The organism is Burkholderia sp. BCC1998, from assembly GCF_905339875.1.
In the GTDB taxonomy this organism is placed as follows: Bacteria; Pseudomonadota; Gammaproteobacteria; order Burkholderiales; family Burkholderiaceae; genus Burkholderia.
Map to the genome: position 1 here is coordinate 1 of NZ_CAJPHE010000037.1, position 42,433 is coordinate 42,433.

The window sequence follows — 42,433 nt, forward strand, 5'->3', positions numbered from 1 at the left end:
TATCAAAGTCCCGTCGTCGCCCGGCTGGCGAGAGTACAACGCCTGCTCAAGTGCATCCAGAGCGAAGTCCGTGGTCATCGATGAACTGGCGCGCCAGCCACCGATGCGACGGGCGAACACGTCAATCACGAATGCCGCGTGCAGCCAGCCCTGCCACGCCAATACATGGCGAGATCCGACACCCACTGTCGATTTGGCCGCTCAGCCTTGAACCGCCGATCGACCCATCGAGCCTGACGCGTTGGCGTAAGCGCCCGGGCGAAGCGGGCGTTGAAGAATTGCTGGCCGAGACGATCGAAGCCGCAGCGCGGGATTCTGATATCGGCACTGGAATTGAATGGTGAAATTGCCCGGTGTCAACCTTCCGGAACACGGCCGGATGAACATCCACAAGTATGCCCTGCTCGCATTTGCGCGGTGCCTCTCGCGCGGTCGATCGCGGATGGCAGGGCGGAACTGCAGCCATCGTCGCGTACCGACATAACCGCCGTCAGAGGACGCTCATCAGTCAATGGCTGCGGTCACGTTCATCGGCAGACGCCCGGCTCAACCATAACCGCTTAGTGAGTCATTCTGCGCTGATAGTCGTCACAGGTTTCCACTTGGCGCCTTTCACCTGATAGAGCGTCGACGTCGGGTGTTTCAGGTCACCGTACGAATCGAATTCAATCTTCCCCGTGATGCCGTCGTACTGAATAGTTCGCAACGCAGGCATGAATACCTCCGTTTTTGCGGAATTCACCTGTTTCATCGCGTTGATAGCCACCCACGCACAGTCATAGGCGAATGGCGCGTAAGTCAATGTATCCGCACCAAATCTCTTTTTGAATTTTTCCGCAAACGCTTTGCCTTGGGGAAGGGACTCGACAGGCCGTCCATACTCCCACGCCATTGCGCCCTCTGCGGCACTGCCCGCAACTCCGAGGAAGATGCTGTCGGCAATGCCACCACTTCCTACGAACTGCGTCCGCATGCCGAGTTGTCTCATCCGCTTGGTCAGGAGCGCCGCCTGGTTATCAAGGCCGGCAAAGTACAGAAGATCTGCGTTCGCCGCCTTGATGTTAGTGAGCTGCGCGTTGAATTCGACGGCCTTGTCGTTGGTGTATTCCGATGCAACGATATGGCCGCCGGCCGCGATGACTGCTTTCTTGAATTCTTCCACGGCTCCCTGGCCAAATGCCGTGCGGTCGTCCATCACTGCAATGCGCTGCGCCTTGGTGACCGTTACTGCGTACTTTCCTGCATTGCCGGAGTTCTGTGCGTCGGTGGCGATAATACGAAAGACGTTCTTCAGCCCTTGCTTGGTTATGGCTGGGTTCGTGGCAGCCGGGTCTATCAACGGAATGCCCGCCTTGGCAAATATCGGCGAGGAGGGCAACGCAACTCCGGAGTTGTAGTAGCCCACCACGGCGACCACTCCGTCGTCGACGAGTTTCTGGGCTACTTGCACACCAATGCGCGGGTCGCCCTGATCATCGACGGAGTCCAGCTCGAAGCGCACCTCCTGCCCGCCCAGCTTTGTGTGCTGGGCGTTGGCTTCTTGGATGGCGAGGCGAACACCATTCTCGATGTCCTTTCCGTTGGCAGCTCCGGCGCCGGTCAGCGGGGCTGAAACGCCGATCTTCACGACCTGCTGCGCAATCGATTGGCTGCTTGCAAACAACATGGCGACGGCAGTCAGGCCAGTGGCAAAGCATTTTCTAGAGGGGTTAAGCATCACTACACTCCAGGATGTGACAAGAATCGGCGCGAGAGATCAAACACGCCCTGACAAAGCGATTCGACTGGTTACGTTTGGAGCATCCTGCAGCCTGGCAGCCTGCCCGAAAGTGCGATGTTCTCGCTCAAAGCAGTAACAGGAGACCTGGCATTGCAGCGTAGCAAGCCAAATTGACCGCTCAAGCTACATTTTCTGCGCACATTCCCATACCTTTGGTAATGCGAGGCGTTGTGTAGTGTAGTGTTCGCAGATTGGAATCCGAAAGGATGGGACCCGCGACACCATTATTGGCGCGGGTTTGCGGCCATAATGACCTCAATAGCTGGGCGTCAAAACCCTCCGACCCCTGATCGTCGAGGCTGGCTTCCTAGGGAATGTCCTATGGATGCCTTTACGTGCACTGCTCCGCCTGTGCCGACGCGGCGGCACGCGGCGCCCGCTTGCGCGTCGCCAGCCAGCACAGTATCGAGCCGCCGCACACGCAGAACGCACCGGTCCAGAAGCCGGACGAGAGCGATGCATTCAGCAGCAGGGCGGCGAGGCCGGCGGAAATGACCGGAATGAAGTACGACACACCGGCCAGGATCGCGACGTTGCCGCGCATGATGCCGATGTTCCAGGCCGAATAGCCGAAGCCCATTGCCGCAGACGCGAGCACGAAGCAGGCGAGCGCATTGAAGCTGAACACGATCGTGTGCTCGCCGTCGAGCAGGTATTTGATCCACAGCGACAGCGCGACGAGGATGAAGAACGGCGTGATGCCGTTCTTGCCCTTCGCGATCTTGATCGTGACCGTGCAATACGCGGCCCAGATCAGCGAGCCGGCGGAAGCAAGCCCGTAGCTGAGCGGGTTGTCGACGACATTGGCCACCATGCCGGCCGTATCGAAACCGTGCTCGCCGCCGAGCACCCAGCCGACGCCGGCCATCGCGAGGATCACGCCCGGCACGATCAGCAGGTTCGCGCGCTGCCGGAGAAAGAGGATCGCGAACACCATCGTGAAGGTCGGCCACAGGTAATTGACCATGCCGACCTCGATCGCCTGGCGCGCGGTGTGCGCGTTGCCGATCGACAGCGACAGGCACCATTCGTATGCGACGAACAGCACGCTGCCCCACAGCAGGTAGCGGCGCGGGAAATCGTCGAGCCGCGGCAGCCCGGTCGTCACGAGCAGCAGCGCCGCCGCCCCCGTGTAGATCATCGCGGCGCCGCCGGTTGCGCCGAAGCTGTCGCTGACACCGCGAATCAACCCTACCACCGAACTCCATAAAACGATTGCGACGAATCCGATCAGCGTCGCCCTGTTCCTGCTGTTCATGCCTGTTTCCTGCCAATACCGGGTGAATACGTTGCGCCGGGCCGATTGCCCGGCAGATGCGACAAACCGGCCGCGATCGCGCGTGGCGATCGCGGCCGGCATGCGGGTGCTGCGTGTCGATGAGATTATGCGGCGCGGGTCGGGACGTCGATCCAGATGGTCTTGATCTCGGTGTACTGGTCGTGTGCCCAGATCGACTTGTCGCGGCCGCCGAAGCCGGAAGCCTTGTAGCCGCCGAACGGGGTCGTGATGTCGCCTTCGCCGAAACAGTTTACCGTCACCACGCCGGCCTGTATCGACCGCGACAGGTGAATCGCGTTGTTCAGGTTGCTGGTGTAGACCGATGCCGCGAGGCCGTAGACCGAATCGTTCGCGAGCGCGATCGCCTCGTCGGTGTCCGTGAAGGTCGTGACGGCCAGCACCGGCCCGAACACTTCCTCCTGGAACAACGTGTGGTCACGGCTCACGCCGTCCACCACGGTCGGCTCGACGAAGATGCCGTTTTCGGTCGAGCCGCCGAACACCACGTCGAGCTTGTCCGAGCCGGCCTGGTCGAGGAACGAGCGGACCTTGTCGAAGTGCGCCTTGCTGATCAGCGAGCCGACGCGGTGCGCCGGATCGAGCGGGTCGCCCATCTTCCATTCGCGCATCTGCACGCCGATGCGCTCGAGCAGCGCCGATTTGATGTCGGCGTGCACGATCAGGCGCGACGACGCCGAGCAGTTCTCGCCCATGTTCCAGAACGCGCCGTTCACCACATGCTGCGCGACCGCGTCGAGGTCCGCGACGTCGCGCATCACGACGGCCGGGTTTTTGCCGCCGCATTCGAGCACGATGCGCTTCAGGTTCGATTCCGCCGCGTAGTGCAGGAAGCGCCGGCCGGTCGCGGTCGAGCCGGTGAAGCTGACCATCGCGACGTCCGGGTGGCGGCCCAGCGGCTCGCCGACGTCCTTGCCGCCGCCCGGCACCACGTTGAACACGCCGGCCGGCACGCCGGCTTCATGGGCGAGTTCGGCCACGCGCAGCGCGGTCAGCGTGGTTTCCGTCGCCGGCTTCACGACGATCGAGCAGCCCGCCGCGAGCGACGGGCCGATCTTCCACGCCAGCATCAGCAGTGGGAAGTTCCACGGCAGCACGAGGCCGACCACGCCGATCGGCTCGCGCACCACCAGCGCGAGCGCGTTCGAGCCGACCGGCGCGGTGTTGTCGTAGATCTTGTCGATCAGCTCCGCGTGCCAGCGGATCGTGTGGATCGTTTCCGGCACGTCGATGTTCTGGCATTCGCGGATCGGCTTGCCGCTGTCGAGGCTTTCCATCGTCGCCAGTTCGTGCGCGTGCTGTTCGAGCAGGTCCGCGAACTTCAGCAGGATGGACTTGCGCTGCGACGGCGGCAGCTGCCGCCAGCGGCCGTCGGCGAAGGCGGCCTTCGCGCGTGCCACCGCATCGTCCACGTCGCTGGCGTCGCACGCGGCGACATGCGCGAGCACCTGATCGGTGGCCGGGTTGACCGTCGCGAAGGTCTTGCCGGAGTTGGCGGGGCGGAACGCCCCGTCGACGAAGGCCTGAGTCGGCAGCTTCAGTCCGGCCGCGAGGGCCGCGTATTGCGACGCGCTGAGCAGTTCCGCCATCAGGCCTGGCCTCCGACGACCGCCGCGATCTCGCGCTTCACGTCGGCGACGATCTGTTTGAGGGTCGCCTTGTTCGCTTCGTCGAGCGGCTGCAGCGGTGCGCGCACGCCGCCGCTGCGCAGGCCGGCGAGTTCGCTGCCGTACTTGATCGACTGCACGAACTTGCCCGCGTCCTCGAGGAAATCCATCAGCGGCATCATCGCCGACATGATGCGGCGGCCCTTGCGGAAGTCGTTCTCGACCACGCACGCCTGGTGCAGCGCGACGTGTTCCGCCGGCAGGAAGTTCGAGCCCGCGCAAACCCAGCTGCTCGCACCCCACGCGAAGAATTCGAGCGCCTGGTCGTCCCAGCCGCACGACACGCTGATGTTCGGGAATTCGCGCGCGAGCATGTGCAGCTGGCTGGTGCTGCCCGAGCTTTCCTTGATCGCGACGAAGTTCTTCGACGCGGCGGTGACGGTGCGGAAGAACTCGCGGCCCATCGACACACCCATGCGCGCCGGGTAGTTGTAGAGCATCACCGGCAGGTCGGCGGCGCGGTCCACCGCGATTGCATGCGCGGCGTTTTCCTGCTCGGTCGGCAGCGCGTACGGCGGCGAGCCGACCAGGATCGCATCAGCCTTGATGTCCTTCGCCGATTTCGCGTATTCGATCGAATCCTCGGTGCGGATCGCGCCGGGGCCGATCACGAGCGGCACGCGCGTGCCGATCACCTGCTTCGCGTACGTGCCGAGCTCGATGCGCTCCTGCATCGTGTGCGCATAGTACTCGCCGGTCGAGCCGCCGATGATGATGCCGTGCACGCCGGCGCCGATCAGGTATTCGAGGACCTCGGCGAACGCCGCCTTGTCGATGCCGCCTTCGGCGGTCAGGGGCGTGATGGCCGGCGTGTAGATGCCGTTGAATTGCATGGTGTGCTCCCGCTGGAATGAAAGTAAGCGTTGCGTGGGTAATGCCGACGCCGCGACGGGCGCGGCGTGCGTGAAATGCGTGTCAATGACTGAGCGAGGCGGCTTCCTGCAGCGACAGCGATGCCGTTTCGGGTGCGAGCGCGACCGAGGCCAGCAGGCCGACGAACGACACGGCCGCCGCCGCGTACATCGTGTTGCCGATGCCGATGTTCTGCAGCGCGATCGGGACGAGCCACGTGCCGACCGCCGCGCCGATGCGCGACAGCGACGCGCCCATGCCGACCGCGAACGCGCGGATGTCGGTCGGGAAGATTTCGTTCGGATAGACGAGCTGCAGCACCTGCGCGCCGCCGATCAGCAACGCGTATGCACCGAACAGTACGAGGATCAGCAGGGCCGAGCCATTCGAGCACGCGCCGAGCGCCAGCAGCGCGAGCGCGGACCACAGGAAGCTGTGGATCACCAGCGCGCGGCGGCCGAGCGTATTGATGACGCGCGTGGCGAGCGCGCAGCCGACCACGAACAGCAGTGTGATGGCGACCGAACCGTACGCTTCCCAGTCGCCTTCGAGGTGCAGCGCCTGCAGCACACGCGGCGCGAACGAGTAGACCGCGAACACCGGGATCACCGAGCAGGTCCAGAACAGCACCACGAACAGCATCCGCTTGCCGTAGCCCGAGTGCAGCAGCGCGCCGAGCGAGATCTTCTGGTCGACCGGCTCTTCCGGCAGGTTGCGGATCGAGAACGACGGGCCGTACACCTTGCGGATCACCGCGTCGGCTTCCGCCTTGCGGCCCTTGTTGAGCAGCCAGCGCGGCGATTCCGGCGTGCCGATGCGCACCAGGAACAGCGCGACGCCGATCACGGCCGGGCTCGCCAGCACCCAGCGCCACGCGTCGGGGCCGCCTTGCGCGAGCAGGACGTTGCCGACGATGTACGCGAGCGCCGCGCCGAAGAACCAGATGATCGTCAGCAGCGCGAGGCGCGGGCCGCGGTACTTGCGCGGCATGAATTCGGTCAGCAGCGAGCCGGCCACCGGGTACTCGATGCCGACGCCAATGCCGGTGATGAAGCGCAGCACGAACAGCGCCTCGCCCGATTGCACCCAGAACTGCGCGATCGAACAGACGATGAATATCACGGGGCCGAAGAAGTAGGGCCGGCGGCGGCCCATCAGGTCGGTCAGCCAGCCGCCGAGGAAGCCGCCGACGAAGATGCCGAGCAACGCCGACGCGGCGATCATGCCTTCCCAGAAGCTGGTCAGGTGCAGCGCGGCCGAGAACTGCACCATGGCTACGCCGATGATGCTGAGCACGTAGCCGTCCATGAGCCAGCCGCCGCCCGAGCGCACGGTGAGCAGCTGGTGAAATCGGTTGAGGGGTACGTCTTCGATGGATACCGTCGTTTTTGCCATTGGCAGTCGTCTCCTTCCTTCCTGATGAAATGGGCGCGATCTCCGTGGGGCGCGCGGTGTTGGCGCGGTGCCCGATCGCTGAATCGTGGATTTGGGTGGGGGGCGTTCGGTGTGGCCGGTTCAGCTCTCCAGGCCCGCCTTGCGCTGGCCCCACCAGAGCGTCGCGTTGACGCCGGCCGACAGGAACGGCTCGGGCGGCGTGCGGTTCGGGCCCGACGTCGCCAGCAGGAAATCGGTCAGCGCATCGCGCTTGCCGGCCAGCCAGTCGGCGAGCAGCGTGCCCGTCACCGTGCCGCGCGTGATGCCGAGGCCGTTGCAGCAGAGCGCGCCATAGACGTTCGGCGCGAGCTGGCCGAAGAAGCCCTTGTGGTTCTGCGACAGCGCAAGCGAGCCGCTCCACGTGTAGTCGAACTCGACGTCCGGCAGCATCGGGAAGCGGCGCTCGAACGAGAGCCGGTGGCGCGCGAGCGCGCGTTCCCGATGACGGTCGTTCGGGCGGCCGTTCGGATTGAAGCTGAAGCTGTTGCGGATCAGGATGCGGTTGTCGTGGGTGCGGCGCACCGTGCTGCCGAAAGGGTCGGCCGGAATCACGCCCCAGAACGGCTGGCCGCCCAGTCGCGCCTGCTCGGCGCCGGTCAGCGGCCGCGTGAGGCTCGCGTACAGGAACACCGGCAGCATCGTGCGCTGGAGGAAGCCGAAGCGCATGCCGAACGCGTTGTTCGAGAGCACCAGCTTGTCGACGACGATGCGGCCGCCGGCATGCCCGAGCACGATCTTGTCGCCGTATTCGACGTCGGTGATCGGCGTGTGCTCGTGCAGCGTGACGTTCGGCGGCAGGCTGTCGGCCAGACCCTTCACCAGCGCCGACGGCTGCAGCAGCATCGTGCCGGGCGTGAACAGCCCCTTGCGGTAGAAGCCGGTGCCGATATGCGCGGGCAGATCCTTGCCTTCGATCACTTCGTACGGCTGGCCGAGCTTGTCGAGACCGCGCCGGTAAGCGTCGAGCACCGCGACGCCGCGCGGTTCGACGGCCGCCTGGTACTTGCCCGACGCGCGCAGGTGGCAATCGATCCCGTGCTCGTCGACCAGCGCGCGCAGGATCGACTGGCCGAGCAGGTTCAGTTGCAGGGTCGTCTTCGCCGTATCGATGTCGCCGATGTAGTCGTCCGCGCCGATGTCGTGTGGCAGGTCGATCGCGAAGCCCGCATTGCGCCCCGACGTGCCGAAGCCGACTTCCTGCGCATCGACCAGCACGACTTCGTCGTCCGGGAAGTTCAGCGCGAGCTGGCGCGCCGCGGCGAGCCCGGTGAAGCCGGCGCCGATCACGCCCCAGCGCGCCTTCGTGGTGCCGGTGTGGCACGGCCGCGGCACGCGCGGCGGGCTGGTGTGGTACCAGCCGCACGCCTCGTCGTCGGCAGGCAGCGCGCCGACCCTGACCTTGCGCGCATCGCGTTGAGGCTGCGCAACCGCTTCTACCGTCGGCGAAGTAACCCTAAGCATTCCTGAATCCAGTGTCTCGTTGATTGAAACGACACGTGCGTGCGAATGCGCCCGTGTCCTTATTGGTGATGTCAGCCCTTGGCCGTGCCGGTGATGGGGGCGATGGCGTCGGGCCGTCGGCGGCGGTGTCCTGGTGCGCCATCCGCCTGTCCGGAAAGAATTATGTTGCCGTGCGTCTAATAAACTATACTTAGTAGACAAACTATAGTCTAACAATCGGATCGCGGGAATTGAGGGTTAACCCGCGACACATCGAGACGCACGACTGACGATGGAGGGAGACGGAGAAGAGGGGGAGCCGGCCGCGCGACGCATCGGATGCGGTGGCGGCGAGTTCTTCAAAACGGGAAGGAGGAGGCGACGGCGCACGCATCGCGCGCGGGCCGTTGGGACAGGGGGCAGCGCTAGCCATGGCCCCGGGCGGGGCCGTATAGTACGCGCTTCAGATTGACGAGGGCGTTATGAAAGGAACGGGTGGGGAGTCGGCACCGGCGGACGTGGCACAAACGGTCGATCGCAAGTCGGCCTTGGGCGAGGCATTGCGGCGCCGGATCGTGAACATGGAGCTGGCGCCGGGCGCGCTGATCGACGAGGCGGCGCTGGCCGACGAGTTCGGCATGTCGCGGCCGCCGATTCGCGAGCTGATCCGGCAGATGGCCGCGGAAGGCTATATCGAGCTGGAGACGAATCGGGCGCCGCGCGTCACGTCGATGAATTTCCAGTCGCTGCGCAGCTTCTTCATTGCCGCGCCGGTCATCTATATCGCGACCACCCAGCTGGCGGCGCTGAACGCGACGCCCGACGACATCGCGCGGCTGCGGACGATACAGGCGCATTTTCGCGCCGCGATCGAAAGCGGCAACGTCGCGAACCGCGTGTTCTACAACGACGAATTCCATCTCGAGATCGGCCGAATCGCGCAGAACGATTACCTGATGCCGAGCCTGCGCCGCCTGCTGATCGATCACGCGCGGCTCGGGAAGATGTTCTACCGCTATCCGACGACGGACACGATGCAGCACACCCTCGAAAGTGCCGTCGTCCAGCACGACCAGATCATCGATGCGCTCGAGCGGCAGGACGCCGACGCGGCGGGGCAACTGGTCCGCGACCACTTCGAGCTGTCGCGCCGCCGGATGACCGAGTACGCCGCGCCGCAGGGAATGGCGGTTGCCGTGAACCTCAGCGATCCGGTGTTGGCGCAAGACAAGAGATAGCGCAAGAGGGGTCCATGGTGTCATGGTCGCCAATTAGCTGGCGGACCGGCAATCATCTGCGCTGCGAGCCGGCAGGCGACTTTGCAACGGAGGCCCGCTGGATTCACCGTACGACGCATCGCATCTTGTATTGGAGGCATTCCCCATTATCTCTTCCGATAATGGCGGCGCGGCGGGCGCTCTATCGAGAGTGGCGTCATCGCGACGCCGCTTCGACGCCGCCGTTGCTAGCCGTCAGTCTGACTCGCAAGCTGCAATATTCAAATAATTGAAAGGTTTGCGATGAGACGACCCGCGGGCAGCCGGTGGGGCTGCAGACGACGGGTTCGTCGACGCAGCGTACGACCTCAGTTTTGAGAGTGAATGCCATGTCGAAGAAGCAGCTATTTGCAGACAGACTCCTCGGGGTGACTTTGATTTCCACGCAAATTTCCGGTGTGGGGCACCTAAGCCTGGCGCGGACCTGCCTTGCGTCCCTTTATAAATTGCTTTTGCAATCAAACACCTGCTGACTACCCTGCGTGGCCAATTTGCAGATTGAACCGCCCCGGGTTTGGTGTAAGCGTCATTTCGTGACCGCATGGACAGAGCCTAAGGCGGTGTCCAAGGCTGGTCGTTCAGCAGGTCAAGCACCCGGGTCCAGTCGAACGGCAGCAGCGCTTCGTAGTCGAGAGCGCGCGCGGCCATGCTGTCGCCGAACCGATCCCGCACACGTGCACACGCGTCGCTCATCTCTGGCTCGACGCCGCCCTCGCGCAGCGTGTCGCACACTTCCCGCATCTCCGCCGCACGCCGGCGGCCGTGCTCGGCGACACGGCTGATGAACACGTGCGGTGCGAACGCGCGCGCGGCGGCGGGCAGTTTTTCCGACTGGAACAGTTCGCTGTCGATCCGGACGAAATCCGCGATGTGCTTCGGACGTTCATGCATGCTGCTTGCCGCTCCCTGAGTAACGTGGGCCAATCAGCGAAAGGCTAGGCAGAAACCTGCCGATGCGGGCAGCGAAAAAGCGTGACCGGCTTGGCATTGGCCGCCATCTGCGTGCCGCGGTTGCCGTTCGGCCCGCAGCCCGCCCGCGAACCGCGCGGTCTTCACGGGCACTGCCCCGCCCACGCCGGCGCGGCCGGCCGCGGTCATCACGTCCAAAGCCGCTCGCGCAATCGCGGGCCTGATTTCTCGGTAGTTTCCCTTAAGTCCTCGCGTCGGGATTTTCCCCTAGCGGACGCTGCCGCGCGCTGCACGCGCCGCCGGGCCGCCGTTCCCGAAAAATACCGCACAGCCGCGCCGGCATTGCGTTTCGCATTTTTCGCACCGTTTTGCGGCGATCACCCCTTTTCGCCCCGAAACGATGCATTACCAAAGGTATGGAAAAGCGCACAGAAAATGTATCTGGAGCGACGAAATTGGATTGATACGCTGCAATCACTGAATCAGCGCCGTCAACCACGCGATAGCGGCATCGACCTCGGCAGCAAACGGGCAATCGATGGCGACACGTGCGAAGTTCGCGGTTTCCGTTACCAGTTAGTCGGGATGACAGAATGGCCCCAAATCTGACGTTTGCACCGGGCGACGTACTTCCCCCCGGAGCAATCCACACCGACGGTGCGCCGTCGGTCGCCCGGTCGAGTACCGCGACCGGAACCGACATCCTGACCGTCAAGCACCTGTCGAAGATTTTCGGTCCGAAGCCCGAGCGTGCGATCGAGATGATGAAGCGCGGCATCGGGCGCAACGAGATCTTCGCCGAAACCGGCAACATGGTGGCGGTCGACGACGTGAGCCTGAGCGTGCGGGCCGGCGAGATCTTCGTGATCATGGGCCTGTCGGGCTCCGGCAAATCGACGCTGGTGCGACTGCTCAACCGCCTGATCGAACCGACGGCCGGGCAGGTGGTGCTCGAAGGCCGCGACATCGCACCGATGTCGACGCCGGAACTGCGCGACGTGCGGCGCCAGAAGATGGCGATGGTGTTCCAGTCGTTCGCACTGCTGCCGAACCGGACCGTGATCGACAACATCGCATACGGGCTCGAGGTCGCGGGGATCAAGAAGGCGCAGCGCTACGAAGTTGCGCGTGCCGCGCTGGAGCGCGTCGGCCTGGGTTCGTACGAGAAGCTGCTGCCGAGCGAGTTGTCCGGCGGCATGCAGCAGCGCGTGGGGCTGGCCCGCGCACTGGCGGTGAATCCGTCGGTGCTGCTGATGGACGAGGCATTCTCCGCGCTCGATCCGCTGATCCGCTTCGAAATGCAGAACGAACTGCTGCGCCTGCAGAAGGAGGAGCAGCGCACGATCGTGTTCATTTCCCACGACATCGAGGAAGCGGAGAAGATCGGCGGCCGCATCGGCATCATGAAGGACGGCTGCCTGATCCAGGTCGGCACGCCGGCCGAACTGATCCAGACACCGGCGGATGCGTACGTGCAGGACTTTTTCCGCAACGTCGACGTGTCGCGCTTCCTGAAGGCATCCAGCATGATGACGCAGGTCGAGCGCGGGCTGCTTCGATGCGATGCCGGCACGTCGTCCGACCGCTACCTGAACCAGCTGATCGACAGCGGCGCGGAATGCGGTTACGTGTGCGACGAGGCCGGCCACTATCTGGGCTGCGTCACGGCCGCCACGCTGCACCGGTCCGGCACGCGGCCGATCCGCGAGGCATTCATCGATGACGTCAACGCGGTGTCGATCGATACGGATCTTCACCAGCTCGCGTCGATCGCGCTGACCCAGGATCACGACGTGCCGGTGACGGACGCGGCGGGACAACTGGCGGGCGTCGTGTCCTGCCGGACGATACTCAAGCAGATGATGCAACGGAGGGCAGCATGAATTCGTCGGTGATCGGGAAGTTCGCGGAAAATTTCGTCAACTTTCTGTTTCTGCATTTCCGCGGTGGCTTCGACACCTTCTCGGCGGGGCTCGGCGCGGTCGTGAAGCTGCTCGAGGACGGGCTCGCCGCCGTGCCGTTCATCGCGATGGTCGTGATCCTGGTCGGACTCGCGCTGTGGCGCCGCGGCATCGTGTTCTCGATCTTCGTCGGCCTCGCGCTGCTTGTCATTCACTACATGGGCCTGTGGGCGCAGACGGTCTCGACCCTCGCGCTCGTTACCGCGGCGACGTTCTTCAGCCTCGTGATCGGTGTCCCGCTGGGCATCTGGGGGGCGCGCAACAACCGGATCGGCATGATCCTGCGCTCGCTGCTCGACTTCATGCAGACGATGCCCGCGTTCGTGTACCTGATCCCGGCCGTGATCCTGTTCGGCCTCGGACGCGTGCCGGCGGTGATCGCGACGATCGTGTTCGCGATGCCGCCCGTCGTGCGGCTGACGACGCTCGGTATCCGGCAGGTCCGCGAGGAACTGATCGAGGCCGGCCGCTCGTTCGGCAGCACCGACTGGCAGCTGCTCTGGAAGATCCAGCTGCCGAACGCGTTGCCGTCGATCATGGCCGGCGTGAACCAGACGATCATGATGGCGCTGTCGATGGTGGTGGTCGCATCGATGATCGGCGCGGGCGGCCTCGGCGAATACGTGCTGAGCGGGATCCAGCGTCTCGACATCGGGATTGGATTCGAAGGCGGGCTGGGCGTCGTGCTGCTCGCAATCGTGCTGGACCGCCTGACCGAGAGCTTCGGCGTGAAGGCGAAGAAGAAGGTGAAGAAGCCGATGGTGCGTGCCGGCAAGGCGGGCCCGCGTGGCGCCGCACGCACCTGACGGATGCGGCAGTCGGAGGCAATTGAAGGACGATGAAGCGCCGCGGCCACGGTGCCGCGGCGGAGCCGGTGTAGCAGTGCGTGGAGACCAGAAACGCCGATCGAAGGCGTTCCTCATCCTTGAAAGACTCGCGTGATTAAAAAGGAGTACTAGATGAATACCCATACGTTCAAGTCGCTTCTGGCGAAACTTGCGGTATCGACGGTGGTTGCCTGCAGCGCAGGTGTGGGCGCAGTGTCGGCTGCCGAGCCGGTCAAGATTGCGGTCACCAACTGGGCGGACGTGCTCGCGGTGGCCAACGTCGCGAAGTACGTGCTCGAGACGCAGCTCAAGCAGCCGGTGCAGTTCGTGCAGGCCGACATCGGCATCCAGTACCAAGGCGTCGCGCGCGGCGATCTCGACATCATGGTCGGCGGCTGGCTGCCGGTCACCCACGGCACGTACTACGCGAAGTACAAGAATGACCTGGATGACGTGGGCATCATCTACACCGGCGGCAAGAACGGCTGGGCCGTGCCGACCTACGTTCCGGAATCGGAGCTGTCGTCGATCGCCGACCTGAACAAGCCGGAAGTCAAGAGCAAGCTGAACGGCACGATCCAGGGCATCGAGCCGGGCGGTGGCCTGATGCAGGCGTCGGAGAAGACGATCAAGGCCTACAACCTGGAAGGCTACAACCTCCAGGCATCGAGCGAGGCCGGGATGCTGGCCAGCGTGTCGCGTGCGTACCAGTCGAAGCAATGGATCGTCGCGACGGTCTGGAGCCCGCACTGGCTGTTCCAGAAATGGCAGATGCGTTACCTGAAGGACCCGAAGGGCACGCTGGGCGGTGAAGAACAGGTCCACGCGTTCGCGTCGAAGAAGTTCGCCGGCAAGTTCCCGCGCGCCGACGTGTTCTTCAAGCACCTGAAGCTGACGCTGGCCGACGTCGAAGCCATCGAGTTCGAAGGCAACAGCACGAACGACTACGCGACCGCCGCGAAGAAGTTCGTCGACGCCCATCCGGACAAGCTGAAGGCCTGGCTGCAGCAGTAAGGCCACGCGCCGGTCATGCGGACGACGCGATCCGCGTCGGGCGCGCATGCCGGCCGATGCCGGCGGCCGGGGCCGTCACGACGGCGCCGGCCTTGCAATGTGCGGTACAGGCAATCCACACAGCACGTAACGAATCGCGTCGCGGAGTCACAAGTGAACGAGAACGCCCGATTTTTTGCCGAAACGCTCCAGAGCCGGGATCCGGTGATCGCATCGGAAATCGCATTGGAGCTGCGTCGCCAGCAGACGCAGATCGAACTGATCGCGTCCGAAAACATCGCATCCGCGGCGGTGCTGGAAGCACAGGGCACCGTGTTGACGAACAAGTACGCGGAAGGTTATCCGTCGCGCCGGTACTACGGCGGTTGCGACCATGTCGACCGGATCGAGGCGCTCGCGATCGATCGCGCGTGCGCGCTGTTCGACGCGAGCCACGCAAACGTGCAGCCGCATTCGGGCGCGCAGGCCAACGGCGCGGTGATGCTTGCGCTTGTCAAGCCGGGCGACACGGTGATGGGGATGTCGCTCGATGCAGGCGGCCACCTGACGCACGGCGCGCGTCCCGCGCTGTCGGGAAAGTGGTTCAACGCAGTGCAGTACGGCGTGAGCCCGGACACGCTGCGCATTGATTACGACGACGTGCGCCGGCTCGCGCAGCGTCATCGCCCGAAGCTGATCATCGCCGGCTACTCCGCATATCCGCGCGCGCTCGACTTCGCCGCGTTCCGCGAGATCGCGGACAGCGTCGATGCGAAGCTGATGGTCGACATGGCGCATATCGCCGGCATCGTCGCGGCCGGCCGGCATCAGAACCCGGTGCCGTTCGCCGACGTCGTGACGTCGACCACGCACAAGACGCTGCGCGGTCCGCGCGGCGGCTTCATCCTGACGAACCGAGCCGACGTCGCGAAGCAGATCAATTCGGCGGTCTTTCCGGGGCTGCAGGGCGGCCCGCTGATGCATGTCGTCGCCGGCAAGGCGGTGGCCTTCGCGGAAGCGCTGCGCCCGGAGTTCACCCGCTATATCGACCAGATGCTGCGCAACGCGCAGACGCTCGCGCAGGTGCTGACGGCCGGCGGCCTGACGCTCGTCACCGGCGGCACCGACAACCACCTGCTGCTGGTCGACCTGCGCGCGCGGCGCATAACCGGCATGCAGGCCGAGAAGGCGCTGGAGCGTGCCGGCATCACCTGCAACAAGAACGGGATTCCGTTCGATACGGAAAACCCGACCGTCACGTCCGGAATCAGGCTCGGCACACCGGCCGGCACGACGCGCGGCTTCGGCCCCGCGCAGTTCGAGCAGATCGGCGACATGATCCTCGCGGTCCTGGCGGCGCTCGAGCGCAATCCGGACGGCGACGAGGCCGTCGAGCGGTCGGTGCGGACCCGCGTGCGCGACCTGTGCAGCCAGTTTCCCATTTACGCGCATGCGGAGGCGTTCGCCTGATTCCTGAATCGGGCCGGGGCCGTGGCATTGTCCGGACAACGTAGTGAATCGATCGGCGTGGCTGCGCAGGCGCAGCGGCGTACCGACGACGTTTTGTCGAATTGCCGGTTGCCTGCCTGACGGCGGGAGCCCGGCGCAACCACTTGATTGAGGTATCGAAAATGAGCTTCGAGGGCGTACACACACCGCTGGTCACCCCGTTCGACGCGGACGGCGAAATCGATCACGCACTGCTGGGCCGCCATGCGGCCGATCTCGCGGGCCGGGTGTCCGGTCTCGGCATCGGCGGGACGACGGGCGAATACTACGCATTGAGCTTCGACGAGCGCGTGCGCACCTTCGATACGGTCGCGGCCGCGGCCGGCGGCAAGACGTTCCTGACCGCGGGTATCAACGCGACGACGACGAAGGAGGTGCTGCGCCTCGGCCGCGAGGCGAAACGTGCGGGGCTCGATGCGCTGCTGGTGGCGGCGCCGTACTACGCGCAGCCGACCCAGCAGGAATTGCTCGCGCATCTGCTCGCGGTTGACGACGCGCTCGACATGCCGATCATGCTGTACAACTTCCCGGCCCGCACGGGCACGGCAATCGGCGACGACATTCTCGAGACGCTGCTCGAGCGCAAGAACTTCGTCGCGATGAAGGAAAGCACCGGCGATATCGCGCATCTGCATCATCTGTCGACGCATTTCAGCGGCCGGCTCGTGCTGAGCTGCGGGATGGACGACCAGGCGCTCGAGTTTTTCGCATGGGGCGCGCGCAGCTGGGTCGGCGGCGCATCGAACTTCCTGCCGGAAGCGCACACCGACCTGTTCGACGCATGCGTGAAGCGCGGCGATTTCGCGACCGGCCGCACGCTGATGGCGCAACTGCTGCCGGTGCTCGAGCTGCTCGAGCGCAGCGGCAAGTTCATTCAGTACGTGCGCTACGGTTGCGAGCTGGCCGGCTTGCCGGTCGGGGTCGCGCGCGCGCCGCTCGGTGCGCTGTCGGACGACGAGCGCGACGCGTTCGCGAAGCTCGTGAAGCCGCTGCTGCGCGACGGCCGGTAATTCGTCATGGGCTCGAACCTGGAATTCGCGCGGTTTCCGGCACCGGACGGGATGAACGGATGGTGGGAGAGCCTGCCGCCCGCGCAGGACGCCCGCACCGTCACGTCCGACAGCCGGTTCGACTGGGTCGTCGTCGGCGGCGGCATCACCGGGCTGTGCGCGGCGCGCCGGCTCGCGGAGCTGGCGCCCGGCGCGTCCATCGCGCTCGTGGAGGCCGACCGGATCGGCCGCACGACGGCCGGACGCAATTCCGGATTCTTCGTCGACCTGCCGCACGACATCAGCAGCGAAAGCTACTCGCGCAGCATCGAGGAGGATCGTGCCGATGTGCGGTTTCAGCGGCACGGCATCGACTATGTGCGCGCGATCGTGCGGCGCTTCGGCATCGATTGCGACTGGCGCGACGACGGCAAATTCCACGCGTCGGTCAACAAGAAGGGCGCCGCCGCGCTCGCGCATTTCGCCGACGGCCTGACCCGCATCGGCGAAGCGTTCGAATGGCTCGACCAGGCCGCGATCAAGGCGGAGACCGGCACCGACTTCTACACGGGCGCGCTGTTCACGCCCGGCTGCAGCACGGTACAGCCGGCCGCGCTGATGCGCGGCCTGGCGGCGACGCAACCGGCGAACGTGACGGTGTTCGAACTCAGCCCGGTGACGCGGATCGAACCTCGCGGCGACACGCGTGTGCTGCATTTCGCGGGCGGCACGATCGCCGCGAAGCAGGTGATCCTGTGCACGAACGCGTACGCGGCGACCTTCGGCATGCATTCGAACGGCCTGCTGCCGGTGTATACGTTCGCCTCGCTCACGCGGCCGATGAACGCCGACGAAGTGGCGAAACTCGGCGGCACACGCTCGTGGTCGCTGATTCCGGCCGATCCGATGGGCACGACGGTGCGGCGCCTGATCACCGATCGCATTTGCGTGCGCAACCATTTCGCGTTCCGGCCGGACGTGAAGGTGTCGCAGGCCGATCTCGCGAAGTCGCGGCATCTGCATCAGCGCTCGTTCGAGCGCCGCTTTCCGATGCTCGGCGGCGTCGAGCTCGAATATACGTGGGGCGGGCCGCTGTGCCTGTCCGCCAACAACGGTGCGCTGTTCGGCAGGCGCGACGACGGCCTCTACCAGGCGATCGGCTGCAACGGCCTCGGCCTGAGCCGCGGGTCGGCCTCCGGCAAGCTGATCGCCGAATACGCGCTCGGCGAATCGAACAGCCTCGTGCAGCAGTTGCTGAAGCAGCCGCATCCGCGGCCGCTGCCGATTCGGCCGATCGTCGACCTGGCCGTGTCGGCGACGATCTGGGCCAAGGAGTTCTCGGCCGGTGCCGAGCTTTGATTATTGAGGAAACGACATGACGACCCATCAGGATTGGAAACAGAAGGCGAATGCGTTGTCGCTCGACGGTCGCGCGTTCATCGCGGGGCAACGCAGCGCGGCTGCGTCGGGCGAGACGTTCGCCACGCTCAACCCCGCATCCGGCAAGGTGCTCGCCGCCGTGGCGCGATGCAACGAGCGGGACGTCGAGCGGGCGGTCGTGGCCGCGCGTGACGCGTTCGAATCGGGTGTCTGGTCGAAGGCCGCGCCCGCGCATCGCAAGGCAGTGCTGCTGCGCGTCGCGCAGCTGATCGACGAGCACGCGGAGGAACTCGCGCTGCTCGAGGCGCTGGAAGCCGGCAAGCCGATCGGCGAATGCCTGGGGCTCGACATTCCCGAGTCGGCCGCATGCATTCGCTGGCACGCGGAAGTGACCGACAAGCGCTACGACGCGTTGTCGCCGTCCGGTGCGGGCGTCGTCAGCATGATCACGCGCGAGCCGATCGGCGTCGTCGGCGCCGTGCTGCCGTGGAATTTCCCGGCGCTGATGCTCGCATGGAAGATCGGCCCCGCGCTGTCGGTCGGTAACAGCGTAGTCGTGAAGCCGGCCGAGCAGACCTCGCTGTCGACGCTGCGCATCGCCGATCTCGCGTTGGAAGCCGGCGTGCCGCCGGGCGTGTTCAGCGTCGTCACCGGGTTCGGCAGCGAGGCCGGCGAGGCGATCGGCCGCCATCCGGACGTCGATCTCGTCGCGTTCACCGGCTCGACCGCAACCGGCAAGCGCTTCCTGCACTACTCGGCCGATACGAACCTGAAGCGCGTCGTGCTCGAATGCGGCGGCAAGAACCCGCAGGTGATCCTGCCGGACGTCGCGAACCTCGACGCGGTCGCCGAACAGGCGGTCGCGGCCGCATTCTGGAACATGGGCGAGAACTGCAGTGCCGGCTCGCGGATTCTGGTGCCGTCGAGCCGCAAGGCGGAACTGCTGGACAAGGTTCAGGGCGTGCTCGCCGGCTGGAAGACCGGCGACCCGCTCGACCCAGACGTGAAGCTCGGGGCGCTGATCGAGCAGAAGCATTACGAGAAGGTTCTCGGCCATATCGAGAAGGCGAAGGCGGAAGGCGCGCACGTGGTGTGCGGCGGGAACGCAATTCTCGCGGAAACCGGCGGGTGGTTCGTCGAACCGACGATCTTCGACCAAGTGACGCCCGAGATGAACATCGCGCGCGACGAGGTGTTTGGGCCGGTCGTGTGCTTCATCGAGTACGACGACGTCGACGACGCGGTGCGGATCGCGAACGATACGTGCTACGGGCTCGCAGCGTCGCTGTGGACCGACAACGTGAACAGTGCGCACAAGGTCGCCGCGCGGATTCGCGCGGGAACGGTCACGGTGAACTGCTTCGGCGAAGGCGACCTGTCGACGCCATTCGGCGGCTTCAAGCAGTCGGGGTTCGGTGGCCGCGACAAATCCGTGTACGCGCACGATCAATACTGCGAACTGAAGACCACCTGGCTGAAGCTCGACTGAGAGCCCCGGCAGCACCTTCGCATTTGTCCACCCAGATCAAATAGATGCGGGAGTGGTTGAAGTGGACGGAGGGTACTAGTCGGCATGAGCATCTATCGAAGCCCAGCGTGAGCGGAATGTGAACTGTCTCATGATTGTGCCGTAGACTCCTGACTAGCCTCGCTAGTGGGTTCCATTCTCGTTCTATGACGTTGCGGGAGCAGCCTTAAAACCACGATTCTGCTCGCGAAGGGCCAAGTATATTTACTTAACGACCGTGGTGACGCAGGCGATACAGATCTCCGCCATGGCAGAGTACAAAGGGTACGGTCAATCATCATCCGGCGGGAACCGCAACGGCGCTGCTTTCGTGATTGGAAAGATTGTTGGAGGCGGAGAGCAGCGATGGTTCGACCCGCTGTCATCCGGGAAGGAGATAATTGAGCCTGCTAAGGCAGTGCTGGAGGCCGACAAGGTACGACGGGCGACAAGCGCCGCGCTAGGATGGCATACATGAAATTTTGTCCAGCTAGTATGCAGAAATGAAGCGAACGAAGCAATCTCGTGCGTGGATACTCGGGCATTGCGTCTGTCGTGGCGATATCACTGAAGAATGCGTCTTGCGGTCTCCAAAATTGCTTCCGACAATTGGGCTTAGGCGTTCACAAGCTGAATGGCACCATCGTGACGCTGGTCCAGCGATGGGGCGTTTGCACGCGGGTAGGTGGGCTCGCAACCTGTAGCCTCCGGGTTCTGAAAGCGTCAGCGTACGATGAATGTCTCTGTCTATCGGAGCGAGGCGACCGGCTGGCCGCAACTGTACAACGAAGATCGGATTTTAGAGTGATGCCATGTTGAAAAAGCAGATGTTTTCAGACCGTCTCCTCGCGCAGATGCCGTCACTCCGAGCACTTCGGTGTTTCGTCACAGCGGCACGATACGAAAGCTTCACTCAGGCGGCCGAGGTGCTGTGTGTGACGCAGGCGGCGATTAGCCGACAAATTAAGGAACTCGAGGACTCGCTGGACGTCGCCCTATTCGAACGTACGGGCAGGCATATTGCTTTGACTGATGCCGGAAGAATCCTTTACAACGCGTCGTATCTGTCGATTATGAACATCGCGGAGGCGGCGGAGGCAGTGCGCCGGACCGACAAGCTCGCCTTGATGGTATGCGTGTCACACACATTCTCGGCGCTCTGGTTATCGCCTCGGCTTCCCGCGTTTCGCCAGAAGTATCCCGATTTCCGGCTGCATGTGATGGTGACGGAGCATTTTATGGAGTTGGACGGGCTCATCGAGCCCGATGTCATCATCACGAAAAATCCGCCGCGCGAGCCGGAATTCGAAGTCGAACCGTTGTTCCATGACATCGTTTATCCGGTTTGCAGCCCGTCCTTCCACGATAGGTATTTTCGAGGCCAGTCACTGAAGCCCTTAGACCTGCTTGCCAGCCCAACGCTGAATTTGTCACTCCTCGGTAGAGCGCAAGTATGTGAGCACGTGGATTGGCGAGTATGGCGAAACTGGTTCCAACAAGGGGATGGCACTGATGGGCAGTTCGAAAACAAGCACTTCGAGAGCAACGACTATCGGCTGCTCGTTGCCCAAGCCGAGGCTGGCGAGGGTACGCTGCTTGGTTGGCATCACTTGCTGCATCATCAAATTGACCAAGGCCGGCTAATTCGGCCGGTGCCCGACGTGCTGACGTTTCACGATCGTCATCATTATTTGATTACACATCGCAATTCACGAGCTCGGCCGGAGTATCACCAGTTTCGAAACTGGTTGAACGACGAAGTCGAGGCGATGATGCACGGTTGGCTCGACACAAGCGCGTCGTCTGGCGCTAGCAGTTGAACAAGTTGAATGAGAAGCGGACGAACCGGTTCGACAGGCACCGGAAATACTTGATTCTTTGGACGGCAATTACATAGGCAGTTCCATGGTTAGCCATTCCATCGACGCTAGAAGCGGAGATTCGAAGCAGATCCGTTTCGGAATCGTCTTACTACCCAATTTCACTCTGACCGCATTCTCCGGATTTGTCGATTTGCTGAGGTTGGCGAGCGATGAAGGTGATTTGAGTCGCCCAGTCCGTTGTTCCTGGACGATCATCGGCGAAAGTCTCGTGCCAGTGCGTGCGAGTTGCGGTATTCAAGTCGCCCCTTGGATGACTTTTGACCACGCTGTTGCGTTCGATTATGTCGTCATAGTCGGTGGGTTGTTGCATTCGGGGCCGCCAGCTGGTGACGCAACGCTTGCGTTCATCCGCGCAATGGCGGAAGCATCGGCCACGCTTGTGGGGATTTGTACCGGTGCGTTCGCACTGATGCGGGCCGGTACAATGAACGGACACCGTATCTGCGTCAGTTGGTTTCACTATTGGGATTTCGTCGAGCGTTTTCCGGGAGCTGACGAGCGCAATATCGTTGCAGATCGACTATTTGTGATCGATAGACGCCGCATTACGTGTTCGGGTGGACGTGCTTCGATTGACGTTGCGGCAGCTATTCTGTTGCGCCACGTCGACGCGACAATAGTACAAAAGGCTCTTCGCATTCTGCTCGTGGACGATGCACAGAAGGGTAATGCACCACAACCTCATCCCCCGGGCCTGGCGCCTGCGGCGCATCCGAAGGTCCGCCGTGCGGTCCTCCTGATGGAGCAACATATCGGCCAACCGCTTGGTCAATCGGAACTGGCACGCCGGCTTGAAGTGTCGGTTCGGCACCTCGAACGGCTATTCGTTATTGAAACCGGGAAGACGCCTCGTGCTTATTGGAGACATATCCGAATCCGGATGGCGTCGTGGCTACTGACGAGTTCCGATCGGACTATCGCGGATATTGCGATGTCGTGCGGATTTTCGGACGCGTCGCACTTCGGTAGGGAGTTTCGGAAAGAATTCGATGTGTCGCCGAACGTTTATCGTGCGACGCGGCTGGCAAACATTCAAACAACGCCCGACATTTAAGGCATTCTGTAGCTCAACCTCGCGAATATACCTGATGTCCGCAACGAAGCCGACGATTCGCTGCCTGCCTAGCCAGATGGTTTTGATACCAGGCTCACCATCGCCTTCGAGCGAGGAGGCCGCCGAGCGTGGCGACGAGCCGTACCACTTCATTCAACTGCGGCGGGTTGTCGGTCGGGCTCTTCTTGTTGAAGATTTAGGCCGCCTTCCATTCGTCGGGCTCAAACTGTAGTGGTCTAATGAAGCCGGACACTGATTTAGGCGAGAATGTTCGCCATGAAGAGGTGTCTGATGAGCAAGCAACGACGTACGTTTTCCCCGGAGTTCAAACAGCAAGTCGCCTGTCTGGTGCTCGACCAAGGCTATAGCCATATGGAAGCAAGCCGCTCGGTCGGCGTCGGCGAGACGGTGCTGCGCCGCTGGGTGCAGCAACTTCAGATGGAACGCCAGGGCATCACGCCGCAGGGCAAGGCAATCACGCCGGATCAACAACGTATTCAGGAACTCGAGGCGCGTATCGAACGCCTCGAGCGTGAGAAAGCCATTTTAAAAAAAGGCTACCGCGCTCTTGATGTCGGAAGGCATCGAACGTACGAAGTAATTGATCAGATTGGCGCAAGCGAATCGGTCGAGCTGATCTGCGCGGTATTCGACGTGTCGCGGTCCTACCTGTATGCAAACCGAGGGCGAGCCCGAGGCGTTGATGCCGAGCGCATGGCACTGCGTAGCCGGGTACACGAGTTGTTCATCGAGAGTCGAAGCTCTGCTGGCAGCCGCAGCATCATGGGCATGATGCGCGAGGAAGGTACAGCGATTGGCCGCTTCAAGGTCAGCCGCTTGATGGAAGAACTCGGGCTGATCTGCAAGCAGCCGGGCCGCCATGCCTACAAGCAGGTCACGGTCGAGCGGATCGATATCCCGAACCATCTCAATCGCGAATTCGAGGTTGGTTCGCCGAATCAGGTGTGGTGTGGTGACATCACGTATGTCTGGGCGCAGGGCCATTGGCATTATCTGGCCGTAGTACTCGACCTGTTCACGCGTCGGGTTGTTGGCTGGCCGTTCTCGACACGCCCTGATGCCGATCTGGTCGTGCAGGCGTTGGAGATGGCCTATGAGCAACGTGGTCGACCGCAAGGCTTGCTGTTTCACTCGGATCAAGGCGCCCAATATGCAAGCCGGAAATTCCGTCAGCGCCTCTGGCGCTATCGGATACAGCAGAGCATGAGCCGTCGAGGAAATTGTTGGGATAACTCCCCGATGGAGAGGCTGTTCCGCAGCTTCAAGACCGAATGGCTACCGTCAGTGGGCTACATGTCGGCGCAGGAGGCACACCGGGACATCAGCCACTACCTGATGCACCGGTACAACTGGATACGGCCGCATCAGTTCAATGACGGACTGGTGCCGGCGGTTGCGGAAGAAAAACTTAACGCAGTGTCCGGGATTAGTTGACCACTACAAACAGCAGTCCGGCAGCGAGGTCCGGGCAAGTGCGGCCTAATCTCAGGAGACGTAGAATGCGCCACGCCACCACCATGAACACGGCCAGAATCAGCAGGACGAGCGACCGTAGTAGGCTGGGCGGCGGCGGGGCTAGATCGCCCGGCGCGCGGCGTAGCGCTTCCCCGTGATCGACGGCAGCTCGCCGAACATCGCGCGATAGTCCTGCGCAAAACTGCTCAGGTGCCAGAAGCCCCATTTGGTGGCGGCAGACGTCACCGAGTCGCCGAGCCGGAGCTCGCGGCGCACGTGATTCAGCCGCACGGCAGGTAGGTACGCCATCGGGTTCAGGTTCAACGTATCCCGGAATGCGTACTGCGTGGTGCGCCGGCTGACGCCGAGTTCCACGCACAGTTCGGCGATCGACAGCGGGCAGGTCGATGCATCCTGCAGCCGCTCCCGCACCGCACTGACCAGCGACCAGTATTTCGTCGGGCGCACGATCCGTGCGCCGGCGTCCGGCGTGGCGGCCGTCATCACTTCCGAGATCGCCTACAGCACGGTGCGTTCGAGCAGTTCAATCCTGTCCTGCGTCGACACGTCGTCGACGCGTGTGGTTTTTACGGCGGCGACCAGCGTCTGGCGCAGCAGGTCGCGCAGATGGTCAGCCACACCGGTCGCCATCGGGATCACCGGCGCGTGGGTGCGAGCGCGCAGTGACTCGGCCACCGTGCGCAGCGGTGGCGTCGACAGTTTCTCCGGCTCGATTTCGACGTTCACGAGCAGATGGCGGTCAGGCGAATAGAACTCGAATTCCGGCTGGCTCGAGAACACGTGTAGGCTGTCGCGCCCGCTCTTCTCGCCGCACAGGCGCGCGTGGCCTTCCAGTTCCAGCGGCACGGCGACGGCGATCCGCACCAATGGCACCGCGCCTTGTTGCAGGATGACCTTGTCGAGATCCTCGACCAGCAGCTTGATGCCGCCCAGCGACATGATCGACGACGAGCCGTGAAACGGGCCGCCCGAGATCTGCGTGTAGTTCATGTTCCAGCCGTCGAACGCGCGCGCCTGGTCCTCCACGTCGGTGAACGCGCAGAACGCGACCGTTCGCGCGAACAGCGGGTCGCCGGAGAAATCGCTCGGGTGGGCAGACGGCGTAATCGAGGGGCGGGCCGGATCGATTCATTGTAGCCGCTCGCCGCGCCGGTCAAAAAAGCGCAGGCCCGGTGTTGCCTCGTCAAAAACCGGAGTTGCCAAGATCCGATAGTGGAAAACCTTCGGCACCCTATCTTTGGCACCAATACGACGCTGGAGAGACGGTGACGGAACTTCCCCGTGGCGGATTCTGGAGAAACTGCGTCGGCAATCAGTCGTGCGTGGCCGCGCACCTGGCGTCGCCGACCAGCGAGGCCGAAATCGCGGCGCTGGTGCATGCCACGACGCGGCGGGGCAAGCACGTGCGGTGCGCCGGGTCCGGGCACTCGTTCACGCCCGTCGTGGCCACCAGCGGCCTGCTGCTGTCGCTGCAAGATTACCAGGGCATCGTGGCGGTCGACGAAGCGCGCAAGCGCGTGACCGTGAAAGCCGGCACCAAAATCACTGCGGTGACGCGGCACGTGAAGAAACTCGGCCTGTCGCTCGTCAACCAGGGCGACATCGATTCGCAGGCGATCGCCAGCGCGTTGGCCACCGGCACGCACGGCACGGGGACGACGCTCAGCAACCTGTCGTCGCAGGTCGTCGGGATGCGCATCGTGCGCCCGGATGGCTCGATCATGAAGGTAAGCGACCGGCAGGACCGCGACCTGCTGCATGCGACGCAGGTGAACATCGGCATGTTCGGCGTGGTGTCGGAGATCACGCTGCAGGTGACCGATGCGTTCTGGCCCAGTCCGTTTCGAACGGAAACGTCGACATCGGCACGCAGCCGGTTTCAGTCAGCAGCACCTGCTGCTCGAGCTTGACTCCTTCGTCGCCGCCTTCCGCGCCGATATAGCTTTCGATGCACAACGTCATCCCGCTCTCGAACGTGCCGTCGTAGCCGGCGCTGTCCCAATCCATGTAGTACGCGACGGACGGATACTCGTCCACCATGCCGATGCCGTGCGCGAGGCAACTGTAGCGATTCTGTTGATACGCGTGTGGCATTTTCCAGCTGCGCTTCGCGAACTCACTGAATGCCATGCCGGACACAGCAAATCCATGTTGGTCATCAGCTGCGCGTACGCGGCGGCATAGAGCTGGCACTGGGCGTCGGTCGGGCGAACATGGCCGACCGTCCAGGTTCTGGAAATATCCGCGCAATAGCCGAACGGGCCGACCAGACCGGTATCGTCTCGATCCATTCCCCGCCAAGCCGGATATTCTCGTAGTGCAGGTGGGCCCGGAGATCCTATTCGCTCATTCCCGGCGTCAACAAGTTGCGCATGCGCCGGATGCCGGGCTCGCACACGTCGACGGCGGTCTTGATCAATTGCAGTTCGTCCGCAGATTTCACGGCGCGCGCGTGTTCCATCAGCGCCTGCCCGTCCGCGACGCGCACGCCTTCTTCCTGCCGCGCGCAAAAGCCTTCGGGCGTCGAGCCTGTCGACTGCGATGCGCATCTCCGACGGCGTGTGCTGGCGCAGCAGATCGGCAACTTCGCGCGCCCACTGTCGGGCCTTGTGCGCCGATTCCGGGCCCGCACTGAAAATTCCAGCACGTGGCGCCGCGCAGCTCGATGTCGAGCGTGCTGTCTTTCCACACGTGCTCGCAATTGTGGAACTCGAAGCCGATGACGGGCCCATGTGCAAACACGATCACGTAGCGCGTCGGATTACGCCCGGTCCAGACCTGCATGTTGGACGTATCGGTCGCATAGCGGATGTTGACCGAGTCGTACAGGACGATGGCCGGGCAGTCCCGCCGAACGAGTTCCTTCCTGACCCGATCGATGCGATACGCGCGCACGCGCTCCATCAGATCGTCCGGAACGCTCGCGGCCCCGTTCGTTTGCATCGTTGTCGCCGCATGAAGCGTGCTGACCGCTGACATTGCTCCTCGAGTTCGTCGTTATGGATCCGTCCGGACTCATGGCAGCGCCGCGCTTGCCGCTTCGTGCGCGGGCGGGATCCTTTGAATCAGTATCGAAACGCCGAAAGGGCCGGTCAACGCGCTATATTTTCATAATCACATTACATTAAATTATACGAAGGACGGTACTTGACGATGGCCGCGATGTCGTCGGGTTCGACAGCAGGCGACGCGAGCGAGCGGCATCATGCCGCTACCGTTCGAATCGGGATCGCCGGCGGCAACCGGGCCGGCGCGGCGCGTCACCGAACCGGAAGTTCCTCGCGTAACCAATCGATCAACTGCGTGACCGTGGGCGTCAACGAACGGCCGTGAGGCACGATGACGAAATAGGCATCGCTCGTCTTGCACGAACCGACCGGCATCCGGACCAGCTCACCGGTCGCCAGCAGGTCGTGCACGAGTCGGCTCCAGCCAAGCGCGACACCCTGCCCGTATCGGGCTGCCTGTACTGCATCCGTGTAGAGGCTGCAGCGCAGCGCGTAGTTCAGCTTGGCCGGACGGTGGCCGACCGAGCGGAACCACGCTTCCCAGCCCATCCAGCCTTCGGACGTCGAGTCGGATTCGATCAGCGGAAGCGCGCCGAGCGCCTCGACGGATGCCGGCATGCTGTTTTCCCCGATGAAGGCGGCCGAGCACACCGGAAACACTTCCTCGTCGAACAGCAGGATGGAGGTTCCGTCCGCCCACTTTCCGTCGCCATAGCGCACCGCGACGTCGACTTCCACTTGGCGGAGGTCCGCGGTAAACATCTGGGTCGTCAGCCGCAGCTTCAGTGACGGGTTCAGGTGCTTGAGCTTGGGCAGCCTCGGCAGCAGGCGGAACTGCGCGAACGATGCGGTCGACGCGAGCACGAGCTCCTGCTGGTCGGCGCCCGTCGACAGACGGTCGAATGCGCCGGCGATTCGCTGCATCGATTCGGCGACAGCGAGATAAAGCATTTCGCCTTCGTTCGTCAGCGAGATCGAGCGGTGTAGACGATGGAAGAGGCGCACATCGAGCGTTTCCTCGAGGAAGCGCACTTGCCGGCTGACCGCCGCCTGGGTCACGCCGAGTTCGGCCGCCGCGTGGGTGAAGCTGCCGAGGCGGGCGACTGCTTCGAATTCGACCAGTGCAGTCAGCGACGGCACGATCCGCCGGTATCCTTTTGTTCCTTTCGTCATTTGAGTCTGTTTTTCGTGCGGCCGGGGCGAATCGTGTGTCTCCAAATTGTACCGGTCAAGTCGCCGATGTTGCGATGCGGGCTCGTACCGACTCGCGCGTTTCCAACGCGCGGATTCGGGTTAACCAAGGGGCCGGCGGCGTGCGCGTTCTTGCATAACATAAAGTAATGCGACCGAGAAAATATAGCGCGTTGACGCGTGAAATTGCCCCTCCAATACTTCGCTCAAAGTTTGAAAAAAGCATAGCGAAAATCAACCCCATTGGAGGTGTACGATGTCTGCCGTTCCGCTCAAGACCCACCGTGAACTGCTCGACAGCCGCAAACCCGGGCACGGGCTGCCGGCCGGGCTTCTCGGCCGGCAGGATGTGTTCGAGACGGACGTCGAAGTGTTCTTCGAGAAGCTCTGGATCTTCGTCGCGGTGACGGCCGACGTGCCGGAGCCGGGCGACGTCTACGCGGTCGATATCGGCAAGTCGTCCATCCTGGTCGTGCGCGACGACGACGAGAACATCCGCGCGTACCGCAACGTATGCCGCCACCGCGGCGCGCGCCTGATGAAGAGCGCGACGAAGGCCACCGTCGGCATGCTGGTTTGCCCGTATCACCAGTGGACGTACGACCTAGACGGCAGCCTGAAGCACGCGACGCACATGGGCAGGGATTTCGACACGAAGTGCCGCAGCCTGATCCCGGTGCACGTAAAGGTGGTCGGCGCGCACGTGTTCGTCTGCCTTGCCGACGAAGCGCCGGAGGATTTCTCGAAGCTCGAGACGGTGATGGCGCCGCGATTCACGCCGCACGACATGCAGCGCACGAAGATCGCGCACGAGATGACCATCGTCGAGAACGGTAACTGGAAGCTCGTGATGGAGAACAACCGCGAGTGCTATCACTGCGGCGGTACGCACCCGGAGCTCACGCAATCGTTCCTTGCGCACGACTTCGGCTTCTGCCCGGATGGCCAGAGCGAGGAATCGCTACGCGACTACGACGCCTATCTCGCCCACAATGCCGCGCGCAAGAAGGAGTGGGAAGACGACGGCTATATCTGCGAGGCGTTCGAATCGGTCGAAGAGAGCGTCCAGACCAATTTCCGCACCCAGCGGCTCGTCATTGCCGGCGCCTGCGAATCGCAGACGATGGATACCAAGGTCGCGTGTACGAAGCTGCTCGGAGATCTGCCGCGCCGCGATCTCGGCGACGTGCATATGTGGACCCATCACTCGTGGACGCACGTGATGAGCGACCACGCGGTCGTCGCGTACACCCTGCCGACCGCACCCGACAGGACGGTCGTGCGCACGGTGTGGCTCGTGCATGCGGATGCGGTCGAAGGCGTCGACTACGACGTCAAGACGCTGACCGAAGTGTGGGTCGCCACGACCCGGCAGGACGCCGACCTCGTCGGGATCACGCATAGCGGGACGCAGGACCCCGCCTATGTCCCTGGCCCGTACTCGACGTATACCGAAGGCGCGCTCGAACAGTTCGCACGTTGGTACGACGCGCGCCTGAAGGCTCACGGCATCTGAGTATCGTCATGACTGTCAGAGATAACCTTTGCGTGGCCGATCCGGCCGCCGCCGCGACCAATCGTTTCTCGGATCCCGCTACCTGGGAACGCGCGGACGTCCAGTGGGACAGCAGCGAACAAAAGACGCTGGTGTGCTGTCGCGTGCGGGACGAGACGCACGACGTCCGTACCTTCGTGTTCAGCGCGAAGGACGGGCGTCCCTTCAGCTTCGAGCCCGGCCAGTTCATCACGGTGTCGGCCGACGTCGACGGCGTGCCGGTCAGCCGTTGCTATACGGTATCGTCGCCGCCGACGCGGCCGTACACGTTGTCGATCACGGTCAAGCGCGCGCCTGGCGGCGTGATGTCGAACTGGCTGCATGCGAACATGCGGCTCGGCGTCGAACTGCACGCGTTCGGCCCGTCCGGCATTTTCACGCCGGCGTCGGGGCCGGCCGCGAAGGTGCTTTACCTGTCCGCCGGCTCGGGCGTGACGCCGCTGATGTCGATGACGAGAGCGGCGATTGACCTCGGACTGAATCGCGACATCGTCTTCGTGCACAGCGCGAGAACGCCCGCCGACATCGTCTTTCGCGATGAGCTGGAGCGGTTGAGTGCGGAAGCCGACCGCCTCAAGGTGATCCATATCTGCGAGGCCCCGGGAACCGAGCCGGATTGGCGCGGACCGACCGGCCGGCTCAGCCTCGAACTGCTGCAACAGCACGTTCCGGACTATCGCGACCGCGAAGTCTTCACGTGCGGCCCGGCGGGCTACATGAACGCCGCTCAGGCACTGCTCGCGCAGGGTGGTCATGATCCCGCCCGCTATCACCAGGAAAGCTTCAACTTCGCCGAAACGGTCGAACCTGCCGCGGACGCGGTCGACGCGCCGCAACAGGGGGCCGAGGCGGGTGTCCGCACGTATACGGTTCGCCTCGCCAAGTCGGGCAAGACCTTTCCGATGAGTGGCGCGGAGACGGTGCTGTCGGCCGCGCGCAAGGCGGGCGTCGCGCTGCCGTCGTCGTGCAGCCAGGGCATTTGCGGAACATGCAAGACCGTGGTGCTCGACGGCACGGTCGACATGCAGCACAACGGCGGTATCCGTCAGCGGGAAATCGACAAGGGGCTGCGCCTGATGTGCTGCAGCCGTCCCACGTCGGATCTCGTGCTCGATCTGTAGCGGCCGTCGTCCCGACACCAGTCGACCCCGTCGTCCTTCCGGCGTTGCCACCGTGCCTGATACCCCGGCTTTCCTCACTTCACGCCCGCGCCATTTCGGCTTTCTCTCGCTGCCGTCGTATTCGATGATCGCGTTCTCGCATGCGATCGAAGCCCTTCGCGTGGCGAATTACGTGGACCGTACCGAACACTATCGCTGGACGGTGTTCTCCATCGACGGCCACCCAGTCGAAGCCAGCAACGGCATCGCGATGCGGCACGCGCATCCGCTCGTCGGCGCCGCGCCGCCGCCGAAGACTACCAAGGGCGCACGCCGCTCGTGATCGCTGCACGCAGCAAGGCATCGACTTGCCGGCGATCTTGTTGGCAGCCGGCGCTGACCCCACGATTGTGGACGCCAGCGGCGCTTCGGCGCTTTTCTACTCGTTCTTGCTCTCGCAAACCGACAAACGCCACACCGCGCTGCCGCGGTTGCGCCAGCTCGTGGCGCCCGGCGTGCCGCTCACGGCGGACCGCTTCGGCCGCACCCCGTTGAAGATGGCCGCCGCGATGCATCGATGGACGGGCGGCGACGCTCTAGCGGAGTGGATGCGCTCGATGGGCGCCGCGATCCCACGCAGCGCGACCATGAAGGGCGCACGGCGCTCATGTTCGCGGCCCACGCCCAGTCGCTGGCCTGCGTCGAGTTGCTCGCGCTGGCCAGCGACGTGGACGCCCACGACGCCGACGGCCACAGCTCGGCGCAGATTGCGGCCGAAGGTGGCGAACAGGTTCCGACCGTCTCGACGCGAAGGGACGTCTTCGTCGACTTCCTTTTCTGGGATTTCGCAGGGCCGTTCATGCGGGAGCATGACCCGTATTGGGGGGCGTCGTGCGTCCCGCGGATCGAGCAAGATGTGCTCCGGCGCGCGGCCGCCCGCGGCATGAACACGAGTCGCCTCTTTCGCGCTGAAAACGCAGGCAGCTAGCCGGGCGACCAGCCGGCGAACCTGCCGCGTTGTCAACTCCAGCCGTTCGGCCGCCTGGCCGGGCTTGAGCCGATACTCGGCTACCACCTCAATGACCTTGAACCGGTCCACTTCACGCATCGTCATGGTGATCGTCCCAGTCGCGTTCATCGCCGGCGCTCCCTGTGGGGTGTCGGCGATCAACCTACAGGCCAAAACACGACATTTTTATTTAGCGGAAACGCGACATCTGAACTTGGGACCTACATTTTTTCGATTGATAATACATATTATGTCAACGTAAGAGGCTGATTTCAGCGGCCGCTACTGGCTTTACCCGCCAAGACGTCGTCGATTCGTCGTGTGTGATTCGACCTCGTGAAGCAGTCGATGGTTTTTCGAATAGTAGAGCTGCCGGGTACGTAGACCCGCCTGCGGTCGCCTTGCGTCCGTAGCGTGTAGGCTCACGACTGCATGGCCGCCATTGTCGTAGCCCATTTATGCAGTTCTTCGAACATACCGGTCTCATCTAGGCGATTGGTTCACTCTGACGAAAAACGCCATCCTCACCGATGAATTTCATACAACGCCTTGAAAAGTGCTCGAAACCGCCGCTGTGCCTTATTGAATACGGTTCGAGAGGATTATTACATTGGCGTGATCTATGGGCGCGATTAGCAGTTTTGAAGGGCTTCAACACATGCTGTGGCTCGCAGTATCTCGGCCGCAAATGTATCTCGGCAGGAATTTCAGGGCCTCCGCGCCGATTGATCGCGGTCCAGACCGATATTGGCCTGCAGTCGAGCAAAGCCGTCACGTCACAGAACGATGGAGAAACTGTCTGAGGAGGAGGGCCAAAGAAGCATCCGTCAAAATTGCGCGAAACGCTGTGAGATGGGTAGGCAACTCAGGCCCCGCGCTACCGCACTGCGGTTGTGCCTCATTAGTCCCCGGAGCGTGCAAATTGTCGCAGTGCATCCAGATCCAGTATCTGAATCGACCCGTACTCAGCGACCACTAACCCTGCATCTTCCAATTCGTGGATGGCCCGATTAGTGTTCTGCCTCGACAGACCGCAAAGCCTCCCAATCTCTTCCTGCGAGAAGCCCAACGTCTTGTCCGTGGCTGGATAGAGCTGCTGATTGAAAAGCTCTGCCAAACAGAATGCCACCCGCGCAGATGCTTCATGCAGCCGCAGGTTGTGTACCAGCCCAACGTAGTAGCCACATCGCGCGTTGAGTTGATCGATCACGTATCTGCTGAAAGAGTGACTCCGCTCAAGGAGCCAAAGGAATGTCGACTTGGGTACGAATGCTAGGCGACTATGCCGGATCGCAACAACAGAATAGGGTCGTGGCTCGTCTTTCAACACAACACCCTCACCGAACCAGGAGCCGGCAGGGACGCCCGCAAATGTGATGGCCCGCCCCTCCCTCGAGGCGGTATCGACCTTCACGATCCCTTCCATCACCGCAAGCCAGTGGTCGGCAGGGTCTCCTCGATGGCACGCAACGGTACCAGCATCGTAGGATCGATCAAAGCTATCACGCAGCACTCGGGTCTTCGCCTCCACAGAGAGATTCGCGTACCACGGTGCTCGCAAGAGAAACGCCTCCAGAGTTAGATGGCCAGATTTGCTCGAGCCCTCATTGCGATCACAAAGCGATGAGTCGACCAAGCCGCTGGATTTTGACCGGACGACGGGCGGAACTCGCATCGTTTCCGCTCGTTTGGCTTGCATGCCGTTCACGTGGTTCATCATTTGGAGCCAGTATTGCGCAGTTGCATGATTTACCTTTGCGCGGAGCGCCCGAGCCGACGTGATACCGCGGGCATGTGGCAAGCTCCGTGCAAAACCCGCAGTCTTCCCGATTTCGGCCCAATTCCCGCTTCCGGCACCGCTCGAAACGGGATGAGGCGTGAATTTTCGTTAAGTGAAATATGCATTCGCTTTAGACTATGTCCCGTGAGAGAAGCTGTCAAGCAAAGCATGGGTAGGTGTTTGTACGTAGATGGCTATAATCTCTACTATTGGAATGATCGACGCACCGGTCAATTCTCGTCGAGAAGCAGGCATAACTGAAATGGAAATTCCACATATCCCTCCGCGCATCCGGATTCGTCGCCGGGGTGCCGACAAACATCCGCTGATCCTCAAGGCCGCACGAGATTTGGTGGCGGAGTCTGGGTTCCGAGAAGCCCAGATGTCGTTGATTGCGGAAGCCGCCGGCGTCGCGATCGGCACGTTGTACCGCTACTTTCCGTCCAAGACCGAGCTGTTGGTAGAACTCGTGAAGACGACGGCGCAACGGGAAGTCGACGTCGTAGCCGGCATCGCCATGCGTGATGGAGCAGCACTAGAACGCCTTGGCGCGGCTGCCTGGACTTTCGCGAGTCGCGCGTTGCGAGGCCGGCGCTTGGCCTACGCCCTAGTCGCTGAACCCGTTGAGCCGGATGTCGAAGCCGCTCGGCTCACTTATCATCGAGCACTGGCCCGGGTATTCAAGACGATCATCGAGCAGGGTATGGCGAATGGAGAGTTCCCCCCACAGGATGCCGCCGCATCGGCAGACTGCATAGTCGGCTGCCTGTTCGAAGGTCTAGTGGCGCCGCTCGCCAACAACGCTGCAGCGGATGCCGTCCAGACGGCCGCCCACGGCTCGGCCATCATCATGTTTTGTCTGAGAGGGGTTTCGGGCTTACAAGCGCCCGCCTTTAGGATTCCGACTGTGTAGTCGCTCCTCCAGGAATGAGCCGCTCTCTACCGGCGAGCCGAAGATGACGATTTTAACCCGCGACCGCGCCCTCTACCGGATTCTGTCGCGCCGACTACATCTAAGTCTTTTGCGCTGCGCGGATGTGCTGCCAGCTTCGTGTATTCGGCCGGCAGCACAAGAGGATTGAAGTTGTGAGGTGATTTGATTGCCCGCTGCAAAGTCGCCGCAGGCAGCGGATCAATTAGCGCAGGTATAGCTTGTGGCGACGTTCACGTCCCCGCTGACGTACTTCGGCCACTGGGGGTACTCGCACAGAGGCCGCGTGCGTCCCGCAGTGGGTGGGTTCAAGTCGGTAATGACGAGATTCTGCGGAGCCGTACCCTTCGTGACCCAGTTGTCCAAAGCAGTAAGCCCGTCATATGCCCCCTCAAACTGCCCCCCGAAGCCGTGCGCAGCGCCGGGAATCAAATAGAACTTGAGGAAGGAAGACAACGCATCCTGTCCGTAGTCTGCCAGCAATCGGTTGTAGTAGTCGATCGACATTTGGGCCGGAATGTATTGGTCTGATAGCCCGTGCTGGAGAATCACCTTCCCACCTCGGTTCTTGAAGCTGTCCAAATTGACGGTTGTGGAATCCACCATTTGACTCACTGTCTGGGTTCTTGCGGTGAGCGTCCCTGGATTGGCGAAGTTGAAGGACATCAGATCAAGCGAGGGATCCCTTGCAATGGCGTATCGCAAGAGGCTATTTGGGAAGGCATAGAAGAACGACCACTTATCCTCTGGACTTGTCGCGGGATCCAGTACGGCGTCGCCTTGAGAATCACCCAGCGGAAGCAATGGACCACCCCAGAAATCGGTGCCAGCGAGCACGTTGTATCCTGGGATGTTGTGAAGCCCGTTTGCGAAATCAAAGCTCGTATTCAGCGGCGTGGCCATGGTATTGACGGTGCGGATCTGAGCGTCTGACAGGCAAGTGTCGCCCGTGTCGGTGCCCCCTGGGCATCGGACCGTAGCCGGGTCGAACGCGCAAAGACTGGGGTTGCTGATCAGGCCATCTGCCACGCCGTCGAGGCTGTCACAGGCCGACATCACGGCCTTCTTGAGAACAGCGGCCTTGCCAGCGTTGATGAAGCCACCTGGCGCGAGCGAGGCCTGAGAGATTCGCCCCATCTGGAACGCCAGCCCCATGAGCCCGGACGCCGGATACGTCGCAATGATGCCGTCGTAGTCTGAGGCGTACTTCTGCGCAGCGATGAGCGCCTGACGACCGCCGCCAGAACCTCCAATGTAGTAGCTATGCGCGAACGTCGCCCCGTAGCGCTGCTTGGTCAAGAACAGAGCGACATCGTGCGTTTTCTTGATGTGGTCACCGGCATAGTTCGCTAACGCTTCATCGTTCTGAGCGAACCTGCCATCCCCAAAGCTTCCTTCGTGCCCACTATCGCTCGCAAGCGTCACATATCCGCGCGCCAGTGGGGTCAGGATGCCCTTCGGTTCGCCATAGAGTGTGAGGCTGGTGTTTGTGAAGCCTGTTGTGTCCGGAACAGTGCCATCAAGCCCGCCACCACCGAAGTGAACAGATTTCCCGTTCCAAGTGGATGGCAAATCCACTTCGAACTTGATGTCCGGTGCAGCCGGGTCCACGGGATGAATCCCTCCCACGACCTTGCAGAACTCGCCATTTGTATTGCCCGCTGCTGTCGCAGAAATTAGCGTTGCAGAAGAAATCGTGGCGCCAGTCGTTGGCAAACCAATCGCGGAGGCTGGTACGGCCGAACCCTGCAGCGCCGCGCACTGCTGCGCCGGTGTTAACTGAGGCGCGGCATCGGCTACGACAGAGTCGCTACCTCCTCCACAACCAACGACGAGCAAGGCTGATAGTGTTGCCACAGCAGGTGCAAGCCATTGCGGCCTGACTTTCGTGAACTTCATGACGTTGTCTCCTAGCAGACGCCGGGACTTCTAGTTGTCCACGCGTCGATATCGTTCAAGTAAATGATCTTTCGAGATACGCCGTCATTGACGACCTTGGCGACAGAGGATCTCGATACCGACCATACCGACCCGGCCTGCGGAGGATTGTCTTGTGCAAGACGATTTGAAATCTCGGGCCGTATTCGATCGAAGATGTAGAAGTAATCAGCTTGGCAGCTTCTCGTGCTTGACAGATATGACTTGGCCGTTGTGGGCGCTGCATTGCCGTTCCTCATAAAACAGATGGGGGTGGATGCAGCAACGGCCGGATTCATGGCCAGCTCGGTGCTGTTCGGCAGGCATTGTCAGGTTGCGTGACGGGTCGTATAAGATGGCGCGATGAAGAACTAGAAATCGCTGTATTACGATCACCTGTGCGATTCACCGACATCGCTTCACTTTTTAGCGCGCCGATGATGTTCGGCGAGGGTCTTATCGACGCCATTCGCGATGCCGAATTCGCTCTTTGGTTTCGTCGTGGGCGCCTCTCCCATTCGCCGCCAGAGGTGTGATATCGCTTGGCTCCGCGATACGATCGGCAGGCGTTTTGCCGCCAAATGAGTGGTGCGAGCGCCGCCAGTTGTAGTCGAACTGCCACTCCTTAATGCGTTGGTCGATCGCACTCTCGGTCGGCGGATGATACGACCGGAATTCGTTGCGGTTGGTGAGCTGTGAACGCTCCACCTTGCCATTGAGGTTTGGCGGGCGTGGCGGGATCGGTCGGAATTTGACGCATTCGCTCATTAGGCGCCGTTGTACCGACTCGGCGAAGAACTCGCCGCCTCGATCGGCCTGGATACGCTGGATTGTGAGCGGCATCTCCTCAATGACGCGATCAAGAATGCGCAGTGTATTTCGGGCGTTTCTGCGTGGGGCAGATTGCCAGTACCCGGGACCGAGAGAAGTCGTCGATCGCCGTGTACTGGTATCCGCTTTGACGATCTCGGAGATCCCAATGCTATTCCTATATCGACGACGCAGCGCTGTACCACCAGTTTTGTCCCAGGACTACGCGCTATCCAAGCGTACCGGTTTCTACGCACTGGGAGCGTTCCAGCGCGCGAACGGCCACACGCTCAGCACACCGACGTTCACGGCGGCAGGCGCGACGAACCGGCAGATCGATGCAACAGCATCAATAGGCGACGGCTTCCAGTCGACTCCGTCGTCCTCGAGCCGTATGTTCGCAGCAGGGTTAGGTATCGTCCACCGCTTCTAAGCACCGACGGGGTTTCCTTGCGACGGTCTACGGCACAACCGTGACTATCCGTCCCGGGGCTAACTGAAAGCGCAGAACCCGCCAAATGCACGCGGGGTTCTACTTTTGGCTCTGGTTGCCTGCAAAACCATTGGAGCAAGACCGTTTTATCTGGTCGCAGGCCGACGGCGGAAAGATTCCTCTGACGAGCGCCCAACTGTCGATGGTACTCAAGGGCATCGACTAGCAACATCCGCGACATCCTGCCGCTCTGTCGATGTTGTAAACCGCACCGAAGCCTCGTAAACTGCGACGCGTGTCCAAAGATACGCCGCTTTCGGCTATCGTCGCTGAGCTCAAGGCTCGGGTCCTCGCGCAGCAAGCATCGATCGCGAACATGGTACGGGGGATTCCCGGCACGCGTGCACACTGTGCCCCATTGTCCGGTAGCCACGCTGGCGCTTCTCTACATGCGCATCCAACCTCGCCATCTTAAACTTCATCTCGGCGTACACGCACAACCTGACTGTTTATTCGCATATCTATATTTCTTCACGAATCTCCAAATCCTACGGCATCGAATTCTTGAAGATGATACGTTTCCATCAAAACAAAGACGAAAGCTCGAATAATGGCAACAACCGCACTTGCAAATCAATTACTTCACTCCCCTTCTGCTCAGCCCGATGCATGTCGAATGCAGATCTTCCCGAAGTGTTGCGCACATGCCATGTAATCGAGTGCCAACCGCAACGATTCGAAATCAAATACCCGATCAATGACCGGACGTAGTTCATGTAGTGCGATTGCAGCTGCCATCGCTTCGAAATCGTCTCGATTTCCCACAGTAATGCCCTGCAGGCGGATATGGCGCGTCACAATTTGGCCGAGCGGGATCGTCGGCTCCGAACCTGCAAGCACGCCAATCATACTCAGCGAGCCACCGGTGCGAACCGCACGTAATGACTGTTCTAGTGTGCCGGCCCCGCCTACTTCAACAACATGATCGACACCGTGACCACCAGTGATTTCTCGCACGATCTTTCCCCACTGAGGATTCTCGCGATAGTTCACTGTTTCATCCGCCCCCAACGCACGCACTCGAGCGAGCTTTTCATCGCTGGATGAAATCACGATCGCGCGGGCACCGAGCAGTTTGGCAAACTGAAGAGCGAACAGGGATACACCGCCGGTTCCTTGTATGAGCACCGTTTCCCCCGGTCTGAGATTCCCCTCAGTGACCAACGAACGCCAGGCCGTGACCGCTGCCGTCGGCAGCGTTGCCGCTTCGACTTCGTCAAGATGTGCCGGTGCCTTACTTACCCCTTCGGCCGATAGGACGAGATAATCCGACATCGTACCGTCCTGCTCGCAGCCCAGGCTATATCGGAACCGCTCGTTACTGGGCGGCCCCCCCAGCCAACTTTGGTAGAACAGCGGACATACTCGGTCGCCAAGTTGAACTCGGGTAACTCCGGCACCGACCGCATCGACGATACCGAAGCCGTCACTTAGCATAATGAGCGGCAACTGCTGCATGCGCTTTCCATAGCCGCGGAATGGAATTAAAGAATCCCGATAATTCAGGGCTGCTGCCCGCATCCTGATGCGCACCTGCCCGTCGCGCGGCTCGGGAATTGGGCGCTCTCCAATGCGGAGATTGTCCATGGTCCATTCGTTTTCAACCTGATATACACGCATGATTTCTCCGGGCAATTAATCCACACAGCAATCGCCATATTCACAAAATACGAATTTTCTATCTACGGAGTAACTTACCCTCTTCACCTCTACGCCCGATTTGCGAGCATCGTTGATACGATGCACGACTTCCAAAAATATCACGTTCTAGTCGAGAAAGCTCATCATTCAATGCCAAAGAAAACTGATTCGTTAGGAAGATTAACCCGCGGTGTCCAACATTGCCTGCCGGGAATTTTCTGCCCGCCGCTTTTTCCGAAGCTGAAAGCGACCGGCAAACTCCCCTACTATGCCCTTCCGAAATAGAAGAACGCATACAATGAAGATGAGGCCCGTGACGATCGTGACGGATTCGCCAAGATCACGGAACCATTCGATTTGCGTCAGATTCGCCAGCCCGTCTCCAAAATCGCTCAATCGATTTTCCAACAAAATGATAACGAGTGTACCGACCACCGGCCCTGTCAACGTTCCCAGTCCGCCGACAAGCGTCATCAGGATGACGAGGCCCGACATGGTCCAATGTACGTCTCCCAATGTCACAAATCCAAGCACCACGGATTTTGTCGCACCGGCCAACCCTGCCAATGCAGCCGACAACACGAAGGCGAGCAACTTGTAACTGTCGACGTCGTAGCCAAGGGAGATAGCGCGAGGTTCGTTCTCCTTGATCGCCCTCAACACATGACCGAACGGTGATTGCACTATGCGCAGGATAGCGATATATCCCGCGACCGTGATGACGAGAACGACGTAGTACATCGTCATATCGTTGGCCAAATTGAACATGCCCAGCAACCATCCCCGAGGCACATCCTGCATGCCATCTTCACCGCCAGTGAAACGTGCCTGCAGGCAGTAGAAATACAGCATCTGCGCGAGGGCGAGCGTAATCATCGTAAAGTAGATGCCCTTTCGGCGGATTGCCAGCGCGCCCATCGCGAGACCCAGCACTGCCGCGCCGAGCGTTCCTGCAATCACCCCGATCTCAAACGGATAACCCATGTCACGCAAGACGTATCCGGCAATATAGCCCGCACCCCCGAAAAGCGCGGCGTGTCCGAATGAGAGCAACCCGGTGAAGCCGATCAGGAGATTGAAGGCGCAGGCAAACAGCGCGAAACAGAGCAACTTCATCAGCAGCACCGGATAGATGAAAGCTGGTGCGACCAGCATCGCGATCAGCGCGATCGAATAGCCGATTTTCTTGTTCACCTAGATACTCCTCAATTCCCTTTACCGAACAGCCCCGCCGGGCGAAACATCAGCACGACCGCCATGACAATGAAGACGACCGTCGCTGAAACTTCCGGGTAAAAGACGCGCGTCAATCCCTCGACGACACCCAATCCAAGGCCAGTGAGGATCGAACCCACAATCGAGCCCATTCCGCCGATGACTACGACAGCAAACACCGTGATGATCAGGTTCGTTCCCATCAACGGCGATACCTGAACTATTGGAGCGGCCAAGACGCCAGCCAGCGCCGCCAGTGCGGCACCGAAGGCGTAGGTTAGCGTGATCATCACCGGCACGTTGATGCCGAACGCTTCAACCAGCTTCGGATTCTCCGTTCCCGCGCGCAGATACGCGCCGAGCTTCGTCCGTTCGATCACATACCAGGTCGAAAAACAAACGACAAGGGAGAGAACGACGGCCCAGGCACGATAGGCAGGAAGCAGCATGAAACCGAGATTGAGCGTGCCGGCGAGCACACTTGGCGCTGAATAGGGTTGCCCCGATGCCCCGTAGATCGACCGAAACAGGCCCTCCACTACCAGCGTGATGCCAAATGTCAACAGCAGACCATAGATGTGGTCGACCTTGTAAAGCCAACGCAGCATGGTCTTTTCGAAAATGCCCCCCAATACGCCGACGACAATCGGTGCGGTGATCAACATGATCCAGTAGTTGAGCCCCAGGTAGCTCAGTCCCATCCAAGTCAGTAGTGCACCAAGCATGTACAGCATGCCGTGGGCAAAGTTGATGACGTTGAGCATCCCAAATATCACGGCAAGGCCGAGTGAAAGCAGTGCGTAAAACGAACCATTGACGAGACCGATCAACAACTGGCTCGTCAGTGCCGGCAGCGGAATTCCCAGTAGTTCTTCCATGTTTCCCTCACTACACACCAAGCAATTCGGTCAGAACAGGCTTCTTCTCGTCAAGTTCATCGGCCGTGAAGTGCTCGATCGCACGCCCATGCTCGACGACATAGAAGCGGTCTGCCAACGGCGCGGCGAACCGAAAATTCTGCTCCACCATCACGATGGTGTAGCCTTTCTCCTTTAGTTTGCTGATCATGCGTGCGAGTGCGCGCACGATGACTGGTGCGAGCCCTTCAGAAATCTCGTCGAGCAGAAGCAGCCTCGCGCCGGTACGCAGGATCCGCGCTACCGCGAGCATCTGTTGTTCTCCGCCCGATAGGCGCGTTCCCTGGCTGCGCCGGCGCTCGGCAAGATTAGGGAACAAGTCGTAGATTTCGTCGATCGACATGCCGCGATCCGTCTTAGATACCATCGGCGGCAACATCAAGTTCTCCTCGGTCGACAGCCCCGAGAAAATGCCGCGTTCCTCGGGACAATAACCGACACCCAAACGGGCAATCTTGCAGGTGGGCAGATGGATGGATTCCGTCTCGTTGATCTTGATGGATCCCCTTCTCGTACCCGTCAGCCCCATGATTCCGCGCAGCGTCGTCGTACGGCCGGAGCCATTGCGCCCAAGCAACGTGACGACCTCGCCCTTGCTAACCGAAAAGCT

At 61.9% G+C, this 42,433-nt stretch carries 34 protein-coding genes and 7 pseudogenes; 19 read left to right on the forward strand and 22 right to left on the reverse strand.

The window, feature by feature from the left end; genetic code table 11:
- From U5A56_RS35265 to U5A56_RS35295, 7 genes and pseudogenes are all read right to left on the reverse strand, one after another.
- Positions 1–224, reverse strand: a pseudogene (locus tag U5A56_RS35265) (DDE-type integrase/transposase/recombinase); the annotation flags it as partial.
- A 344-nt stretch (positions 225–568) separates the two neighbouring features.
- Entirely contained in the window at positions 569–1,717 is a 1,149-nt protein-coding gene (locus tag U5A56_RS35270; protein ID WP_257775787.1) for a branched-chain amino acid ABC transporter substrate-binding protein, read from the reverse strand.
- A gap of 394 nt (positions 1,718–2,111) precedes the next feature.
- Positions 2,112–3,038 (reverse strand): aromatic amino acid DMT transporter YddG, encoded by a 927-nt coding sequence (gene yddG, locus U5A56_RS35275; protein WP_257775786.1) that lies wholly within the window; start codon positions 3,036–3,038, stop codon positions 2,112–2,114.
- A 125-nt stretch (positions 3,039–3,163) separates the two neighbouring features.
- Positions 3,164–4,666 (reverse strand): aldehyde dehydrogenase, encoded by a 1,503-nt coding sequence (locus tag U5A56_RS35280; RefSeq protein ID WP_257775785.1) that lies wholly within the window; start codon positions 4,664–4,666, stop codon positions 3,164–3,166.
- The gene (locus U5A56_RS35285) at positions 4,666–5,577 is read right to left on the reverse strand and encodes a dihydrodipicolinate synthase family protein (protein WP_257775784.1); all 912 of its coding nucleotides are present in this window, start codon (positions 5,575–5,577) and stop codon (positions 4,666–4,668) included. Before U5A56_RS35285 ends, U5A56_RS35280 begins: the two co-directional genes overlap by 1 nt.
- 82 nt (positions 5,578–5,659) lie before the next feature.
- Positions 5,660–6,991: an MFS transporter gene (locus U5A56_RS35290; protein WP_257775783.1), complete on the reverse strand. Its 1,332-nt coding sequence runs from the start codon at positions 6,989–6,991 to the stop codon at positions 5,660–5,662.
- A gap of 120 nt (positions 6,992–7,111) precedes the next feature.
- Positions 7,112–8,314, reverse strand: coding sequence for an NAD(P)/FAD-dependent oxidoreductase (locus U5A56_RS35295; protein ID WP_257775789.1), 1,203 nt, complete (start codon positions 8,312–8,314; stop codon positions 7,112–7,114).
- A 638-nt stretch (positions 8,315–8,952) separates the two neighbouring features.
- On the opposite strand from U5A56_RS35295, the gene U5A56_RS35300 reads away from it, so the two are divergent.
- Entirely contained in the window at positions 8,953–9,708 is a 756-nt protein-coding gene (locus U5A56_RS35300) for a GntR family transcriptional regulator (protein ID WP_257775782.1), read from the forward strand.
- Positions 9,709–10,299: 591 nt separating this feature from the next.
- Here U5A56_RS35300 and U5A56_RS35305 read toward each other — a convergent pair.
- On the reverse strand, positions 10,300–10,638 hold the full coding sequence (locus tag U5A56_RS35305; protein WP_257775781.1) for a DUF1932 domain-containing protein: 339 nt from the start codon (positions 10,636–10,638) through the stop codon (positions 10,300–10,302).
- Between the two features lie 81 nt (positions 10,639–10,719).
- On the opposite strand from U5A56_RS35305, the gene U5A56_RS35310 reads away from it, so the two are divergent.
- The 10 genes from U5A56_RS35310 (at position 10,720) to U5A56_RS35355 (ending at position 22,759) form a co-directional block, all read left to right on the forward strand.
- A complete protein-coding gene (locus U5A56_RS35310; RefSeq protein WP_257775780.1) occupies positions 10,720–11,265 on the forward strand; it encodes a hypothetical protein in 546 nt (181 codons plus the stop codon).
- Entirely contained in the window at positions 11,250–12,539 is a 1,290-nt protein-coding gene (locus tag U5A56_RS35315) for a quaternary amine ABC transporter ATP-binding protein (RefSeq protein WP_257775779.1), read from the forward strand. Before U5A56_RS35310 ends, U5A56_RS35315 begins: the two co-directional genes overlap by 16 nt.
- The gene (locus U5A56_RS35320; protein WP_257775778.1) at positions 12,536–13,423 is read left to right on the forward strand and encodes an ABC transporter permease; all 888 of its coding nucleotides are present in this window, start codon (positions 12,536–12,538) and stop codon (positions 13,421–13,423) included. The genes U5A56_RS35315 and U5A56_RS35320 overlap by 4 nt, the downstream gene beginning before the upstream one ends.
- A gap of 153 nt (positions 13,424–13,576) precedes the next feature.
- Positions 13,577–14,458, forward strand: a complete 882-nt coding sequence (locus tag U5A56_RS35325; RefSeq protein WP_257775777.1) for a glycine betaine ABC transporter substrate-binding protein — start codon at positions 13,577–13,579, stop codon at positions 14,456–14,458.
- A gap of 153 nt (positions 14,459–14,611) precedes the next feature.
- Positions 14,612–15,907 (forward strand): serine hydroxymethyltransferase, encoded by a 1,296-nt coding sequence (gene glyA / locus U5A56_RS35330; protein WP_257775776.1) that lies wholly within the window; start codon positions 14,612–14,614, stop codon positions 15,905–15,907.
- A gap of 161 nt (positions 15,908–16,068) precedes the next feature.
- Positions 16,069–16,956, forward strand: a complete 888-nt coding sequence (locus tag U5A56_RS35335) for a dihydrodipicolinate synthase family protein (RefSeq protein WP_257775775.1) — start codon at positions 16,069–16,071, stop codon at positions 16,954–16,956.
- A 6-nt stretch (positions 16,957–16,962) separates the two neighbouring features.
- Positions 16,963–18,294, forward strand: coding sequence for an NAD(P)/FAD-dependent oxidoreductase (locus tag U5A56_RS35340; RefSeq protein WP_257775774.1), 1,332 nt, complete (start codon positions 16,963–16,965; stop codon positions 18,292–18,294).
- A gap of 16 nt (positions 18,295–18,310) precedes the next feature.
- Positions 18,311–19,804 carry an aldehyde dehydrogenase gene (locus U5A56_RS35345; RefSeq protein WP_257775773.1) on the forward strand — a complete coding sequence of 498 codons (1,494 nt, stop codon included), beginning with the start codon at positions 18,311–18,313 and terminating at the stop codon, positions 19,802–19,804.
- Positions 19,805–20,634: 830 nt separating this feature from the next.
- On the forward strand, positions 20,635–21,642 hold the full coding sequence (locus U5A56_RS35350; protein ID WP_257775772.1) for a LysR substrate-binding domain-containing protein: 1,008 nt from the start codon (positions 20,635–20,637) through the stop codon (positions 21,640–21,642).
- Between the two features lie 85 nt (positions 21,643–21,727).
- Positions 21,728–22,759, forward strand: coding sequence for a GlxA family transcriptional regulator (locus U5A56_RS35355; protein WP_257775771.1), 1,032 nt, complete (start codon positions 21,728–21,730; stop codon positions 22,757–22,759).
- A gap of 60 nt (positions 22,760–22,819) precedes the next feature.
- On the opposite strand, the pseudogene U5A56_RS35360 reads toward U5A56_RS35355, so the two are convergent.
- Positions 22,820–22,912 (reverse strand): annotated as a pseudogene (locus U5A56_RS35360) (hypothetical protein); the annotation flags it as partial.
- Positions 22,913–23,050: 138 nt separating this feature from the next.
- On the opposite strand from U5A56_RS35360, the gene U5A56_RS35365 reads away from it, so the two are divergent.
- Positions 23,051–24,214, forward strand: a complete 1,164-nt coding sequence (locus U5A56_RS35365) for an IS3 family transposase (protein WP_257775770.1) — start codon at positions 23,051–23,053, stop codon at positions 24,212–24,214.
- Between the two features lie 7 nt (positions 24,215–24,221).
- Here U5A56_RS35365 and U5A56_RS35370 read toward each other — a convergent pair.
- The 3 genes and pseudogenes from U5A56_RS35370 to U5A56_RS35380 form a co-directional block, all read right to left on the reverse strand.
- Positions 24,222–24,311, reverse strand: a pseudogene (locus U5A56_RS35370) (IS4 family transposase); the annotation flags it as partial.
- 44 nt (positions 24,312–24,355) lie between these two features.
- Positions 24,356–24,739, reverse strand: a complete 384-nt coding sequence (locus U5A56_RS35375) for a helix-turn-helix domain-containing protein (protein WP_257775788.1) — start codon at positions 24,737–24,739, stop codon at positions 24,356–24,358.
- A gap of 15 nt (positions 24,740–24,754) precedes the next feature.
- The gene (locus U5A56_RS35380; protein ID WP_257775769.1) at positions 24,755–25,282 is read right to left on the reverse strand and encodes a hypothetical protein; all 528 of its coding nucleotides are present in this window, start codon (positions 25,280–25,282) and stop codon (positions 24,755–24,757) included.
- A 296-nt stretch (positions 25,283–25,578) separates the two neighbouring features.
- On the opposite strand from U5A56_RS35380, the gene U5A56_RS35385 reads away from it, so the two are divergent.
- Entirely contained in the window at positions 25,579–26,166 is a 588-nt protein-coding gene (locus U5A56_RS35385; RefSeq protein WP_257775768.1) for an FAD-binding protein, read from the forward strand.
- On the opposite strand, the pseudogene U5A56_RS35390 reads toward U5A56_RS35385, so the two are convergent.
- Together U5A56_RS35390 and U5A56_RS35395 are read right to left on the reverse strand one after the other, a co-directional pair.
- Positions 26,060–27,235, reverse strand: a pseudogene (locus U5A56_RS35390) (M24 family metallopeptidase). The gene U5A56_RS35385 and the pseudogene U5A56_RS35390 overlap by 107 nt on opposite strands.
- 281 nt (positions 27,236–27,516) lie before the next feature.
- Positions 27,517–28,437 (reverse strand): LysR substrate-binding domain-containing protein, encoded by a 921-nt coding sequence (locus U5A56_RS35395; protein WP_257775764.1) that lies wholly within the window; start codon positions 28,435–28,437, stop codon positions 27,517–27,519.
- Between the two features lie 274 nt (positions 28,438–28,711).
- On the opposite strand from U5A56_RS35395, the gene U5A56_RS35400 reads away from it, so the two are divergent.
- The 4 genes and pseudogenes from U5A56_RS35400 (at position 28,712) to U5A56_RS37260 (ending at position 32,098) form a co-directional block, all read left to right on the forward strand.
- On the forward strand, positions 28,712–29,971 hold the full coding sequence (locus U5A56_RS35400) for an aromatic ring-hydroxylating oxygenase subunit alpha (protein ID WP_257775763.1): 1,260 nt from the start codon (positions 28,712–28,714) through the stop codon (positions 29,969–29,971).
- 8 nt (positions 29,972–29,979) lie between these two features.
- Positions 29,980–31,131 (forward strand): hybrid-cluster NAD(P)-dependent oxidoreductase, encoded by a 1,152-nt coding sequence (locus tag U5A56_RS35405; RefSeq protein WP_257775762.1) that lies wholly within the window; start codon positions 29,980–29,982, stop codon positions 31,129–31,131.
- Positions 31,132–31,183: 52 nt separating this feature from the next.
- Positions 31,184–31,423: pseudogene (locus U5A56_RS37255) on the forward strand (GlxA family transcriptional regulator); the annotation flags it as partial.
- A 354-nt stretch (positions 31,424–31,777) separates the two neighbouring features.
- Positions 31,778–32,098 (forward strand): hypothetical protein, encoded by a 321-nt coding sequence (locus U5A56_RS37260; RefSeq protein ID WP_415749257.1) that lies wholly within the window; start codon positions 31,778–31,780, stop codon positions 32,096–32,098.
- Here the strand turns inward: U5A56_RS37260 and U5A56_RS35415 are convergent.
- Both U5A56_RS35415 and U5A56_RS35420 read right to left on the reverse strand, forming a co-directional pair.
- Positions 32,096–32,248, reverse strand: a pseudogene (locus U5A56_RS35415) (transposase); the annotation flags it as partial. The gene U5A56_RS37260 and the pseudogene U5A56_RS35415 sit on opposite strands and share 3 nt — an antisense overlap.
- A 772-nt stretch (positions 32,249–33,020) precedes the next feature.
- Positions 33,021–33,818, reverse strand: a complete 798-nt coding sequence (locus U5A56_RS35420) for a Crp/Fnr family transcriptional regulator (protein ID WP_257775761.1) — start codon at positions 33,816–33,818, stop codon at positions 33,021–33,023.
- A gap of 343 nt (positions 33,819–34,161) precedes the next feature.
- On the opposite strand from U5A56_RS35420, the gene U5A56_RS35425 reads away from it, so the two are divergent.
- Positions 34,162–34,812: a TetR/AcrR family transcriptional regulator gene (locus tag U5A56_RS35425; protein WP_257775760.1), complete on the forward strand. Its 651-nt coding sequence runs from the start codon at positions 34,162–34,164 to the stop codon at positions 34,810–34,812.
- 219 nt (positions 34,813–35,031) lie between these two features.
- Here U5A56_RS35425 and U5A56_RS35430 read toward each other — a convergent pair whose 3' ends face one another.
- Both U5A56_RS35430 and U5A56_RS35435 read right to left on the reverse strand, forming a co-directional pair.
- Positions 35,032–36,729 (reverse strand): tannase/feruloyl esterase family alpha/beta hydrolase, encoded by a 1,698-nt coding sequence (locus U5A56_RS35430; RefSeq protein ID WP_257775759.1) that lies wholly within the window; start codon positions 36,727–36,729, stop codon positions 35,032–35,034.
- Between the two features lie 437 nt (positions 36,730–37,166).
- Positions 37,167–37,699, reverse strand: a pseudogene (locus tag U5A56_RS35435) (integrase core domain-containing protein); the annotation flags it as partial.
- A gap of 376 nt (positions 37,700–38,075) precedes the next feature.
- Between U5A56_RS35435 and tnpB the strand changes: the two are divergent.
- A complete protein-coding gene (gene tnpB / locus U5A56_RS37265; protein WP_374692796.1) occupies positions 38,076–38,216 on the forward strand; it encodes an IS66 family insertion sequence element accessory protein TnpB in 141 nt (46 codons plus the stop codon).
- A gap of 431 nt (positions 38,217–38,647) precedes the next feature.
- Here the strand turns inward: tnpB and U5A56_RS35445 are convergent, their stop codons facing one another.
- The 4 genes from U5A56_RS35445 to U5A56_RS35460 form a co-directional block, all read right to left on the reverse strand.
- Positions 38,648–39,670 carry a zinc-dependent alcohol dehydrogenase family protein gene (locus U5A56_RS35445; RefSeq protein WP_257775758.1) on the reverse strand — a complete coding sequence of 341 codons (1,023 nt, stop codon included), beginning with the start codon at positions 39,668–39,670 and terminating at the stop codon, positions 38,648–38,650.
- A 201-nt stretch (positions 39,671–39,871) separates the two neighbouring features.
- Positions 39,872–40,885, reverse strand: coding sequence for a branched-chain amino acid ABC transporter permease (locus tag U5A56_RS35450; RefSeq protein WP_257775757.1), 1,014 nt, complete (start codon positions 40,883–40,885; stop codon positions 39,872–39,874).
- An 11-nt stretch (positions 40,886–40,896) separates the two neighbouring features.
- On the reverse strand, positions 40,897–41,784 hold the full coding sequence (locus U5A56_RS35455; RefSeq protein WP_257775756.1) for a branched-chain amino acid ABC transporter permease: 888 nt from the start codon (positions 41,782–41,784) through the stop codon (positions 40,897–40,899).
- 10 nt (positions 41,785–41,794) lie between these two features.
- Positions 41,795–42,433: ABC transporter ATP-binding protein (locus U5A56_RS35460; RefSeq protein WP_321927142.1), on the reverse strand; the 639-nt coding region annotated here is incomplete at its 5' end.

What these genes read in the sequence shown, in the direction of transcription:
- U5A56_RS35270 (WP_257775787.1), bottom strand. Translation starts at nt 1,717, where the DNA reads ATGCTTAACCCCTCTAGAAAATGCTTTGCCACTGGCCTGACTGCCGTC.
- U5A56_RS35325 (WP_257775777.1), top strand. Translation starts at nt 13,577, where the DNA reads ATGAATACCCATACGTTCAAGTCGCTTCTGGCGAAACTTGCGGTATCG.
- U5A56_RS35345 (WP_257775773.1), top strand. Translation starts at nt 18,311, where the DNA reads ATGACGACCCATCAGGATTGGAAACAGAAGGCGAATGCGTTGTCGCTC.
- U5A56_RS35405 (WP_257775762.1), top strand. Translation starts at nt 29,980, where the DNA reads ATGACTGTCAGAGATAACCTTTGCGTGGCCGATCCGGCCGCCGCCGCG.
- U5A56_RS35315 (WP_257775779.1), top strand. Translation starts at nt 11,250, where the DNA reads ATGGCCCCAAATCTGACGTTTGCACCGGGCGACGTACTTCCCCCCGGA.
- U5A56_RS35445 (WP_257775758.1), bottom strand. Translation starts at nt 39,670, where the DNA reads ATGCGTGTATATCAGGTTGAAAACGAATGGACCATGGACAATCTCCGC.
- U5A56_RS35320 (WP_257775778.1), top strand. Translation starts at nt 12,536, where the DNA reads ATGAATTCGTCGGTGATCGGGAAGTTCGCGGAAAATTTCGTCAACTTT.
- U5A56_RS35400 (WP_257775763.1), top strand. Translation starts at nt 28,712, where the DNA reads ATGTCTGCCGTTCCGCTCAAGACCCACCGTGAACTGCTCGACAGCCGC.
- U5A56_RS35355 (WP_257775771.1), top strand. Translation starts at nt 21,728, where the DNA reads ATGGTTAGCCATTCCATCGACGCTAGAAGCGGAGATTCGAAGCAGATC.
- tnpB (WP_374692796.1), top strand. Translation starts at nt 38,076, where the DNA reads ATGCACGCGGGGTTCTACTTTTGGCTCTGGTTGCCTGCAAAACCATTG.
- U5A56_RS35365 (WP_257775770.1), top strand. Translation starts at nt 23,051, where the DNA reads ATGAGCAAGCAACGACGTACGTTTTCCCCGGAGTTCAAACAGCAAGTC.
- U5A56_RS35455 (WP_257775756.1), bottom strand. Translation starts at nt 41,784, where the DNA reads ATGGAAGAACTACTGGGAATTCCGCTGCCGGCACTGACGAGCCAGTTG.
- U5A56_RS35420 (WP_257775761.1), bottom strand. Translation starts at nt 33,818, where the DNA reads ATGCAAGCCAAACGAGCGGAAACGATGCGAGTTCCGCCCGTCGTCCGG.
- U5A56_RS35285 (WP_257775784.1), bottom strand. Translation starts at nt 5,577, where the DNA reads ATGCAATTCAACGGCATCTACACGCCGGCCATCACGCCCCTGACCGCC.
- U5A56_RS35340 (WP_257775774.1), top strand. Translation starts at nt 16,963, where the DNA reads ATGGGCTCGAACCTGGAATTCGCGCGGTTTCCGGCACCGGACGGGATG.
- U5A56_RS35290 (WP_257775783.1), bottom strand. Translation starts at nt 6,991, where the DNA reads ATGGCAAAAACGACGGTATCCATCGAAGACGTACCCCTCAACCGATTT.
- U5A56_RS37260 (WP_415749257.1), top strand. Translation starts at nt 31,778, where the DNA reads ATGTTCGCGGCCCACGCCCAGTCGCTGGCCTGCGTCGAGTTGCTCGCG.
- U5A56_RS35305 (WP_257775781.1), bottom strand. Translation starts at nt 10,638, where the DNA reads ATGCATGAACGTCCGAAGCACATCGCGGATTTCGTCCGGATCGACAGC.
- U5A56_RS35375 (WP_257775788.1), bottom strand. Translation starts at nt 24,739, where the DNA reads ATGACGGCCGCCACGCCGGACGCCGGCGCACGGATCGTGCGCCCGACG.
- U5A56_RS35350 (WP_257775772.1), top strand. Translation starts at nt 20,635, where the DNA reads ATGTTGAAAAAGCAGATGTTTTCAGACCGTCTCCTCGCGCAGATGCCG.
- U5A56_RS35300 (WP_257775782.1), top strand. Translation starts at nt 8,953, where the DNA reads ATGAAAGGAACGGGTGGGGAGTCGGCACCGGCGGACGTGGCACAAACG.
- U5A56_RS35335 (WP_257775775.1), top strand. Translation starts at nt 16,069, where the DNA reads ATGAGCTTCGAGGGCGTACACACACCGCTGGTCACCCCGTTCGACGCG.
- yddG (WP_257775786.1), bottom strand. Translation starts at nt 3,038, where the DNA reads ATGAACAGCAGGAACAGGGCGACGCTGATCGGATTCGTCGCAATCGTT.
- U5A56_RS35395 (WP_257775764.1), bottom strand. Translation starts at nt 28,437, where the DNA reads ATGACGAAAGGAACAAAAGGATACCGGCGGATCGTGCCGTCGCTGACT.
- U5A56_RS35280 (WP_257775785.1), bottom strand. Translation starts at nt 4,666, where the DNA reads ATGGCGGAACTGCTCAGCGCGTCGCAATACGCGGCCCTCGCGGCCGGA.
- U5A56_RS35430 (WP_257775759.1), bottom strand. Translation starts at nt 36,729, where the DNA reads ATGAAGTTCACGAAAGTCAGGCCGCAATGGCTTGCACCTGCTGTGGCA.
- U5A56_RS35425 (WP_257775760.1), top strand. Translation starts at nt 34,162, where the DNA reads ATGGAAATTCCACATATCCCTCCGCGCATCCGGATTCGTCGCCGGGGT.